This window comes from Streptomyces sp. NPDC058872 (assembly GCF_042743065.1).
Classification (GTDB): Bacteria; Actinomycetota; Actinomycetes; order Streptomycetales; family Streptomycetaceae; genus Streptomyces.
The window spans coordinates 1-55,179 of sequence record NZ_JBHYMK010000020.1 but is presented as its reverse complement, the minus strand read 5'-3'; the positions used below and the strand labels follow the sequence as shown (position 1 = coordinate 55,179).

The window sequence follows — 55,179 nt, the reverse complement described above, 5'->3', positions numbered from 1 at the left end:
CAGACTCCTGGTAGGAATGGCTTTTCTGACACGCTTGCGAGAGCACCGGGGCGGGAGTCTGCTTCAGTGATCTGATCCAGGACCGCGCCCGGCTGAAATTGAGTCACCGGTATCGAATGAATTTCGCGAGAACAAAAAGAGAAGGCCGGAGGTCGCGCATATTCCGATACATTATTCGCTCTCCGGCCCTTCGATTAGAGCATCGCCCCCGTCGGGGCGGCAAGCACGCTCCGAAGGAGCGGTACTTACAGGGGGGTGGAGGCCGTCGCATTTCGCTCCACCCTGAGCGCGGCGGCCGTCATCGCCAGGGTGGTGTGCCGGTACCAGGCAACCCAGGTGCGCACCTGATGGCTGCTCAACCCCGCCCGGGTGTCCGCCTCGTGGACGGCGAGCCCGGCCGCGGCGCCCGCGGTGGCCATGGCCCGGGCGGCCGGCAGGTCGGGGGTCGTGGCCGGCGCGTGCAGCAGGAAGCGCGAAACATGCCCCGAGGGCAGACGACGGGCCAGCAGGGTCAGCCGGAATCCCGGCGCCGGATGCCCGTACACGGAGCCGAGGCCCCGCCCGAGCAGCTGCCAGGTCGCCTCTCGGCCCGCGTCCCCCCGTGGGGTCACCGGGTCCGGCTCCGCGGCCGACGGGTGCGGCAGTTGGGGAAGTTCGACGCAGAACGGCAGTCTCAGGTGGCACATCCACCGGCGTAACCGGGGGTCGGCGAAGTCGGGGCCGCCGAAGACCGCGCCGACGGGCACCCCGCCCTCGAGCGCGCGCTCCAGCATCTCCCGCCCCAGATCGGCCATGTTCCGGGGCCGCACCCGCTCCGGCGGCACGCCCGCCCGGGCACAGCGCCGCGGGTCGGAGACCCACTGGGGCGGCAGGTGCAGTTCCCGGTCGATCAGCGCGCCCCTGTCCCGGGACACGTAACAGAGCAGCGCCGCAACCTGGGTGTGGCGGTCTCGTCCGGCAACACGGGAGACGGCCTGGGGCGACGCGGGGGACGGGGCCGGGGCCCTTGGCGGGGCCGTTGCGGGTGCCGGCGAGGCGGGGGCCACCGCCACCGCGCCCGTGCCGGCTCGCGCCGTCTCGTGCCGGCGCAGCACCAGACAGGGGTTCGATGCTCCGAGCAGGGGGACGACATGCTCCCGGACGCTGTCGCGGAGCCGGTCGGCGTCCCACACCGCGCGCGTGAGGAGCCGTTGTGTGCTCCAGGCGCTGTCGGCGCCCGCCTGAGCGGCGATCTCGGCGGCGCTGCCCCGGGTGGGGTCGGCGAGGAGGGCGCGAACGTAGGCGAGGGCGCGGTCCCTCGGCTCGGCACGGGTGAAGTGACCGCCGAGGAGTCTCAGCAAATCCGGGCGCGGCCCGGCGAGGTCGTCGGTGCGGGTGAGCGGGGGACGGGGGGTGACGACCATGAGCCTGTCTCCAATAGGTCTAGACCTGTAGGGCTCCGGCGTGAGACTAACCGAGACCGCGGCAGAGCGGAAAGCCTTGATCAGGTAAGGCGGTTGGGGTACGCGCGCGTGACGCGAGGGGGAGGCGTACCGCCACCGTGAAACCCCGTTCGCGGACTGCGAATCCCCTCCGCCTGCCCGCAACCGGACCGGCGCGGGCGGTGTTTCCCCTCTCATCCGGCTCGATGACGACATCCGACCGACCCGACGAACCGATGCGAGGCCCGAGATGAGCGAAACCACCCAGCTGAGCGCCATTCGGCTCGCCGAGGCGATCCGCAGGCGCGAGATCTCCCCGGTCGAGGCGGTCCAGGCGGCCCTGGACCGGATCGAGAAGACCAACCCCGCGGTCAACGCCTTCGTGACCGTCTGCGGCGAGCACGCCCTCGAACGGGCCGCGGCCGCCGAGCGCGCCGTCGTCGACGGCGCCGAACTCGGCCCGCTGCACGGCGTTCCGATCGGCGTGAAGGACCTGGACCCGGTGGCCGGGGTCCGGATGGCCCGCGGCTCCCTCGTCTTCGCCGAGGACGTGCCGCAGGAGACGATCAGCTGCGTCGAACGGCTCGAAGAGGCCGGCGCGATCGTCGTGGGCAAGACCAACACCCCCGAGTTCGGCTTCAAGGCCACCACCGACAGCGCCCTGTTCGGCCCGGCCTCCACGCCCTTCAACCGGGCCATGAACGCCGGTGGTTCGTCCGGCGGCAGCGCCGCCGCCGTCGCCGCCGGCATGGTCCCGCTCGCCCAGGGCTCGGACGCCGGGGGCTCCCTGCGCGTGCCCGCGGCCTTCTGCGGCGTCTTCACCCTGATGCCGACCTTCGGCCGGGTCCCCGTCCCCGCCAAGCCGAACGCGTTTCGCCGGTTCAACCCGATGGTCTGTTACGCGCCCCTCGCCAGGACCGTCGCCGACGCGGCCCTCGGCGTGGACCTGATGTCCGGAGCACACCCGTACGATCCGTACAGCTTCCCGTCCCCCGACAAGCTCGTCGACGAGCTCCACGGCGACCTGACCGGACTCCGTGTCGCCTACAGCCCCGACCTCGGCGGATACCCCGTCGAGCCGGAGGTCGAGGCGGTCGTACGGGCCGCGCTGCCCGCCCTGCGCGAGGCCGGCGCCCTCGTCGAGGAGGTCGACTTCCGGCTGCCCCTGCCGCACGCGGAACTCACCGCGATGTGGCGCCGCTACCTGTCCGTCGCCCACGCCGAGTCCGCCGCGATCTCCCGCGACAACGGCATCGACCTGCTCGGCGACTACGCGGGCTCCATCGACCAGGGGTACCTCGACTCGGTCGGCGTCGGCGACGCCCTGAGCGCCGTCGACTTCCGGCTCGCGGACCTTGACAGGACCCGCGTGCTGTACGCCTTCGAGGACCTCTTCGACCGGTACGACCTCGTGGTCAGCCCGGTGAACACGATCGCCGGAATCCCCAACTCCGCCGGGCGCGACACCGTCGGCCCCACAGTCGTCGAGGGCCAGTCGGTCGACCCGTACGTCGGCTGGTCCATGACCAGCCCGTACAACCTCTTCGGCAGCCCCGCCGCCTCGGTGCCCGTCGGCCGTGCCCGCAACGGCGTGCCCGTCGGCCTCCAGGTCGCCGCCCGCCGACGCGGCGACGGCCTCGTCGTCCGCGCAGCCGCCGCGCTGGAGAACCGGCTCCCCTGGGCCTCCGCCTACCAGGAGCTCGACCTCGACACCGGGCACGCCACCGGCTCCTGATTCGGACCGCCCGCCGGCCGGGCCGGTCGCAACCCGACCGGCCCGGTCGGTGTTCCCAGAGACGTACCGACCTCCCCGGCGGGGAGGGCAGAGGGGAGACACCGTGCAAGCCACCACCGCGGGACGAGCGGGAACGGGCGGCATCGCGCTGCTGGTCCTGCTGATCGGCCAGGCGATGGCCAACATCGACCTGGCGATCGTCAACCTCGCAGCGCCCGCCGTCAGCGCCGACCTCGACGTGAGCAGCTCCGAGCTCACGCTGATGGTCACGTCGTACGCGCTCTGCTCCGCCGTGCTCATCGCCCCCGCCGCCCGGCTCGGCGAGCGGCACGGCGTGCGCCGGGTGTACTTGTGGGGCCTCGCCCTGTTCACCCTCGCGTCGCTCGCCTGCGGTCTCGCCACCGGCTCCATCGCCCTCATAGCCGGGCGGTGCCTGCAAGGCGCGGCGACCTCCCTGATGACCACCCAGGTCCTGGTCGGCATCCACCGCTGGTTCACCGGGGCCACCCGCGCCCGCGCGCTCGGATGGAACGCCGTCACGCTGTCCGGCGGGGCCGCGCTGGGCCAGGTCCTCGGCGGGACGCTCGTCTCCGCCGACCTCTTCGGCACCGGCTGGCGGGCCGTCTTCCTGCTCAACGTACCCATCGGCGGTCTGGTCCTGCTGCTCGGCCTCGCGCTCCTCCCGGACGACCGGCCGATCGACGCGGAGGGCGGTGCGGGTGCTGGTGCACGTGCCGGCGGTGCCCGCGGCCAGAACGACGTCCCCGGAACCGTGCTGCTCGCCGCCGCCACCCTCGCCGTCCTCATCCCCCTCAGCGTGGACGGACCGGCCTGGCTCTGGATCCTGCTCGCCGCCGCCGTCCCGCTCGCGGCTCTCCTGGCACGCACCGAGCGGGGGGTCATCGCCCGCGGCGGCAAACCCGCGCTCGACCTTCGCCCGCTCAGCGCCCCGACCGTCCGCTGGGCCCTCAGCGCCTACGCCGGCACGACGCTGACCTACATCGCCATGCTCTACCTGCTCTCCCTCCACCTCCAGGAGCAGCTGAGACTCCCGGCCTGGCAGGCCGGCCTGGTGCCGCTCGGCTGGGTCCTCGCCTTCGGCCTCGCGGGACCGGTCCTGGGCCGTTCACCGCAGTCCGTCGCCCGTCTGCTCCCCGTCGTCGGCTGCGTCCTGCTCACCGCCGCGTACGGGCTCGCGCCCGTCGTCCCCACCGGGTCCGGCACCGGCATCTGGCCGCTCACCGCCGTCCTGTGCGTCGGCGGCTTCGGCCTCGGCCTGACCCACACCTCCCTGCTCAACCTGCTCACGGTCGCCGTCCCGCCGCGCTTCGCCGCGACGCTGAGCGGCACGGTAAACACCCTGTCCACGGTCGTCGGCGTCACCGGCGTCGCCCTGTTCGGCGCGGCCTACCCGTGGCTCGGTCGCAGTGACTGGGCCGGACCCACCACCGCCTGGGCCCTGACCTGCGCGGGACTCGCCCTGGTCAGCGCCCTCTGCGCGGTCGCGGCACTGCGCGCGGTGACCACCGCACCCGACTCGACGGAGAGCCCGGCTCAGGCCGGTGCAACCGATGCACCCGCGCCGGTGTTCACCACCAAGGAGGGCGGCCCGGGCAGCCCCACCGACGGCTGACACTTCGCCCTCCACGCAGGGCGAAAGACGTACGACGCACCACGGACGAACCACGAAGGGCACCCCTCCCATGACCGAGACCGAGTTCCACACCCTCCAGGCCAAGGCCGCGCTGTTCGACCTCGACGGCACCCTCGTCGCCACCGAGCACCGCAGCCGCGCCGCCTGGACACGTCTCTTCACCAGCCACGGTCTGCCCTGTGACGACGCACTCCTCGCCACCTTCGTCGGACGGCGCGGCCAGGAGGCCCTCGCCGACCACGTCCACCGCTTCCCCGGCCACACCGTCGACGAACTCTTCGACGAGGCCTGCGGCTACCTGATGGGCCCGGACAGCCCGCCGCCGTTCGCCGTGCCCGGCGCCGCCGAGCTCCTCGCCGACCTGCACGACCGGGGCGTCCCGCTGGCCGTCGTCACCTCCGGCCTGCGCGCCCACGCCACCGAGCTCCTGGAGCACGTCGGTGGCGCCGGTCTCTTCCAGGTCATCGTCACCGCCGAGGACGTCAACGTCGGCAAGCCCGACCCTCAGGGCTACCGCGCCGCCTGCGAGGCCCTCGGAGTCCACCCCGCCGACGGCCTCGCCTTCGAGGACGCCCCGGCCGGCATTCGGGCCGCGCAGTCCGCCGGGCTGCGGTGCGTCGGCCTCACCACTACCCACGCCGAGGCCGACCTCGCCCACGCCGACCTGGTGCTGCCTGACCTGACCGGACTGCGCTGGGCCCGGACCGCCGACGGCGTCTGACCGCCCACCCGGGCCACGCCCGTACGGGTCCCGGCCCGCGACCTCACCCGCACCCGCACACCCGCCCGATACCGCTGGGGAGACGACACCATGTCCGCCGCCCGTCCGTCCGATCCCGCCGCGCTGGCCGCCGCTGCCACCAGCAGCCTGGTCCTGGTCCACGACCCGGTCTCCCGCACAGTCGCCCCCGACTACTGGGACTGGGCCGCCGACGCCCACCAAACCACCGCGAACGCGGTCACGGCCCTCGCCGACGACCGGACAAGGGCCGCGGCCGACCGTCTGGCCGCCAACCCCGTCGACGGCAGAGCCGCCGGGGAGCTCACCGCCGCGCTCACCGAACTCCTGCGCCGCCCCGAGGGCGAGGATGAGGCGGTCGACGCCCTGCGCGCCGGCGCCGCCCGCACCGAGTCCCTCTCGCGGCTTCTCCTCCAGCCCGGTGCGCCCGACCGACCCGCGCCGACCGCCGAGGCCCCGGACACCGCCGGCCTGCTCGCCGCCCTCACGCACAAGCCGCACGGCGGTACGCACCCGGTGGACGCCGCGATCGTCATCCCGTTCCGCGCGCCGGACGACGCCACGGGCCGCGTCCGCAATCTGGCGGCCGTGCTCAACGCACTCGCCGACCAGTCCCACCCCCGCGACCGCTACCGGGTCGTCGTGGTGGAGAGCGACGAACTGCCCCGCTGGCGCGAGGTGTTCGCCGACGCCTGCGACACGTACGTGTTCGCACCCGACCCGGGACGGTTCAACAAGTCCTGGACGGTGAACGTCGGCGTGGTGCACGGCGCCCGCCCCGCCGAGCTCGTCTGTGTCCTGGACGGAGACATCCTCGTCGACCGGGACTTCGTCAGCCGCGCCGTCGAACGGTTCCAGCAGCCGGGCACGCAGGCGCACTGGCCGTTCGAGGACATGCTCTTCCTCGACCCCGCCTCCAGCGTCGAGGCCGTGCGGGCGAGATGCCTCGATGCCGCTCCCGACCCCGGCCAGGACCGGCTGCGCGGAGTCCATCTGCGCCGGCCGCCGGGCGGTTGCGTCTGGCTGCGCGAGGACCTGTTCACCCGTATCGGCGGCATGGACGAGCGGTTCTGCGGGTGGGGCGGCGAGGACCAGGACTTCGTGTGGCGCGCCGAGCGCTACGGCCCGATGGACCGCCACCGCGACCCGATCGTCCACCTCCACCACGACCGCGCCGCCCACCGCGGCAACGACGGCGTCCCCTTCTACGAGGAGGTGGAGCGCGCCGGATTCTGCAGCTGGCCCTGCGACTCCGACTTCGGCCGCCTCGACAAGAACGCCCCCGTCGCGACCCCCTAGGCTCTACCGACGCGATCCGACGCGACGCGATCCATCCCCCGCACCGACCCGAGGACCGGCCCACCATGGACGTCAGACACACCGTCATCCCCACGGACCTCGGCCCCGTCACCGTCGTGGCACGCGACCAGGCCCTCGTCGGCCTGTACTTCGCCGAGCACACCCGCCGCCCCGCCGAGGAGGCCTTCGGCCCCCGGGTCGGCTCCGACGAGGACCCCCTCCTGGCCGAGGCGGCCCGGCAGCTCCACGACTACCTCGCCGGAGACCGCCTCGACTTCGACCTGCCGCTCCTACCTGCCGGGGACGGCTTCCAGCACGCCGTGTGGAAGCTCGTCGCCGCCGTCCCGCGCGGCGAGACCACCACGTACGGGGCCATCGCCCGCGACCTGGGTGACCCGAAGCTCGCCCAGCGCGTCGGCCAGGCCGTCGGTGCCAACCCGCTCTGCGTGTACGTGCCCTGCCATCGGGTCGTCGGCGCGGACGGCTCCCTCACGGGGTACGCGGGCGGGCTCGCCCGTAAGCGGGCCCTGCTCGACCTGGAGGAACCGACCGCGGAGGACGCCTCCCGCCTCTTCTGACGGTCCTCAGCCCAAGGAATTCGACCCCGACGCGGTACTGCAGCGCGCGCCGGACCGCCGGGCCTGCCTCGTGGTGAACGCGGGGAGCTGTCTCCCCGCAACCCAGAGGTGGCCCGCCAGGTGGAGGTGAGCTGGAGCGTCGTGGAGACGGCACTGGTCTCCTCCCTGCTACGGGCCCAGGTCCAGGGGGAACTGGCCGTCGACAAGGACCCGCACGAGATCGCCCAGTTGCTGCTCGTGGTGATGCAGGGCATGCGGGTGGTCGCACGGGCCGCACCGGAAGCCGGACGGCTGCGAGCCGCCGCCAAGCTCGCGCTGGCTTCACTGGACTGATCGGTCCGACGCCCCTGTCGACGACCCGCTGTGCCGCGCGGGACGTTCAGTCCTGGACCCGGTAGAGGCTCAGGTGGGGATTGACGAACAACTGCACGTACCCGCACGACCAGCAGATCAGCCCGGTGGCCGACTCGTTCGCCCAGGCGAGGTTGAAGAACTCCATCCCGGTGCTGTTGAGCTTCACCTCACGCTCCCGGAAGACGTCTCCCCCACACGTCGGGCAGTGGATCGTCCGCTCGCCTATCCGCGCGTGCACGTGCTTGGCCACGCCTCCCCCTCACTGTCTTGTGAACCGGGCAGCAGATGCGTCCGCGGCCTGTCATCGCCACATCCTGGCACGGTCGGGACCGCCGGATCATTGCCGGGGCCCGGCAGACTTGGTGGGCCTCCCGTGCCGGTTCGCGCTCGGCTTCCCAGCGGATGGGGCCGACGCGCACGGGATCGTCCCGCCCTGCCGACCGTCAGCGGGCGGTCCCGTCGTAGCAGGCACAGACAGCGCCAGCCGCGCCGGCGCGGAGGGACGGGCCCGCATCCGACGGACGCGGCCGGAGGTCCGTCGCGAAAGCACGTGCGGCGGCGCGGGTGGCGTAGTACTCCTGGGAGTTCACAGACCCGCCCCTTCACACGTGGAGTCGCCCGATGTCCGTTCGTCGCGTCGTACCCAACGTCCGGTCCGAGGTTGCGCAGGAGAGCCGGGATTTCTACGGCCTGCTCGGCTTCGAGCAGGTCATGGACCACGGCTGGATCATGACGCTCGCCTCCCCGTCCAACCCGGCGGCGCAGATCAGTTTCACGGCCGGTGACAAGACGGCGCCGCTCACCCCGGACATGAGCGTGGAGGTGGACGACGTGGATGCGGCCTACGCGGTCATGCAGGAGCACGGCGCGGAGATCGTCCATCCCCTGCAGGACGAGGAGTGGGGGGTGCGTCGGTTCTTCGTCCGCGACCCCAACGGCCGTGTGGTCAACGTGCTGGGGCACCGCTGACGCCCTCTCCGGCCCCGAGGGCGGGCCGGAGGACGTTACGGGGTCAGCCCATCATCTTCATGTCCGTGTCCGAAGGGCTCAGACCGGGCACCAGCACCCCCGGGAAGAGGCCCAGGGCCGTCACGACGGCCAGGGCCACGAACACCACGCCGACCGCGGTGGCGAAGACGGTTCCGAGCCGCCAGAGCTTCTCCACGAAGATGACCACCGAGACCGCCGCCATCGCCGCTATGTTCATCGAACCGAGCGGCACCAGCACGATCATCAGACCCCAGCAGCAGCCCACGCAGTACAGCCCGTGGTGCATCCCCACCCGCAGGTCCCGCGCCCGGGGCCGATAGGCCGCGTACCGCATCAGCTGCCCCAGGGGGCTGCGGCAGTGACGCAGGCAGAGGTCCTTGAGGGGGCTGAACTGCTGGAGTCCGGCAAGGAGGAAGGCCGTTGCGCCGATCCACCGCCCTGCGGTCGGGTGCCCGGTGACCAGTTCTCCGGTCAGTGCCAGGATGCCGTAGACGAGCAGGCCGAAGAGCGTCCAGGCAAGGACGTAACCACCGGCGAACTCGGCGGTGCGGACCGCGCGCACGTATCCCGAGGACTGGCGGCCGATCGACCGGACCCAGGTCACCGCCACCGGGGCCACGGACGGGAACATCATGGCGGCCATCATCACCGCCCACAGCAGCAGGAAGAAGGGCAGCGCCATCCCCATCGTCCCCGCCCCGGTGCCCATGTCGCCGGCCTGTGCGACGATCACGAGCCAGCAGAGCAGGGCGATCAGACCCATCAACGACCAGGCGACGACGAGCTTGCGGGCCGGGAGCAGGTTTCCGGAGCCGAGGGGAGGGACGGTGCTGGCCGTGTCGCGCGTCATGGTTCCAGCGCAGCACTCCGGCGGCCCGGACGCACGCCGAGGACCGGACCGACGGCGGAGTGCGATCACCGGGCTGACCGACGAGAATGGAACCGTACGGCCCGGTGTGCCGAGTGCGCGGTGAGGCTCGGGCTTTCGTGGACCTCGTGTCTCCTCCGCTCCCGTGGCATGCGGTCGACCCCTGCACGGGCGTGTGCGGCTGCCGGGCACAAGGAGGTAGCGACATGACCGGGACGGCAGCAACGATCCCTTCGTGGCACGTGTCCGGAGACTGGTTCGACACCTGTAGGTGTGACGTCCCTTGCCCGTGCTCGTTCGCCCAACCCCCCACGTACGGGGAGTGCGACGGCGTCCTGGCGTGGCACGTCCGTGAGGGCCGTTACGGAGACGTGCGCCTGGACGGCCTCAACGTACTCATGGTGGCCTCGTTCGTCGGCAACATCTGGGCCGAGCACTCCGATGCCTACGGGGCGGTCTTCCTCGACGAACGGGCCGACGACGGACAGCGCGAAGCCCTTCAGATGATCTTCGGCGGGCAGGCGGGCAGTTGGCCGCAGCAGATGTTCACCATGTTCGCGGGCGAGATGAAGGGCATGGACGTGGCCTCCATCGCGTTCGAGGTGGACGACGACCTCGGCAGTTGGCGGGTCTCCGTCCCCGACAAGGTGGAGGCGGGCGCCACCGCCCTCACCGGACCGACCACCCCCGAGGGTGCACGCGTGCAGACGACGAACCTGCCGGGTTCCGAGACGGGCCCCGGTCAGGTGGCGACCTGGGGGCGTTCCACGGCCGACCGCGTGGACGCCTTCGGCTTCCGGTGGAGTCGCGAGGGCCAGTCGAGCAAGCACATCCCGTTCGACTGGAGCGGCCCCGACTGATCGGGGCGACCTGATCCGGTCAGCCCGATGTCCCGTCAGCCCGATCCGGCCGGCCGGGCCAGGCCGACCTGGCCCGGCCGACCTGGCCCGGTCGGCCTGGAAGGCCGTCTCGGCACTGCACAGGGGCACCGAAGCGGGAGGACTTCGAGGGAGCGGCAGCGCGAGCGGCAGGAGTCGGTGCGGACCGGTGCCGGTGAGGTCTTCTGGGCGGCGCGGCCTTCTAGGCGGCAGGGGCCCGCTGTTCCAGGAAGCCGCTCACGAGGTCGACGTACGCCGTCGGGTGACTGATGTGCGGGATGTGCCCGGCCCCGGTGAAGACGTAGCCCCGGGCACCGGGCAGTGTCTCGGTCAGCCGGTCGACGATGGCGCCGAAGAAGGGCGGGCTCTCCGTTCCCCGGGTGAGCAGCACGGGTCCGGCATGGGCGTGCAGCCGCTCCAGGTCGACGGCGGCCCAGTCCGGGTCCGCTTGTTCGTCGAGGAAGGTCGGGGCGTTGGTGAGGAAGGTCTCGCGCAGTCGCTGCGGGATCTGGTCCCACATGCCCGGCCCGAAGGCCACCTCTTCCACGAACCGTCGTGCCCCCGCGGCGTAGTCGCCTTTCCGCAGGAGGTCGAGGACTCCGCCGATCCGTTCTCCGGCAGCGGCCATCATCGCCTGGAGTTCCGGAACCTCGGGGACGACCTCCAGGAGCGGCGGCTCGTGGACGACGATGAGGCGGAAGAGCCGTGGTCGCCGGGCGGCGAGTCCGATGACCACGGAGGCGCCGAACGAACTGCCCACGACGTGGGCCGGGGCGACCCCCAGGGCTTCCAGCAGCGCGGCGAGGTCCTCTTCGTCTTCGTACCGCGAGCCCGGACCCTCGGTACGGTCGCTCTGGCTGTGGCCGCGCCGGTCGTAGGCGAGCACCCGGTGGGTCGACGCCAGCCCCTGGACGACCGGGTCCCAGTTGTGGTGGTCACCCCAGGAGCCGTGGACCAGCACGAGCGGCTCTCCCCCGCCGACTTCCCGGTAGAACAGTCCTGCTCCGTTGACGTTGACCTTGGGCATGGCTCACCGTCCGGGTCCATGGGGTTCGCATCGCCCCTCGCCTTCCAGCCAACGCCTCCGGGGGCACCCGCACAAGCGTTACGGACCGGTAGTAGGCGGGGAGCGTGTGCCCGCCGGTGCGCGCCCCTCACGTCCCACAGCCCCGTTCGGGCGTCGTCACGCATGCGGTGCACGGCGTGACCGGGCGTGAATTTCACGGGAACCGTGCCCTTCGGCCCTCCAGCGGCAACTAAGCAGCAGGGGAACGTGACTCGGCCGCCCCCCTCGGCCGAAGAAACCACGAAGGACTACACGACGTGCGTACGACCACAGGACGCCACCGCAGGACCCGCGCGCTTCCGGCCGGACTGGCCGTCGCCCTGGCTGCCGGGAGTGCGGGCACCTATCTGGCCTCCGTGCACGACGGCGCGGACGCGGCGACCGCCGGCCCGGTCGTGGTGTCCACGACCGCGGCGCTGGAGAAGGCCTTCGCCGAGGCGGGCCCGGGAACGACGATCCAGTTGCGGGCCGGCACCTACCGGCCGACGAAAACCCTGAAGAGTCAGGCGGACGGCACCTCGACCCGGCGCATCACCGTCAGCGCCTACGGCACGGAAAAGGCGGTCGTCGACGGCTCGAAGCTACCGAAGGGACAGTGGCTGGTCGCCATCGGCGGGGACCACTGGACCTTGTCGAACCTGACCTTCCGGAACTCGCCCGCACAAGGCGTGGTGGTGACCTCCTCCACCGGAGGCGTCTTCAAGAACCTGGTCACGCACGACAACGGCGACTCGGGCTTCACCCTGCGCGGAGACGACACCAACGACAACCTGATCGAGAACCTGGACTCCTACCGCAACTACGACCCGGCACACCACGGCCAGAACGCGGACGGCCTGGCCATCAAGTTCGGCTCGGGCGGCAACAACAAGGTCGTCGCCGCACGGCTCTTCGACAACGCCGACGACGGCCTGGACCTGTGGCAGTGGGCGAGCCCCGTCCGCATCGAGCGGACCTGGGCCTACGGCAACGGCGTGAACCGGTGGAAGGACCCCGCCTTCGAGGGCAACGGCAACGGGTTCAAGCTCGGCGGAGGCGGCGCGAGCGCGGCGCACGTCGTCACCGGCAACGCCGCATGGCACAACACCGCGCACGGCTTCACGGAGAACAGCAACCCGGGCGCACTGCGACTGCACGCCAACACCGCCTACGCCAACGGCGCTGACGGCTACTTCTTCTTGACCTCACCCTCGCGCCTCTCCAGGAACCTCGCCGTGCACAACACCCGCGCCACCGCCAAGACGGGCAGCCGCGTCGTGAGCGCCGCGAACACCTGGGACACGGACCCCGAGGGCGTTCACTCCGCCGCGCTGCTGCGCAGCACCGACCCCAGCAGCGCGTACGGGCCGCGCCGTGCGGACGGTTCGCTGCCCGAGACCCGGTTCCTCACCACCGGCACCACGGCCATCGGCGCCGCCATGAAGTAGCCCCACGATCCACGGCCCTGTCCGGCAGCCCCGCTGCCCGACTGCCCGACTGCCCGACTGCCCCGGAGCTTCCGGGGCGGCCGGACCCGAGCGGAACGCGGACGGCGGGGACGGCGGGCCCCGAGCGGCCGGACGGGCGTGCCGGCGCTCAGGGCGTGCCGGGCGTCCCGGTGGGCGCCGGCGGAGCCGGGCAGGCGACCGTGCCGGGGCGGACGGAGAGCGAGAGCTTCGGGGTCGTGAGGAGCCCCGGGAGTTGGAAGTCCTGGGCGGTGCCGACGATCCGGTCGAACTTGGCGTAGCGCGCCTGGATGCCGAAACGGTGCTGCGGGCTGTTCAACGGGTTGACCACGTAGGCGCCGCTGGCGTCCTTGACCGTCTTGACGTCGGCTCCGTTGGTGTTGAGGTCGACGATCCCGTCCATGTCGAGGACGCCGGTGGCGTTGCGCAGGTCGAGCACGGTGTTCTTCGTCCGGATCTCCCAGGAGCCCGGGTCGTCGTCGCCGAGGATGAGCAGCAGGGTGTACGTGGCTCCCGCGATCTGTTGCTGCTGGCTCAGACAGAGTCCGTTGATCACTCCGTCCGCGAAGCCCATGCGGAGCAGCCGTTCGGTTCCGGTGGAGCCGTCGGGCCGCACGACGGTCTGGTCGACGACGGCGGCCCCGTACTGCGTTCCGTAGAGGCTGCTGGTGGTGAAGTCGACGGGCCGGTCCTGGATCCGGAGGTCGACGGCCAGGGCCCCGGTGGCCATGGCGGAGCCGATGCCGCCCGCCGCGAGGAGGGCGGGCACGGCGACCGCGAGGGACCGGCGCCAGTGGGTGCGCCCCTCCGGGCGGGCGTCTCCGGACGGTGCGGGCGGGTTCATGGGGTGGTCACCGTGATGGTTCCGGGGAGGTGGACGGGGTTGTCGGTGGATTCGAGGGCCGCGTGGTCGTCGACCGTGCGGATGGCGTAGATGTCGCCGACGAAGTCCTCGGCACCGGCGGTCAGCGGGATGAGGGAGCCGAAGAAGTCGAGCAGCCCCTGCACCCCGCAGATCTTGACCAGGACGCGGACGCAGACGTTGCTGATGTTGCCCCACATGGTGGTGGTCTCGGCCTTTCCGGCGCTGTCGTAGCCGCCGAGCGAGCCCTCCCCCGGCACGTCGATGGTGACGGTGTGCCCGGACGCCCGCTGGACCACCTTCATGTGCGAGCGGATCTTCAGCTTGGTGAAGGTGTATTGGGTGGTGGTGCGCGTGGAGCCGTCGGAGAGCCGGATGGTGACGTTCTTGTCGACGGTCATCGAGACGGCGACCATGCTGTCGATGGTGACGTGCAGGGGGTCAGGGCTGGGCAGGAAGGGCACTCCCAGCGGCTCGACCTGCGCGGTCGCGCCGGAGGCGCTGCTCGGTTGTCCGGACCAGACGGCCGTGACCACCGCGAGGAGCAGGGCCGCCGCCACGGCGAGGGCCCTGGGCCGTGTCCCTGGGCCCCGGGGCCTCATCCTTCCACCGCCTGCCGTCGGGGGCGCTTGACGCCCCAGCCGACCATCATGGAACCGCCGAGCACGCCGAGCGCCATGCCGAGCAGGAAGCCGCCCAGGTTGGAGACGACGAGCGAGACGACCGCGAGGACGGCGCCGATGAGCCCGAAGGTGTACCGCTGGGCGGGCAGTGCCAGCGGAACGAGTCCGCACAGGATCATCCCGCCGCCGACGAGGTAACCGGCCACTCCTCCGAAGCCGGTGCTCACGATCAACTGCAACGAGCTGAGCGAGAACTTGAGGACGGTCCAACCACCGGCGACCAGCCACACTCCGCCCCAGAAGGGTCGGGTGCGGCGGAACGCCCGGAACCAGGCGCGCACGGCCTTCGCCCGGCTCAGCATGCGGTTGCCGTTCCCGCGACGACCCTGATCTTCAGGTTGGGCAACACGAGCGCTCCGGCCATCTCGGCGTCGTAGGCGGTGGCGTTGAGGCCGTGCAGCCGGATGGAGCTGCCGCCCTCGCCGCCGGCCGAGCCGAGGCCGAAGCCTCCGGGCAGCGCGCCGGTGAGCGGCTTGCCGGCGACGGTGACCTGGTCGGCGGACTGGCCGAGCACCGCGTTCTGGAGGGTGGTGGGGCCGTACGCCTGGAGTTCGGTGGCCTGGATGTAGAGGTTCGAGGCGTCGATGTCGGTCGTGAAGGCGGCGGGCGGGGTCGCGGCCACTTCCTGGCCGCCCGTCAGGAGCAGCGAGTAGGGGACTCCGGCGATCGTCTGGTGGACGATGCCGCAGAGTCCGGCGAGTCCGGCGCTGGCGAAACCGACGCGCGCCATGGCGGTGTCCGTGGTGCTGGTGCCGTCCGGGCGCCCGACGGCAGGGGTGTTGACGACGGCACCGAAGCCGCTGCCCTCGACCCCGTTGGAGGTGAGGGTGAAGGGCTGTCCGGTGACGCTGAAGTTGGCGGCGAGCGCACCTTGGGCGAGTGCGGCGCCGAGGGCGCCGACGGCGAGGGCCGAGGGGACGAAGGCGAGTGCGCCGCGCCGCCAGCGGGTGCCGCGGCGGGTGCCGTCGGCGGCCTCGGCGAGCATGCGGGCGTTCCAATCGGCGAGGGCACGGCTGCTGTGGGCGTGTGCCTTCACGAGGGACGGACCGAGGCGGCGGGCGCCGGGGAGGAGGCCGGGGCCGGAGGGGAAGCGGTTCATGCCGATCCGCTCCCCGTGGGCAGGGGGGTCTCGACGGCCCGGGTGCGGCGTGCGGAGCGCCGCCGCTTGGTGGGCTTCTCCGGCAGCCAGGCGAAGGCCATGGAGCCGCCGAGGACGGAGAGGACCATGCCGACGAAGAGTCCACCGAGGTTGGACAGCGGGAAGGAGGCGACTCCGGTGATCACCGCGATCACGCCCGCGGTGTGGCGCTGGCCGGGAAGCAGCAGGATGAGCAGGGCCATCGCCATCAGGACGACGCCGCCCGCCATGCCCGCGATGCCGCCGATGCCGACCTGGAGGATCTTGCCGAGGGGCGCCAGGGGCAGGAAGAGGATGACGAAGCCGCCGAGTCCGGTCCAGACGGCCGCCCAGAACGGCCGGGTGCGGCGCCAGTGGCGGAACGCGCGGCGGGCACGGAGCGTACGGCCCCGAGTGGGCCCTTCGGTCGGTTCGGGCGGCGGTTCGATGGTCATGGGGGCCTCGCAGCGGTGGGTCGGGGCGGAAGGGGCGGGGCTCCGTGCCGTACGGGCGGCGCGGAGTCCCGCCTGGCGTGCCGGTGGTGCGGGACGTGCGGGTCAGGCTCCGCAGGTCTTGTCGCCGTGGGCGATTCCGATCGCGAGGTCCGGCAGGGTGATCGCGCCGGCGATCGTGGCGCCGTTGGCGTCGGCGTTGAGGTTCTTGATGTCGGTCCGGCCGCCGGTGGCGTCCAGGCCGAACTGACCCGGGGTGCCGTCGGTGATGCCGGTCGCCTTGATCCCGTCGCCGTCGGCAGCCGCGCCGATGACGTTCGGGGTCGTGTCGCTGGCGTTCAGCGTGGCCGTGGCCGCCTTGAGGGACTGGGCGTCGAGGACGAGCTTGTTCGCCTGGAGTCCGGCGCCCGCGACCAGTTCGTCGCTGGTGAGCGGGGTCGCGGCCGCGGGCGAGGAGATGTTGAGCGACCAGGTGCCGAGGCTGCCGATCACCGGGAGGTTGACCGACTGGACGGCGTGCACGCAGATGCCGTCGAGGCCCGCCTTGGCGATGCCGACCTCGGCGGCGCCGGTGGCTCCTCCCGCGTCGATGGTGTGCATGACGGCACCGATGCCCTGCGGCGCGGCCACGGTCTTGGAGCTGAGCGTGAAGGGGACGCTCGTGAGCGAGAGGTTCGCCGCGAGCGCGCCCTGCACCATCGCCGTGGCCATGGCGGCGATGGCCGCGGTTGCGGGCACGGCGAGGAAGGCCGACCTGCGCCAGCGGGTGACGCCTCTGGTCTCGTGCTGCATGTGATCTCCAACCGTCGTCCCGCACGTCTCGCGCGGGTTGGGGATGTGAGCGCAGCCGGTGCGTCCCGCGGCCGGGGGCCGGAGAGCGGCTACATTTCGCGGCTGCCTGTTCGAGAATTGGACACTCTTGCTGAGAGTGTCAACACTTCTGACAATTCCAGGGAGAATTCCCGCTGGACTAGTCTTGGCCGATGCCACGGTTCAGGGAGACGGTTCGAACACTGCTGCGCGAGCGGCTTCTCGACGCCGCGTACGAGGCGGTCGCCGACCGCGGTTTCGACAAGCTGCGCATGGCACACCTGGCCGGCGCGGTGGGCGTCAGTCGGCAGACGCTCTACTCGGAGTTCCCCTCCAAGGAGGCCGTGGGCGAAGCCCTCTTCCAGCGCGAACTGGAGCGCTGCCTGGTCGGCATCCAGCAAGGTCTGGACGCCCACCGGGACGACCTGCGCGCAGCCGTCGAGGCCGCCGTCCGCTTCACGCTCACGCTGGCCGGACGGAACCCGCTGATCAAGGCCATGTTGACCAGCACCGGCGAGAACGGACTCCTCTCCTACCTGACGACCCGGTCCGCGGCGGCCTTCGAGACGGCGACGGCCATGACCGACGCGTACGTGACGGAGGTCTGGCCCGCGATCGACCCGGTGGCCCGCGAACTGGCCGTCGACGCTGCGGTCCGCCTGACCGCCAGTCACATCGTGCAGGCCGCCTCCTCGCCCGAGGAGTCGGCCCGTCGCATCGCCGACACCGTGGTCAGGGTCGCCCTGAGCACGGGCCTGGAGCGGATGCCCGAACGGGGAGCGCCCCGGAGCGCTCCCTGAAGCTCAGGGGACCGGCCCCCGGTACTCCTCCAGAACCGGCCGGTTGTCGATGCCGGGTGACGAGGAGACGGGGAAGGCCCGCAGACCGACCCGGCCCTCGACCCGGCCGAGCTCGCCCCAGCCGTAGGCCCGCGAGTCGTCCGACAGATCGGGGTTGTCCCCCAGGTAGAAGAAGGCGCCTTCGGGCACGGTCCGCAGACCGGGTCGCGCCGACCGGGTGCCGTCGGGCCCGCAGCACGCGCTCGTGCGGTGTGCCTGCGCCGCCCACTGGGGCGCCACCACCCGGTACACGGGCCCCCGTCCGCGCTCCTGGAGGAGGACCTGGAAGGGCTGGTCCGGGGTGGAGACGATCGCGACCCGGTCACCGGGCAGCGCGATCACCCGTTTCACCAGGAGCGCGTCCTTCCCGGTCGTCCGCAGCAGCACGACGTCGAAGCGGTGCGCCTCTCCCGCCGAACCCGGGGAGACGAGGATCCGGTCCCCCTGGTGGAGGGTGGGCGCCATGCTGGTCCCGTCGACCCGGACGCCGAGCGCCGTGACGACGACCCAGACGAGGAGGCAGAGCAGGACGCCGGTCCCGAGGACGGCACCAGCCGCCCGGCGCGGGTTCACCGGGGTCGGGGGCGACCCGGCGGCGGTGCGGCGCCGAGCCGTTCGATGGTGGTCATGCCGGGACGGTAGGACGGGGGGTGGGCGGCGACCGTGACCGTACCGCTCAGGGTTGTTGACCGCCGGGGCACCCGGACGGGCCGGCCGCCCCCTTGGGACGGGCCTGGTAGGCCCGGGGGGTCTCACCGGTCCAGCGTCTGAACGCCCGGTGGAAGGCACTCGGTTCGGAGAAGCCCAACTGCCGCGAGAGCCGCTCGATCGAGATCCGCCCCCCGGCCAGTTCGGCCATCGCGTGGTCGCGCCGCACTTGGTCGCGGAGCCGCTGGTACGTCGTCCCCTCGGCGGCCAGCCGGCGCCGCAGGGTCTGCGGGCTGAAGGAGAGCCGGTCGGCGAGCTGCTCGGGCGTCGGCACCGGCCCGGCGGGCAACGCCCGGCCGATCAGGTGCCGCACCCGCCCGGCCGTCGTGGTGCCGTAGTCGGCACAGACCAGCACGTCGGCCGGGGCGCGACGGAGGAAGGCCTTCAGTGCGGCCGCGTCCCGCAGCACGGGCTCGTCGAGATCCGCCCGGTCGAAGACGGCCACCGTCCGTTCGGCGCCGAAGACGCAGGGCGCCCCGAAGAGCAGCGGGTACTCATGGGCGTGCCGGGGCTCGGAGTGGACGAACTCGATCCGCCGCAGACCGATGCGACGCCGGACCAGCCAGCCGGCGAAGCGGTGGGCCACCAGGACGGTGGACTCGGCACCGAAGTGGACGGGGTCGTCGTACCCGGAGACGTCGAACTCCAGCCCGGCTTCGTCGAGTCCGCCCGCGCCGGGTTCCAGGAGTCGGAAGCGCGGCCCTGAGGGAAACAGGGAGTAGAAGGTCTGGGCACGACGGAGCGCCTCGCGCAGGTCCCGGCTGCCGTGGACGACGACATGGGCCATCATCGCGAAGGTGCCGACTTTGCTGGGGGCGCCGCCGAAACCGATCAACTCGTCGTCCAGCGCGACCCACAGCATCCTGACGAGCCGCCCGAACCGCTCCGCCGGAACCCTGGCCCGGGGTTCCTCCAGGAGCTCGGCGGACAGTCCGGCACGGGCGAGGAGCGGCCCGGGGGCCACCCCGTGCCGTTCGGCGCCGAGCAGCACGGCCCGCACGTGATGGGAGCTGACGCCCGTCCGCGCCGGGATGCGCATGGTCTCCGTCGACATCCGCGCCACCTCCGTTCCGGCCTCACCCGACCCCGGACGCACCGGAGCTAGACACTTTCACTAAAGGCTGTCCAGGTTCCGACACTCTACTAAGAACTGTAAGGCTGCCGAAGTGCGCAACCTGTGAACGGGACACAGCTCACAGCCGTACCGTCGAATGCCGGCACACCAGTGATCGAGCAGGTCGAGCGAAGAGGGACAGCACATGAGCGGAGTGGCACGCCGGACGGTGGTCGCGGCAGCGGGCGGCGCGGGCCTGACGGCGGCGCTCGCCGCCTGCGGGGGCGGCGCGGACGACACCAAGAACACCGAGCAGGACGGCAGCGCGCTCGCACGGACCGGGGACATCCCGGTGGGCGGCGGCAAGGTCCTCGCCGACAAGGGCCTGGTCATCACCCAGCCCGTGGCCGGCGAGTTCAAGGCCTTCTCCTCGAAGTGCACCCACCAGGGCTGCGCCGTGAGCAGCGTCAAGGACGGCGTCATCGTCTGCCCGTGCCACCAGAGCATGTTCGACGTGTCGGACGGCAGCGTGAAGTCCGGCCCGGCGACCGCGCCGCTGCCACCGGAGCCGATCCAGGTGGTGGGCGGGGAGATCAGCCGCGGCTGACGGAACTCCCCGAACGCCCGGAAGCCCCCGGGGACTTCCAGCACCCCAGGACCTCGTCGGTGGCGGTGACCGTGGCGACGAGCGCCAAGGTGTGTCGGATCATGGCACGGGTGTAGTCGGCCGGCACGCCCGCGATGGCGTCCGCCGGCACGACGACCGTGTACCCGAGGTTCACCGCGTCGAAGACGGCATTGGGCACGGCCACGTTGGCGGAGACCCCGGTCACGATCAGCGTGCGACAGCCGAGGTTGCGCAACAACGGATCGACATCGGTGCCGGCGAGCGGCGAAAGGCCGTGCAGCCGCCGGACCACCAGGTCCTCCTCGGCGACCGGTATGGGCTCGGCGATCCGTACGGCCGTGCTGCCGCTGTACTGCTGCACGGGCAGCCGGGCGGCGGCGGCGAAGAGCCGGGCGTTGGTGTTGGCGCCCCGCCCGTCCGGCCGCCGTTCGGCGACGGCGTGGATCACCTGGACGTCAACCGCGTGCGCAGCCGCGACCAGCCGGGCGACGTTCTGCAGGGCGCCCGACGCACGTGCGACGGCGGCCAGTTCGGGCAGGGCACCGTGGGGACCGACGACGCCCTGCTGGCATTCGACGGTGAGCAGGACGACTCCGCCGCCCGGACGGACCTGCTCCCCGAGCCGTTCTCTCGCACTCTGCCCCATGGCCTCCCCTTGCACCCGCACGCATGACCCTCCATGCTTTCTGACGTTTCATCAGAAAGCTAGAAGGGTGCGGACGATGACTGTTGCACAGCGCCGTGGCCGCCGGATCATGATGACCCCGGCAGAGGTCGACTCCTTCCTCACCGAGCAGCGCACGTGCCGGGTCGCGACCGTCGCCGCCGACGGCCGCCCGCATGTGAGCGCGCTCTGGTTCGCCTGGGACGGACGCTCGCTGTGGCTGTACTCCCTGACCCGGAGCCGTCGCTGGGCAGAACTCCGCACCGACCCGAGGATCGCCGTTGTGGTGGACGACGGCGAGGAGTACGGAGAGTTGCGCGGCGTCGAGCTGTCGGGCACGGCCGTCTTCGTCGGCGAGGCGCCGCGGACCGGTGCCCCGTGCCCCGAGCTCGACCTGGCCGAGCAGCTCTTCGCCACCAAGAACTTCGGCCTGGACGCCATGCCGCACGACGGCCGGCACGCCTGGTTGCGGCTGACCCCGGATGCCGTCGCCTCCTGGGACTTCCGCAAACTCGCCGCCCTCTGACCGGTGGGGCATCCACCGCGACGGGACTCCTCCGCCCCAGGCGGCACCGGCCCGACCGCCCCCGCTCCCCCCTTCCGCTCCCGTACGGCTACCGCCGGTGGTGTGCAGCGTCGGGCAACCGCCACGGGTCCCGTTCCCCGGGAGGGCCACCTTGTCGGGCGGAACGCACCGGGCCCGGTGCACGTCCTTGGCAACCGGGCACTGCGGTCTCACAGATCGTGCCGGCGGACGGCGACCAGGGCGACGGCCACTGCGGCCAGGGGCCAAGCCGCATACACGATCCACGACCCGCTGAGGGTCGCCGGGTAGGGGGTCGATCCGAAGGGGTCGCCCATCTGCACCAGTCGTTCCCACGCACTGCGGGGCAGTGCGTGCAGGACGGCGGACGACCAGCGGTGGCGGTCGTCGAGGAGGAACGGCAGCAGCAGAAGGACGCCGGTGAACACCACGAGGGTGGTTGCGGTGTGCCGGATGAGGGCGCCGAGGCCCATCCCGACGAGCGCGCACACCGGAGCGAGCAGGGCGGACGCCGCGACGGCGCGGAGCGCGCCGGGGTGGTCGAGGGACAGGCCGATGTCCCGACCGGACAGGACGGCCTGTGTCACGCCGAAGGAGATTCCCGCGACGACCGTGCCGTAGACGAGCATGACTGCCGTCACGACGGCCGTCTTGGCCGCTAGGACCGAGCGGCGGGCCGGTACTGCCGCGAAGGTCGTGCGGATCTGTCCGGTGCCGTACTCGCCGACGATCGTCAGGGCGCCGATGCTGCCGGTGGCGAGCATCAGGACCATGCAGGCACCGGTGGTGAAGGCGTCCCGCATGGCCCAGATGGGAACGAAGAGGGCCCGGATCCCTTCGTCGTAGGTCGGCCAGTTGTGGTGGTCCGCGACGGCAGCGCTGATGTTGATGGCGATGATGACCAGCGCGCTGACCCCGAGCGCCCAGGAGAGGGACCGCAGCGACCAGAGCTTGATCCACTCGGCGGCGAGGAGGTCCCGGAAGCGGGCGCCGGGCTCGGCGGCGCGCAGGGCGGTCGGGACGGCCGTCTGCTGTGCGGTGGTCGGGGTCATCGGGATTCTCCTGCGAGGTATTCGACGCTGTCGGCGGTGAGTTCCATGAACGCCTCCTCCAGCGAGGAGCTGCGGGTGGACAACTCGACCAGCACGATGCGGTGGTGGGAGGCGAGTTCCCCGATGCGGGCCGCGCTCAGGCCGGTCACGGCCAGCCCTTCCGCTGCACCCGGGCCATCCGGCCGTACCGAAGCGCCCTCGGCTTCGAGCACGACCGCCAGGGCGGTGGGGTCGGGCGTCCGCACGGTCACGCCCTGACGGGTGCCGCGGGCCGCGAACTCCGCCACGCTCTCGTCGGCGATCAGCTCGCCCCGACCGATGACGATCAGGTGCTCGGCGGTGTTCTGCATCTCGCTCATCAGGTGGCTGGAGACGAACACGGCGCGCCCCTCGGCGGCCAGCCGCTTGAACAGGCCGCGCACCCACCGCACGCCCTCCGGGTCCAGGCCGTTGACCGGCTCGTCGAACAGCAACACCGGAGGGTCGCCGAGCAGCGCCGCGGCGATGCCGAGCCGCTGCTTCATGCCCAGGGAGAACCCACTGATGCGACGCCGGGCCGCAGGAGCCAGTCCCACCTCCTCGAGGACCTCCCCCACCCGGCGCCGCGGGATGCCGTTGCTGCGTGCCAGGGCACACAGGTGGGCCCTGGCGCTGCGACCGCCGTGGACGTCATGCGCATCGAGCAGGACACCGGCACGCCGCAGGCCGCGCGGGTGGCCACGGAACGGGTGACCGTCGATCACGGCGGTGCCGCTGGTGGGTTGGGTCAGGCCGAGGAGCATCCGCAGCGTGGTGCTCTTGCCGGCACCGTTGGGACCGAGGAACCCCGTGACGTGCCCGGGGCGCACGGTGAAGGTCAGGCCGTTGACGGCAGTGGCCCTGCCGTATCGCTTGGTCAGTTCGTTGACTTCGATCACCCGGCCAACGGTGCCGGGGAGGACGTCCGTCCGGCATCGGCCCGTCGGCTGCACTCGCGGGAGGGCGGGTATCCCGTGGGCGTACGCCCACGGGCCCGTGTTCCGCCGCCGGTCGGACGATGACGATCGCCCCGGCCCCGCCGGGCTCGCGGTGCTCCGTCTCAAGCCCCCGGCGTCCCCGCCGCGGCCCGCAGCGCGGCGACGACGGCCCGCACGGAGGGCCGCCGCCCCGCATCGCTGCGCCAGGTGGCGTAGATGTGGCGCCGCACCTTCTGCCGCACGGGCACGAAGACCACGCCCTCCGGCACCGGCCGCCCGAGCCGGGGCGTGATGCACACGCCGAGCCCCGCGGCAACGAGCGCCAGTTGGGTGTGGTGCTCACCCGCCAGATGCCCGATGCGGGGCTCGATGCCCTGCGAGCGAAGGGTGAACATCAGCCAGTCGTGGCAGAACTCGCCCTCGGGCCAGGACACCCACTCCTCGTCCGCGAAGTCCTCCAGGTCCACCGACTCCCTCTCGGCCAGCGGATGTCCGGCCGGCAGGGCCACATCGGCGGTGTCGTCGAGGAGGTGGGCCCGTTCCAGGCCTCCGGGCACCGGGGCCCGCTTGTTGCTCCAGTCCAGGACGAGGGCGAGGTCCGCGTCACCGCGCAGCACCGCGCGCACCCCCTGCTCGGGCTCCAGCTCCGTGGTGCGGACGCGGAGGTCGGGATGCCCCTCGCGCAGGGCGGCGAGCGCGGCGGGGAAGAGGCCCCGAGCCGCCGTCGGGAAGGCGGCCGCCCTCACCTCGCCGACCACTTGGCCGCGCTGGGCCTCGATGTCGGCCTGGGCCATCTGGACCTGGGACAGGATGCGGGCGGCGTGTTCGGCGAGCAGCAGTCCGGCGTCGGTGAGCCGCACGCCACGGCCGTTCTTGGCGAGGAGTTGTTGCCCGACCTCGCGCTCCAGCTTGGACAGCTGCTGGGAGACGGCCGAAGTGGTGACGTGCAGGCCGTCGGCCGCACCGCTGACGGAGCCGTGTCGTGCGAACGCGTCGAGGGTGCGGAGGCGCTCAAGGTTCAACATGTAAGAGATGCTAAGCAAAGGGGTCGAGTAATTCTCGCTTGTTCTAAGACATCGGGCCCGTCACCCTGAGTCCATGAGCACCCCCGCCCCGTCCTCCCCGCCTCCCGCCGCGCCTTCCCGACCGCTCGACTGGCGCATCCGGTTCGGCGCACTCGCCCTCGTCTGGGGCTTCAGCTTCCTCTTCATCAAGGTCGGCACGGAAGGTTTCGCCCCCCTCCAGGTCACCTTCGGACGACTGCTGTTCGGTACGGCGGTGCTCGCCGTCGCCGTGCTGGTGAAGCGCGACCGGCTGCCGCGCGGGGCCCGCGTCTGGGGACACCTGACGGTCGCCGCCCTCCTCCTCAACGCACTGCCGTTCTCCCTCTTCGCCTATGCGGAACTGACGATCCCCTCGACGCTGGCCGGCATCTGCAACGCGACGACCCCGCTCTGGGGCATGCTGCTCTCCCTCGTGGCGCTCTCCGAGGACCGCCCGAACCGGGTGCGGGCGGTCGGCCTGGGCATCGGCTTCATCGGCGTGCTCACCGTGCTCGGCGCCTGGCAGGGCTTCTCCGGCCTCGACGTGACCGGCACGTCGCTCGCCCTGGTCGCCGCCCTCAGCTACGCGGTCGGATGGATCTACGTCCGCAGGACCCTGAGCGGCACCGGCGCCTCGAACCTCTCGCTCGCCGGTTCCCAGGTGGGGCTTGCCACGCTGCAACTGGCTTTGGTCACACCACTGTTCACCACGATGCCCACTTCGGTGGAGCCACTGCCGCTGTTCGCCGTGATCGCGCTCGGCGCACTCGGGACCGGGTACGCCATGCTCCTGCAGTACGGGATCGTCGCAGAGGTCGGCCCGACGACGGCCGCCATGGTCACGTACTTCATCCCGGTGATCGCAACGGCGGCGGGCGTCGCCCTCCTCGACGAGGGGCTCACCTGGAACACCCCCGTCGGCGCGGTCGTGGTCCTGGCGGGAGCGGCCCTCACCCAGACCCGCACCTCCGGCCGCGCCTCGCGCAGGGCGGCGGTCCCGACCGCGCCCCCTCCCATCGACCGCAGGCCCACGACCCGCGTCTGAGCCGGCGGCGGACCCTGCCGGCCCCCGCACCCCGGCACGGCCCGGCCGAAGAAGGCCCTCGCGGGCGTGAGCCGGCAGGGCTCATCCGTAACTCCGCGGTGGCGCCGGAGCCACCGCACGGGCGACGGCACCGGCCAGGGACTCGACGTCCGCGGCGGAGAGGCAGGAGACGGTCAGTCGGACGGCCGGCCCCGTCTCCGTGCGGAAACGGGCACCCGGCGCCGCCGCCCAGCCGGCGGCCAGGAGCCGGGACAACGTGCCCGTTTCATCGGGGACCGGCACCCAGACGTTCATGCCGCTGCACCCGTACGCCTCGACACCGCGCCGTGCCAGGGCCCGCACGAGCCCGTCCCGCCGCTTGTCGTACGCGCGCGCGACCGCGGCCGGGTCCACCGCACCGGTGGACCAGAGGTGCACGACCGCCCGCTGGAGGAGTTTGCTGACCCAGCCGGGGCCGAGGCCCTGTCGCCCGAGCACCCGGTCCACGGTCTCGGCGTCCCCGGTGAAGGCGGCGATCCGCAGGTCCGGCCCGTAGGCCTTGGCCACCGAGCGGACGAGGACCCAGTGGTCGGTGACGCCCGCCAGCGGATGGAGGGGCTGCGCGACGATGCCCTGACCGTGGTCGTCCTCCACGAGCAGGACCGAGGAATGGGCGGCGAGGACCCGCCGCAACAACCGGGCACGCGCCTCGGTGATGCAGGCCCCGGTCGGATTCTGCGCCCGGTCCGTGAGGATCACCGCGCGCGCCCCGTCCTCCCGGATCGCACGCTCGACCCCTTCCGGCAACGGCCCCTCGTCGTCGAGCGCGACGGGCACCGGGCGCAGCCCGAGCGCGGGGACGAGGTCGAGGAGGCTTCCCCACCCCGGATCCTCGACGGCCACGGCGTCGCCGGGCCTGAGGCGGGCGACGAGCACCCGCTCGATGGCATCGAGGGAACCGGAGGCGACCCCGACGGGCCCGGCGGGCACGCCGTCCGCGTCGAAGGCGGCGCGCGCCAGCCCGCCGAACTCCTCGTCGACCGGGGCCTCTCCGTAGAGCCCGGGCAGCTCGGCGTACCGCCGGGCCACTTCCGCGAGGGCTTCGCCGAGGGGCGGCAGCAGGCCCGGGTCCGGGTTGCCCTTGCTCACGTCCCGGACCCCGGCGGGCACCTCCACGCGGAGGGAGCCGCGCGCGGTCGTGGCGGGGCGGGGGCGCACTCGGCTGCCGCGTCGCCCGTCCGTCTCGATGACCCCGCGCTCGCGCAGGGTGCGGTAGGCGGCGGCAACGGTGTTCGGGTTCACCCCGAGCGTGATCGCCAGTTCCCGCATGGGCGGCAGGGGCTGACCGGGCTCCAGGGAGCCGGACCCCACTCCGCGCTCGACGCTGGCGGCGATCTCCGATGCGCGACGACCTTCGATCCGATATTCTCCTAGCACAAACATCATTATGCACTAGTGCAATGGAGAGAGCAATGAGCGCCACCACCGACACGTACGCGACGACCGACCGGACCGTCCCCACCCGCTCCCGCGACCGCGCCTCGTACGACAGGGCCCTCGTCCACGCGATACTCGACGGGGCCCACGTCTGCCACCTCGGCTTCGTCCGCGACGGCGCCCCCGTCGTCCTCCCCACGCTCTACGCCCGGGTCGGCGAACGCCTCTACGTCCACGGATCCACCGGCTCACGGCCGCTGCGCGCGGCCGGTGACGGAGTCGCGGCCCCCGGCCTGCCGGTCTGCCTGACCGTCACGCACGTCGACGGCCTCGTGCTCGCCCGTTCCGCCTTCCACCACTCGATCAACTACCGCTCGGTCGTCGTCCACGGCAGCGCCCACCAGGTCACGGACCCCCAAGAGCTGCGGACCGCCCTGGACGCCCTCGTCGACCACGTCGTCCCCGGTCGCTCCACCGACTCCCGCCCCGCGAACGCCAAGGAGCTCGCCGCCACCGCCGTGGTCCGGATCGACCTGGACGAGGTCTCGGCGAAGGTCCGCACCGGTGGCCCCCGCGACGACGCCGAAGACCTCGGCCTCCCGCACTGGTCCGGCGTGATCCCCGTGCAGGGCGGCTACGGCACGCCGATCCCCGCCGATGACCTCGACCCGGCCATCGCCCTGCCCGACTACCTCACCGCGCGCTGAGCCGGGGAAGGGGGCACCGGCCGTACCGATCCGCCCCCGGGACGCCGCCCGCGACGAGCAGGAACGGCACGACCGGCTCGCCCGGCACGACTTCCACCACCTCGCCGTGAACGGCTCCCCTTGCACTGCACCGCGCACGCGGTCGACGCCCCCGAGGAGAAGGCCGCGCTCCTGAACCGCCGGGCAGCGCCGCCGCACGCACGGACGAGGACGGCGGGGCGCCGGACGCCGAAGCCCGCGCCCCCGGTCGCGTCACACCGCGACGGGCTCCCTCCGCCGTGCCTCCGCCGCGGTCCTGGCCTCTGCGAAGGCGAGGCCCACCACGGCGGCGAGCAGCAGCAGGGTGCCGAGCACGATCGCAACGGTGAACCGCTCCCCGAGCACCGAGACCGCGATCAGGGCCGCGCTCACCGGCTCCAAGAGCATGACCACGGAAACCGTGGCGGCCCGGACCACGGCGGCCCCGGCGAAGTACAGCGCATAGGCGAGCGCGGTCGGCACCGCTGCGACGTAGACGATCAGCAGCACCAAGGTCGCCGGCGCCTCGGAGTGCGGGACGAGCCCCTCGGCCAACGCCGCGGGCAGCAACCCGACCGCCCCGATCGCGAAGGCCCAGGTGGTCGTGGTCAGTGCGTCCGTGCCGCCGCCGGAGCGACCGAGCCACCTGGTGAGCAGGGTGGTCACCGCATACCCGGCCGCCGAGACGGCCGCGAGGACGACACCCAGCGGACGGACCTCCGCGGTCCCGCCGCCGAGGACGAGGACGAAGAGGCCGGCGAGGGCCCCGGCAACGGCGGTGACCCCGCCGCACCCGAGGCGCTCCCCCAGGGTGATCCGGGCGCCGATCGCGATCAGGACGGGGCCCGCCCCCAGGGTGACGACGGTGCCGACCGCCAGGCCGGTGGCCTCGACGGCGGCGAAGTAGCTGCTCTGGAAGACGGTGAGGCCGATCCCGGTGCCGAGGATGCGGACGACCCGTCGACCGCGCGGTTCCCCGTGCGTACGGGCGGTGGTGCGCCGGGGCCGCAACGCCAGCGCGCCGAGCAGCAGGACGAGTCCGCCGACGCAGCGCCAGAAGGAGAGGGCCAGCGGGCCCGTGTCACTGATGCGGAAGATCAGGGAGGCTGCGGCACCGGCCGTGCCCCAGGCGATGCCGGCAACGGCGAGGTAGAGGAGGCTCCGCCCGATGGACAGGGGGGATCCCGAGGAGTTCGACACGTGGGTTCTCCGTGGAAGACGGGAGGGAAGGGTGGTCGCTGGCTCCGCGCGCGGGCAGCGACGAACCGCTCGGGGGCGAGGAATCGCCCGGCCGAGCCCGGTCTTCGTCGGAGGGGCCTCCGCGCGCTAGGCGGCGGGAGGCGGAAGCACGGTCGCATGCATGGTGCGCACCCTAGGACGCGGTCCGCCCGGACGACAAGTCCGGTTCGCTTCCCGCCCCTGCTGCGGAACCGGCCTGCGCACCGCGCCCGGTGGCGGCCTCCGCCCCGGAACCGGCCACCGGGTCGGAGGGCGACGCCTTCGGCGTCGAGGACTGGGCGATGAACGCTCCAAACAGGACCACGGCACCACCGAGGATCTGCGGCGCACCCAGGTGCTCGCCGAGCAGGAACCAGGCCAGGACGGTGGCGACGACCGCTTCCAGGCAGGCCACCACGCCCGCCACCTGGGGGGAGAGCCGGCGCACCGAGACGACTCCCGTGACGTAGGCGAGGACGGTGGCCACCAGCACGATCCACCCGAGGAGCAACCATGCGGGCACGCTGACCCCGTTCATGTCGGCGCGGCCGCCGAGGACGCTCCCGTCCATCCCCCAGGGGCGGGCGACGAACGTGAGGACGAGCGCGCCGATGAGCAGTCCGTACGCGATGACGCCGAGCGGATCGGCCTGCTCGGCCCCGTCTGTGCCCTGGTCGGAGAGGACGAAGTAGCCGACCTGGCAACCGGCGGCGGCGAGGGCCAGCAGGAGGCCGACGAGGTCGAAGCTCAGCCCGGACCAGATCTGCACGACGGAGGCGAGACCGCCGACGGCGAGGACGACGCCGAGGGCTGCGGCGCGCGTGACGGGCCGGCGCTGGACGAAGCGGACCCAGCCCAGGACGAGGGCGGGCGCGAGGTACTCGACGAGCAGGGCCACGCCGACGGGTATGCGGGAGATCGAGGCGAAGTAGAAGGCCTGGACGCCCGCGACGGCGAGCAGGCCGAAGCCCAGGAGGAGGGCCGGCCTGCGCCGCAGGAGGTCCCGATGGCGCCAGGCGACCGGGAGCGTGACGAGTGCGGCGCCGGCGACCCGGAGCCACACCACGTGGAGCGGGTCGAGCCCCGCCTCGATGAGGGGCTTGGCCGCCACTCCTGAACCACCGAATGCGAAGGCCGAGGCCAGGGCGAGCCCCAGGCCGGCACTTCTCCCCTGAGACGCGTGCATCGGGTCATCATGACAGGGCGGCGTCAGGCACGTAACCCCCGTTACACCTGTTGAGACCGCACCCCGTCCGGCAGGCCCTCCGTCTCGTCGATGCGGGCGGCGAGCACCGCGGGATCGACGCCCGCGCGGCGCAGGACCTCGACGGCCCGGCTCTCGGCGTCGACGGTGAGGGCGGCGAGCAGGTCGGTCCCGCGGGCCTGCGACTCGCCGCGTGCGGCGGCCCTCCGGAAGGCGCCCTCCAGGGCGGCCGTGGCGGCCGGCGAGCAGGGGGAGTTGCGGGGGTGCGGGGCTTCGGGACCGCGTGCGGCGGGCAGCAGGCGCCGGACCGCCGATTCCTCCACCGAACCCTGCCAGCGCAACCCGTACCCGATGGACCGCTGGACGAGGTAGCCGAGCACGCGCGGGAGCCTGCCGTCCCCTTCGAGCGTGGCCCTGGCCCCGGGGTCGGACTCGACCAGCGCGTGCAGGAGGTGGGCCGTGTCGACCTGGCGGTCGCCGTCACGGAGCGCCCGGCGCCGCGCACCCGAAACGACCGCCGCGAGCGTCGGCGTCAGGAGGGGGGCGAGCTCCGCGCGCGGGGCGACGGAGGACGGGAGTGGCTGGGGGCGCGGAACGGGATGGTGCACCCTCCCACTCCATCAGGCCCGGGCAGCAGGAACATCACCGGGGAGGAGCATCTCCGCGTCCCACGGGGGGTGGGCACGGACGCACGGCTCCTCCTCCTTGCGGATGAGATCGCGCGCGTAGCCCCCGAGGGGCGCGCGCCGCCTTGCCTCACGCCCCCGCTGCAACCACGGCTCCGCCTCCGCTCGTCCTCCTGTCGTGTTCTGGATGGTGGCACTGCCCGCACGCGACGGCCGGCAGTACGTGTACCGGGTGTACGCGCCCCGGGAAGCACTGCCGGCCGATCTGTTCTGGGCGGCGTTCCACTGCCACGAGGAGGACGGCGCGCCCCGCGCCTCGGACAGCTTCGACGCGGCAGAGATCTGGTGGTTCGGCGACGGGACGGACCCCGCGACCACCGGACTGACGGTTCGTCACCATTGAATGTTCGCGCCCCGCCCGCTACGTTCCGCGACACCGGAACCCAGTGGGCACGCGCGAAGGGGTGGTCTCATGGCCGAAGTCACTGCGGAGGCACGGATCGGGGCACCGGTCGGGAAGGTCTGGGCACGGCTCATGGACTTCCCCTCGTACGGGGACTGGAACGCCACCCACACCGACTTCCCGGGAGGCGGTCCGACCGCCCTGGAGGCGGGCGCCACCTTCACGGAGAACATGAAGCTGATGGGCTTTCCCGCCGAAGTGCTCTGGACGATCGAGGAGTTGGAGACCGAGCGCGCGTTCGCGATCAGGGGGAAGGGCCCGATGGGGGTCACCGTCGCCACGCGCTACGCCCTGGCGGCGGAGGGCGGCACGACGGCGGTGCGGATCGACGGGGAGTTCACCGGCGCGGCCGTCTCCCTGATGGCGGGCAAACTGCGGGACTCGGCAACGGCGGCGCTGAGCGAGTCCCTGCGCAAGCTGGCCGCCCTGGTGGACTGAACCGGGGCGCCGGGGAGGGCACCGGAAACGGCGTCGGGGCCCGCGGCGAACGCCACGGACCCCGACGGACCTCCACGCCTCAGCCCTCGTCGGCCAGGATCAGGTACAGCTTCTTGCGGGCCTCGTTGATCACGGCGACCGCCTTCTGCCGCTGCTCGGTGCTCCCGGTCTTCCACACCTGCCCGAACGCCTCCATCAGACCGAAGCCGGCCTGCCGGATCTCATTGACGGCTTCCCAGTCGACCCCCCGCCCGGCCTCTTCCCACGGCGCCTCGGGCCCCTGATCGGCCTCGGCCCGCCCGGATTCGGTGAGCGTGAACAGCTTCTTGCCGCCTTCGCTCGCGCTGATGATCAGCCCTTCGTCCTCCAGCATCTGGAGGGTCGGGTAGACCGAACCAGGACTGGGCTTCCAGGCCCCGTCACTGCGCTCGCCGATCTCCCGGATCATCTCGTACCCGTGCATCGGACGGTCCTTGAGGAGGGCCAGGATCGAAGCGCGCACGTCGCCGCGCCGCGCACGACCCCGACCGCCGCCGCGACCCCGGCCGCCGCCGAAGGGCCCGCCGCCGAACCCGGGCCCGAACGGCCCGAACGCGGCGCGCCGCCCCTCGAAGTCCCCCCGGGGTCCGGGGCCGCAGCCTCCACGGCCGTGCCCGTTTCCGTACTCGTGTCCATGTGAACGCATCGCAACGCTCCTTTCACCAGATACTCATCGACGAACCATCGCGATGCTTCAACGATATATCGGAACTGTTCATCGAACAAGACTCACGACCATGCGGGCCCTCGCACCTCCGGGAGGGGCGCAACCTTTGTGCACGGGTCGCACGCCTCGGGTCCGCACGCAAGGGTTGCCCGCACCTCGGGAGAGGAACATCCGCGAGCCGGCCCCGCCGCGTCAGCCCCGTCGCACGACGTCCTTCACGAACACGAGGCCGTCCGTCACCTCCAGGTGCTCCGGGTCCAGTGGCGCGTAGCCGAACCAGGGGGACGCCCGGGGAACGGGCGGTGCATCGGCGAGGAGGGTCGCCAACCGGCGGGCGTCGACCAGGCAGCGGTCGTCCGGCAGCGCGTACAAGCGCCCCTCGACGCTGTCCGGCGGCGGCACGCCCACCCCCTGGTGCCGGATCGTCCCCAGGGCCATGGCCACGAAGGCGTATTCCTCGCCCAGTTCGGCACTCGCCCGCGCTCCCGCGCTCCACCACTCCAGCGGCGCACCGCCCATCCGCATCGAACTCTTCGCCCGCTGGAGGTGGGCGTGATGGGCGTAGACGAAGGCCGGACCGCGGGCGGCGATCGCAAGGAGGTTCTGGGCCATCATCCGGTCCCGCACGGCGACCAGCCGGGCCAGACGGGTCGGCGAGGCCTCGGCCATCCCGTGGTGGTAGTGCAGCAGGCCGAGCGCGGCACGCCCGTACAGACGCGCCCGCTCCAAGCCGTTCCGGGAGTCGACGGCGATCAGATGGGGCGCCTGATCGTCGAGGAGCCCCACCAACTCGTCTGCGAGCAAGCGCAATTCACGGGCCCCGACGGTCCGGCCCACCGACCGGGCGGGATCGTGCATCACGGCGGGGTCGGTCCACCGCCCGTCGGCGCCGATCAGGGCGTCGAGGACCTCCGCACCGCAGGGGAGCAGGTCCTCGTCCACCCGGGCCGCCAGATAGGCGTGGAGTGCGGTGAGGGCCTGCCGGGGACTCTCGGCGCCGCTGATCTCCAGCGGGCCGTCGAAACCGGCGAAGTGGATGTGCTCGGAGGCGGGCCGGCCCTCGTTGTGGGCACGCATCCAACGCACCAGTTCCCGATTGGCTCCGGAGGCGCCCCAGCCGTGACTGAACCCGTGTTCCACGACCTCGTCGAGGGTGCCCGTGCCGGAGGTGATGTGGTCCTCCACGAGCAGCCCCCGCAGGCAGTCGGTCTCGATCGCGATCGTCCGGTAGCCCTGCTCCTCGACGAGTTGCCGGAAGAGGTCGTTGCGGAGGTCGAGCAGGGAGTCCTCGCCGTGGGTGGGCTCCCCCAGGGCGAGGAGCCGGGGCTTGGCGGGGAACAGCCGCATGACGGCGGCAGCCCCCACGGCATGAACGGCGTCCTTGATGTCGGTCGTCATTCCCTCAACGCTATCGCTGAACAATCGGTTGAAACTTTTCCGCGCTTTCCTTCGCTATCTTCGGCTCCATGGGAAGAAAACCTCAAAGCAGCGAGAAGCTGAGACCGGTCGATCTGGCGCGTGAGCACGGCCTGTCGACGCAGGCGGTCAGGAATTACGAGGAGGCCGGCATCCTTCCGGCCGCCGACCGCACCTCCAGCGGCTACCGCACCTACACCCCGCTGCACGCGTGCGCCCTGCGGACGTTCCTCGCCCTCCTGCCGGGGCACGGCCACCGGGCGACGACGGCGATCATGCAGGCGGTGAACCGGGGCGCGACCGACGAGGCACTCCGCCTCGTCGACGAGGGCCACGCCCAACTCCTGGACGACCGGCAGACCCTTCGGGCCGTGACGGGCGCCCTCCGTGACGTGCAGCCCTCCGCCGGCCCCCCACGGGGCGCGACGTCCGGGCCCGGCGGCACGTTCATCGGGCCGCTGGCCGGAAGGCTCGGCGTCCGCCCGGCGACGCTGCGCGCCTGGGAGCGGGCCGGCCTGGTGCTCCCGCACCGCGATCCGAAGACCGGCTACCGCGTGTACGACGGGGCAGCCGTACGGGACGCCCGACTGACCCACCAACTCCGTCGGGGCGGATACCTGTTGGAACAGATTGCTCCGCTGATCGCCCAAGTGCGGTCGGCAGGCGGCCTGAAACCGCTGGCAGCCGCGCTCGACGACTGGCAGGATCGGCTCTCGGCCCGCGGGCGGGCGATGTTGACCGGGGCCGCGGCGCTGGAGGCGTACCTCCGTGCGCGCGAACGAGGCCGCTCCAGCTGACGGGATCGACGCCGTGCCGACGCATTCGCTCCTGGGCAGGGCCCAGGAGCTGTGGGAGGAACTGGCCCACGCACCAGGGGCTTTCGTGCCCCACACCGTGCGCGTGATCGTTTCCCCGGATGCGGGGCTGTGCCCACCCGGCTGGGGCGGCGTGGTCGCGCTCGGAGGCTCGGCCGTCGTGACCGTGCCGAGCGAGCGCACGGCCGCGGCGGTACGCACCGCCCTGTCGGACCTCCCCGCGGCGGCCCTCACGGACCCCGCCTCCGTGAGCGCGGTGCTCCCCGTGACCGGGATCCTCGGACCCGCCACCCTGGCGTACGCCTCCCCGGAGGGGTTCCGGCCGGCCGTCGACGCGTCCTCGGCCGTGGAGCGGCTGCCGGCCGACCACCCCGCACTCAGGCTCCTGGAGGAGGAAGCCGGCCGGAGCGACTCCGCGGAGGCCTCACTGGGCGAGATCACCTCGTCCGCCTTCGTGGTCCGCGAGCGCGGCCGGGTGGTGGCCGCAGCCGGCCATCGGACCTGGCCGTGCCGAACGGCCCACATCAGCGTGCTGACGGCCCCGGGCTCGCGCGGCCGTGGCCTCGCCCGGACGGCCGCCTCGGCCGTCGTCGCCGAGGCCCTCTCCGCGGAGCTGCTGCCACAGTGGCGCGCCCGTTCCCCTGCCTCACGACGGGTCGCCGCCGCACTGGGCTTCGAGGAGTTGGGTACCCAACTCTCCTTCGCGCTCTCCTGACCGCCCCCTCCGTCCACGAACCGCCCCGCACCCCGGGCCTGCGACACTCTTGGCCATGACAGCCGAGGCCCTGCCGCTCTTCACCCAGTTCACCGCCCCCGCATCGGTGCCCGTCGGACTCCTGACGGGCCTCGCCGACTGCTGGACCGAGGTGAGCGACGCAGGTGGAGCCGCCGGTTTCCCCTTCCCACCGGTGGATCCCGCCGCGGTCGCCGCCGCGGTCGACCGGATCGTCACGGGACTCGACCCGGTGCGCTGCCGTCTCCTCGTCGCCACCGTCGACGGCGCCCTGGCGGGTTGGCTGTGCCTCCGCCGCGACCCTGATCCGCTGGTCGCCCACTGGGGCACCCTGCACCACGTCCAGACCCGCCTCGGAGTCCGCGGCCGCGGCATCGGTGCGGGCCTGGTGCGGCGCGCCCGGGAGATCGCCCGCGACGAGATGGGCTTGGAGCAGTTGAGGCTGGCGGCACGCGGTGGCAGCGGACTCGAAGCGTTCTACGGCCGGCTCGGCTGGCGCGAGGCCGGTCGCTGGCCCAGGGCCCTGCGGCTGTCCGCCGAGGACCACCGCGACGAGGTCCTCATGGTGCTGACGCCCCTGTGACCCGGCCGGGAGCGCCGCCGGGGGCTTCCTCCCCGCCCTGACGGCCGGGACGAAGCGGTCCAGTTCTCGGCGATTGGCCTTGGTCCGCCTTTTTCCGTGCCCGGTACGGTCACGGCATGCGCATCCGAATCGTTGACGCCTTCACCGACCAGCCCTTCTCCGGCAACCCGGCCGGCGTCCTGCTCCTCGACTCCTTCCCGGACGACGCCTGGCTCCAGAAGGTCGCCGCCGAGGTCAACCTCTCCGAGACGGCCTTCGCCCACCCGCTGCCCGGCGGCGGTGGGGCCGACTGGGCCCTGCGCTGGTTCACGCCCACCACCGAGGTCGACATGTGCGGCCACGCCACCCTGGCCACCGCCCACGTCCTGCACTCCACCGGAACCGCGAGCGGCAGCGTCCGCTTCACGGCCCGCTGTGGCGTGCTGATCACCACGGCCGAGGCCGACGGCACGATCACCATGGACTTCCCCACCTCTTCGCTCGCTCCGGTGCCCGTCCCCGAGGGCTTGGAGAAGGCGCTCGGCGCCGAAGTCCTCGCCGTCCACGACACGGCCGCCCACATCGGCGACCTGCTCGTCGAGCTGCGTGACGAGGCGGCCGTCCGCTCGCTCGCTCCTGACCTCGCCGCCCTCAAGGGCCTCTCCTCGCGCGGGGTCATCGCCACCGCCGCCGCCGAACGTCCGGACAGCGGGTACGACTTCGTATCGCGCGGTTTCTTCCCCGCCGTAGGCATCGACGAGGACCCGGTGACGGGCAGCGCCCACACCGCCCTCGCCCCGTACTGGTCGGCCAGGTTCGGCCGGGAGGACCTCACCGGCTTCCAGGGCGGAGCCCGCACGGGCCGCGTCCGCACCCGTCTGCGCGGTGAGCGCACCCTGCTGAACGGCCATGCCGTCACCGTCATCGAGGGCGAGCTGAACGCCTGACCGGGAGGGCCCTCGGGGACGGGGCGCACGGCTCGGCCGCAGCCCCGTCCCCGTCACGCGGTCGGCAGCCAATCCACCTTCCCGGCCAGCAGGCCGTATCCCACGAAGGCCACGATGTCGAGCAGCGCGTGCGCCACGACCAGCGGCCCGACCCGTCCCCACCTGCGGTACAGCAGCACGAAGACCACGCCCATGACCACGTTGCCGAGGAAGCCGCCGATCCCCTGGTAGAGGTGGTACGAGCCGCGCAACACCGAGCTCGCCACCAGCGCGGCCATCGGCGACCACCCCAACTGGCCCAGCCTGCGCAGCAGGTAGCCGACGACGATGACCTCCTCCAGGACGGCGTTCTGCACCGCCGAGAGGATGAGCACCGGGTACTTCCACCACACGTCGGGCAGGGACTCCGGCACCACCGTCAGGTTGAACCCGGACGCCCGTGCCGCCAGGTAGAAGGCGAGGCCCGCGCTCCCGATGCCCGCCGCGACCAGTGCACCCCGTCCGAGGTCGAACCACGGCCGGGTCCGGTCGAAGCCGATGGCCCGCAGCCCTGCGCCCTCCCGCAGCAGCAGATGGGCGACGAGCACCACCGGGACGAGCGCCGTGGCGATGCCGAAGAGTTGCCAGGACAGGTCGAGCCAGGGTCGCCCCGGCGCGTACGAGCCGTTCAGCGTCGCCGCCTGCTCCTTCAGCGAGCCCGGTTTGGTCAGCGAGCCGATGAAGCTGATGAGCGAGGACACCGCGCTCGCTCCCAACGAGAGCGCGAGCACGATGAGCATCTCGGAGCGCAGCACACCGCGCGGCAGGCCGTCGGGGGGCGGGGCGGCATCCCTCAGTTCCTTCTCCGACACCACACCTGTCTCCACTTCCCCGTCGCGGGCACACGCCGTTCCGGTGGCCCCACGTCCGGGACCACCTTGACATGATCACCCATCGCCGGGCGGGGATGCCCGGGGCGGGGCCCGATCCGGAACGGGGTCAGTCGATCCCCACCGGCCAGGTGTGCACCGGCTCGCCCGTGAGCATCAGCTCCCGGTAGCGCCGGGTCATCGCCGCGAGCGCCGCCTCGCGGTCGAGGCCCGCGTCCAGGGCGCGGTGGAAGGTGTCGGCCTGCCAGGAGGCCCCGTTCACCCGCCGCAGACAACGTTGCTCGATGACGCCGAGGTAGAAGTCCCGGTCCGCCGGCTCCACGTGCCAGGAGTCGAGGCCCGCCGCCGCCAGCGGCAGCAGCTCGTCGAGGACGAGCCGGACGGCCGGCAGGCTCGCGACGCCGCCCGCGCGTCCCGCACGGGGCCAGCGCAGCTCCGCCTCGATGCCGTGGCGGCAGGCGGCGTCGAAGTTGGCCTCGGCATCCTGGAAGGCCATCCGCTTCCAGACGGGCCGGGAGTCCTCGGCGAGCGAGCGGACGAGGCCGTAGTAGAAGGCGGCGTTGGCGATCACGTCGGTGACGGTGGGGCCGGCAGGCAGCACCCGGTTCTCGACGCGCAGGTGCGGGACCCCGTCGACCCAGCCGTACACCGGCCTGTTCCAGCGGTAGACGGTGCCGTTGTGCAGGACCAGTTCCTGGAGGCGCGGCACCCCTCCCCGGTCGAGCACGAGCAGCGGGTCCTCCTCGTCGCAGAGGGGCAGCAGCGCCGGGAAGTAGCGGACGTTCTCCTCGAAGAGGTCGTACACCGAGTCCACCCAGCGCTCCCCGAACCAGGTCCGCGGTCGTACGCCCTGCGATTGCAGCTCGGGCGGACGGGTGTCGGTGGCCTGCTGGAAGAGCGGCGGCCTGGACTCGCGCCACAGCTCGCGGCCGAAGACGAAGGGGGCGTTGGCGCCGAGCGCTATCTGGACGCCCGACACGGCCTGCGCCGCGTTCCACACGGCGGCGAACCGGGTGGGGGTCACCTGGAGGTGCAACTGCACCGAGGTGCAGGCCGCCTCGGGCACGATCGACTCCGTCGTGCACAGCAGTCGTTCGACGCCGTGGATGTCGAGGGTGAAGTCCTCGCCGCGGGCGGCGAGGATCTGGTCGTTGAGCAGCGTGTAGCGGTCGTTGGCCGACAGGTTCGCGGGAACCAGGTCGGACTGTGCGAGCGTGGGCAGAATGCCGATCATGACGACCCCGGCATCGAGTTCCGCGGCTTTGCGGTCGGCGTATCCGATGCCGGTTCCGATCTCCTCCGCCAGCCGGTCGAAAACCCGCCCGCCGAGCTGGTGGGGCGCGATGTTGACTTCCAGGTTGAACATTCCGAGTTCCGTCTGGAAATCAGCGCTGGCGATCTTTTCGAGAACCGGCCCGTTCAACATGCGGGGCAGCCCGTCGGCACCGGCGAGATTGAGTTCGATCTCCACGCCCATGAGATTGCGCGGCCGATCGAACCGCTTCTCCGCCAGCAGACGCGCGAGTCCCGCGAGGCACTGCTGGAGTTTCCTCCGGTACTGCTGCCGATCCGACGGACCGAACCCGTCGGCCACGACCTTCTCCCCCATCGAAGCGTCCCTCCCCGAGTGGGCAGCCGCCACGACGGCCGCGCGTCTCGGACGATGATGCCCACCCGACTGATCCACAACGCCTGCGGGACCGGCCTGTCGGAGGATAGGCTGGATGAAGCGCTCGACTGGCACATTCCCAGGGCAGGGAACGTCCGACATATTCTCTTGGCACATTCCCCTGAGGCGGCGAAGCAAAATCCGGCCGTCCCCCGCGAGGAAAAATCCGCAGGTCGGAGTGACGCCACCTTCTGGATTCCCTTGCAACTCCCTTTCTTTTCGACCGGATGACACCTTGCCAGGAGTATCCGCGGCACCTAGCGGAAACACTCTGTGAACACTTGTCGTATAAACTCCGCGGACGAGGCAGAGTGTTGGCGCCCGGCCATGGCCCCATGGCCCCTCTCTGGCCCCGCCGTCGACAGCGCCGTCGTACCTGCCCACGCTTCACCGTGTCTCCTGAGTGAGAGGCGTCCCACCATGCTTCGACCTTCCCCGGCCCCCGCGCCGGCCCTGCGTAGCGTCCTCGCGGCCCTCGGTTCGCCGACCGCCGTCCGCGAGCCGCGGACTCCCGCCCTGCGCGCCGCACAGGGACCGCTGAGCCCCCAACACCCCCTGCCCGTGCACGTCCTCGGCGTCACCGGGACACCGGGGCTCGCCCCCCGGGCCCAACTCACCGGCTGGCGCTTCCTCATCAGCGACGGGGACCGGGCCATCGCCGCCGCGGACACCATGCTCACCCCGGACGGCTGGTCGTTCTCGCACTTCTTCGAAGGACCGTACGTCCCCTCCATGGAGCGGGCCCTGCTCCAGGCCCAGTCGCTGCCCGTCGCCTACCGGCCGCGCCTGCTCTCCGTTCCGGAGCTCTACATGCTGACGCTGTGGTTGCAGCCCGGCCCGGAGGCGGAGGCGACGGAGGACGCCCCGGCGGCAACCGATCTGATGGTGCCCCTGGCACCCGCACCACCGGGCATCGTGGCCCACCAGTCCTACCGGTTCGCCGAGCTCCTGCTCGTCCTGAGCACGCGCCTCGCGCCGCCGCCGCTCCTGGGCTCGGGGGCGCCCGCCTGAGCCCGGCGCCCCGCGCCGCCGCCCCGTGACCCGGCCGGGCCACGGGGCGCACTGACGTCCGGGCGCGCCGCCCGAACACCCTGTCCGAACATTCCTCCCGGACGGACTAGCCCGCTGGGACCACCCCGAACCATCCGAAGGGACCCTGTAGTTGGCCTGAACCGCCCCTGCGGGTGATGCGTCTTCTCCGCAGAGGACGAGCTGACGTGAAATACCTGCGGAAGCGCGTCCGTGGGGCAACACTGTGACCGGAAGCAACCTACCGACGGGGGCGGCCATGAGCGCGCAGAGCCGCAGGACATCCACCACGACGCAGCGAAAGAACCCACCCATGTGCCAGCACCAGCCTGCCTGTCCCACCGCCGACTCAGCTGACCGCGAGGCGGCCCGACTGACGGCGCACCACCCGGAACAGGGCTGGAGCCTGCTGTGCAACGGCGTCCTCCTGTTCGAGGACACCGGCGAGCTGCTGCCGGACGGACAGATCATCGCCCCGCACCGGCCGCTGACGGCGGGGCAGGTGACGACGGCCGCCTGAAAGCGCCCGGAGGGGACGGGCGGGAAGCGAACGCCGAGGGCCGGCCCGGAGAAAAACCTCCGGGCCGGCCCTCGCATCGTGATCAGTTGTCGTACTCGTCCAGCGGCGGGCAGGAGCAGACCAGGTTCCGGTCGCCGAAGGCACCGTCGATGCGGCGCACCGGCGGCCAGTACTTGTCCGCGACCGAGACGCCGGCGGGGAAGACCGCCTCCTCGCGCGTGTACGGGTGGTTCCACTCGCCGCCCAGTGCAGCCGCGGTGTGCGGGGCGTTGTGCAGCGGGTTGTCCTCGCCGGGCCACTCGCCGGAGGCGACCTTCTCGATCTCGCTCCGGATCGCGATCATCGTGTCGCAGAAACGATCGAGCTCGGCCAGGTCCTCGGACTCCGTCGGCTCGATCATCAGGGTGCCGGCCACCGGGAAGGACATCGTCGGCGCATGGAAGCCGTAGTCGATGAGGCGCTTGGCGATGTCGTCGACGGTGACGCCGGTCGCCTTGGAGAGCGGACGCAGGTCCACGATGCACTCGTGGGCGACCAGACCGGCCGGACCGGTGTAGAGCACCGGGTAGTGCGGCTCCAGGCGCTTGGCGATGTAGTTCGCCGCGAGCACGGCGACCTGGGTGGCGCGCTTGAGGCCTTCGCCGCCCATCAGCCGCACGTACGACCAGGAGATCGGAAGGATGCCGGCGGAGCCCCACGGGGCGGCCGAGATCGGGCCGACACCGGTCTCCGGGCCCGCGGTGGGCTGGAGCGGGTGGTTCGGCAGGTACGGCGCGAGGTGGGCGCGCACGCCGACCGGGCCGACACCGGGGCCACCGCCGCCGTGCGGGATGCAGAAGGTCTTGTGCAGGTTCAGGTGGGAGACGTCTCCGCCGAACTTGCCCGGCTTGGCCAGACCGACCAGTGCGTTGAGGTTGGCGCCGTCGACGTACACCTGACCGCCGGCCTCGTGGACCTCGGCGCAGATGTCGGCGACGTGCTCCTCGAACACTCCGTGCGTGGACGGGTAGGTGATCATCAGCACGGACAGCTCGTCGCGGTACTGGGCGATCTTGGCGCGGAGGTCCTCGACGTCGACCTCACCGTCGTCGGCGGTCTTGACGACGACGACCTTCATGCCGGCCATCACGGCGGAGGCGGCGTTGGTGCCGTGCGCGGAGGACGGGATGAGGCAGACGGTGCGCTGCTCGTCCCCGTTGGCACGGTGGTAGGCACGGACGGCCAGCAGACCGGCGAGCTCGCCCTGGGAACCGGCGTTGGGCTGGATCGACACCTTGTCGTATCCGGTGACCTCGGCGAGGCGCTCCTCCAGCTCGGTGATGAGCGTGAGGTAGCCCTGCGCCTGCTCGACCGGTGCGAAGGGGTGGATCTGACCGAACTCGGGCCAGGTGACCGGCTCCATCTCGGTCGTCGCGTTCAGCTTCATGGTGCAGGAGCCGAGCGGGATCATGCCGCGGTCGAGCGCGTAGTCGCGGTCCGCGAGCTTGCGCAGGTAGCGCAGCATCGAGGTCTCGGAGCGGTGCGCGTGGAAGACCGGGTGGGTCAGGTACGCGTCGGAGCGCAGCAGACCGGCGGGAACGGAGTCCTCGACGACGGCGTCCAGGGCCTCGACGTCGGCGGTCACGCCGAAGGCGCCCCAGACGGCCGCGATCTGCTCGCGTCCGGTGGTCTCGTCGCAGGAGACGTACACCAGGTCGGCATCGGCGCGGTGGAGGTTCACCCCGGCCTCGCGGGCGGCGGCGACGACCTCGTCGGCCTTGCCGGGCACGCGGACCGCAAGGGTGTCGAAGAAGGAGCCGTGCACGACCTCGACGCCACCGGCGGTGAGGCCCGCGGCGAGGATCGCGGCGTACCGGTGGGTGCGCTGCGCGATCTGCTTCAGGCCGTCGGGACCGTGGTAGACCGCGTACATGCCGGCCATGACGGCGAGCAGCACCTGGGCCGTGCAGATGTTGCTGGTGGCCTTCTCGCGGCGGATGTGCTGCTCGCGGGTCTGCAGGGCCAGCCGGTAGGCGCGATTGCCGTCGGCGTCGACGGAGACGCCCACCAGACGGCCGGGCAGGGAGCGGGCGTGCTTGTCCTGGACGGCCATGTAGCCGGCGTGCGGGCCGCCGAAGCCCATCGGCACGCCGAACCGCTGGGTCGTGCCGACGGCGATGTCGGCACCCAGCTCGCCGGGCGGGGTGAGCAGCGTCAGAGCCAGCAGGTCGGCGGCGACCGTGACGATCGCACCGAGCTCGTGGGCGGCGTCGACGAGCGGCTTGATGTCGCGGACGGCACCGGAGGCGCCCGGGTACTGGAGCAGCACGCCGAAGACGCCGCGCTCGGCGACCTCGGCGGGAATGCCCCCGCTCAGGTCGGCGACGACGACCTCGACGCCGGTCGGCTCGGCACGGGTCTCGATGACGGCGATGGTCTGCGGCAGGGCGTCGGCATCGACGAGGAAGACCCCGTTCTTGACCTTCCCGACGCGCCGGGAGAGCGCCATGGCCTCGGCTGCGGCGGTGCCCTCGTCGAGGAGGGAGGCACCGGAGGTCGGCAGACCGGTCAGGTCGGCGACCACGGTCTGGAAGTTGAGCAGCGCCTCGAGGCGGCCCTGTGAGATCTCGGGCTGGTAGGGCGTGTAGGCGGTGTACCAGGCCGGGTTCTCCATCACGTTCCGGAGGATGACCGGCGGGGTGAAGGTCCCGTAGTAACCGAGGCCGATCATCGGGGCGAGGACCTGGTTGCGGTCGGCGAGCGAGCGGAGCTCGGCGAGGACCTCGGCCTCGGTGCGCGCGCCCGGCAGGCCCAGCGCCTCGGCGTTCTTGATCACGTCCGGCACCGCGGCGGCCGTGAGCTCGTCGAGCGAGCCGTAACCGACCTGGGCGAGCATCTTGGCCTGGGCTTCGGCGTCGGGCCCGATGTGCCGCTGCTCGAACGGGATGCCCTGTTCGAGCTCGGAGAGCGGAATGCGGTTGGCGGTCATGTACGGAGGCCTCCTGGTCGTCACGACCTGCGAGGGGCACCACGGCGCGGGTACCCGGACGGCCTCCCCCTCTGTCATCTCAACCTGAGAGCTTCACCGGCACGCCTCGCGGCACGCCGGCTTTCACCGTCGGTGAGAGCGGAATGCCGTCGGACATCCGCCCTGCTTTCCAGAGTGACCTCGTCCGCGCGGTACAGGGGCCTGAGAGATTCCGGGGAGGATTTGCTCCTTCGGCGCCCACCGGAAGGTTTTTCCGGGGGACTCTCCCGCACGGGGTCGGCAGCCACAACCAGCCTACCAGCGAGGTTGCGACTCCCATCGCTCAAGTGGCCGACATCCCAGATGTGCCTTTTCGTAGGTGTAGGGCAGTTGCGACCAGTTGGAGGGACCGTGCAGACCGATATCGATCCGCGCAGCCTGATAGGCCGCAAGGCGTTCGACCGCAGTGGGCACAAGATCGGAACCGTGGACGAGGTGTACCTGGACGACGCGACCGGGATTCCGGAGTGGGCCGCGGTCCGCACGGGCCTGTTCGGCCGGGACGCCTTCGTCCCCCTGGAACCGAGCGACCTTCTCGACGACGGCCTCCACGTCCCGTACGAGCGGGCCCTCATCAAGGACGCCCCGGACTTCGGGGTGGGCCGCCACCTCTCCCCCCAGCAGGAACTCCAGCTCTACCGCCACTACGGCCTCGCCCTGCCGCCCCCGCCCACGGACGCCCCGGACAAGGACTTCGGCCGCCTGGCGGGCCAGGACGGCTCCTGAGACCGCGTCCCGCGGCGGCATCCGCGGGGTTGCTGCCGCCGCGGGGCGCACAACCGACCGCCGTCGGGTCCGCCCTCCCCCGCATCACGGCACCGCGCCCCCCGGCACCAGCGGCACGGGCTCCGCGGGCACCAGCTCAGGGTCGTCCACGGAGAACGTCCGCACCCTGCCCGGCGCGGACCACGGCTCCTCGAACCGCACCGTGACCCTGCCGAGCCCGCTCCCCTGGACCCAGCCGGCCCCGTACACCGCGTGCCGCACGTCGTGTCCGGGCGACCAGTGCCTCTCCACGGTCCCCGCGGCCCCGGGCCCGGCCGCTTCCTCGACGGTCGCACCGGGGCCTCCCGCGGTCCCCGGTTCCTCCGCACCGGGACCTTCCCCGACGCCCTCCCCTCCACCGGGCTCCGCGCCGGCACCCGCCTCGGCCTCCGCCTGGGCGAACAGGTCCTCCTGCGTGTAGTCGGCGAGCCCGCTCACCCCCACCCCCAGCAAGCGCACACCCCCCGTCGTGTCCACGGCTTCGAGCAGCCGTCCGGCGGCCTCCCGCACCACGCCGGGGTCATCCGTCGGCCCCCGCAGCGTCTCGGACCGGGTGAGCGTCGAGAAGTCGTAGCGCCGCACCTTCAGGACGATGGTCCGTCCCGAGTGCCCCGAGGACCGAAGCCGCCCCACGCAGCGCTCCGCAAGCCGCTCGACCTCGGTCCGGATCCGCACCCGGTCGTGGAGGTCCACGTCGAAGGTGTCCTCGACGGACACCGACTTGGCGTCCCGCTCGGCCACCACGGGCCGTTCGTCGTGCCCCTGGGCCATCCGGTACAGCGAGGCGCCGTGCGCCCTCCCCAGCAGCCGCACGAGCTCGTCCTCACCCGCTTCCGCGAGGTCGGAGACGGTGGCCATCCCGGCACGCCGAAGGTGCTCCCCGGTGGCCGGACCGACCCCGGGCAGGATGCGTGCCGACCGCGGCCCGAGGAGCTCCTTCTCGGTCCCGGGCTCGATGACGACGAGCCCGTCCGGCTTGGCCTCCTCCGAAGCGATCTTCGCGATCATCTTGGACCCGGCCAGCCCCACGGACCCGGTGAGCCCGGTCGCCGCGAGGATGTCGTCCCTCAGCCGCTCCCCCGCGGCCCGTGCGCCCGCGCTGTCGTCGGCGACGCCGCCGGCTTCGAGGTCCACGAAGGCCTCGTCGAGGCTCAGCGGCTCCACGAGCGGGGAGAGCTCGCGGAGCAGCTCCATGACCCGGTCGCTGATCGACCGGTAGAAGGCGAAGCGCGGCACGAGGTACGCCGCGTTCGGCGCCAGCCGCCGCGCCTGCCCCATGGGCATGGCCGAGTGGACTCCGAAGCGACGCGCCTCGTAGGAGGCGGTAGCGACCACCCCCCGTGGTCCGAGACCACCGACCACCACGGGCTTTCCGCGCAGGCTGGGCTTCGCCGCCTGCTCGGCAGCGGCGAAGAAGGCATCCATGTCGAGGTGCAGGATCGTGGGCGCGGATCTCACGGTCCCGATGCTGCCTCACACCACTGACAACGGCGGGGCCGATCGCTCCGCACCGGAGCGGCCGTCGGATGACCGGGACCCTTCCCTGGACGTCCCACCGGGGTCAGACGGCTCTGTCACGCCGCCGTCGTGCCAGCTCATCGCCCGGATTGTGCCTGATCAGCGTCTCGCCGGTGTCGATCCGCTCCCCGTGCAACTGCGAGAGCGCCGCCTCGACATCACGCCAGACCACGCCGACGGCGATGCCGAAGACTCCCTGTCCCCCCTGGAGCAGGTCGACCACCTCGTCGGGCGACGAGCACTCGTACACCGTGGCCCCGTCGCTCATCAGCGTCATCCGCTCCAGATCCTGGAAGCCCCGGGCGCGCAAGTGCTGCACGGCGGCCCGAATGTTCTGGAGGGCCACCCCGGTATCGAGGAAACGCTTGACGATCTTCAACACGACGACGTCGCGGAAGCTGTACAACCGTTGCGTCCCCGACCCGTAGGCGGGCCGCACGCTCGGTTCCACGAGGCCGGTGCGCGCCCAGTAGTCCAGCTGTCGGTAGGTGATCCCGGCTGCGGCGCAGGCCGTGGGGCCGCGGTAGCCGATCGCTTCTCCGGCCGGCCCCGTACCGCCGTCCGTGCCCGTTCCGAAGTCGCCCACACTGCCGTGAAGCGGATATGGACCGCTCCCTCCGGACGCGTGCCCGAGGGAGCTCCCTGCCCTACCGTCCGCGCTGCTCATCACGCCGACCCTCCGTCCTTGACCTGCCCACACGAAGGTAGGCAGTCACTCGGGGTGCGTCAACGATCGCCACACTCGGCACGCCGAGTGATAATCACCCTGAGAGTGGTTTCGCGTGCCCCTCTCCGGGAAAGGCTAGTCGAATGGTCTGACAGCACCCCACGAACGGCCTCGGGCCACGCCGCCCCGTTTCACTGGTTGCTGCTCCCGAAGTCCTCTGGCGAGATCTGGTCGAGGAACTCGCGGAACTTCTCCACCTCGTCCTCCTGCTCGTCCGGGATCGCGATGCCCGCATCGTCCAACACGCCGTCGCTGCCGAAGATCGGCGTCCCGGTGCGGAGGGCCAGCGCTATCGCGTCCGACGGCCGCGCACTCACCTCGACGCCGCTGGCGAAGACCAGCTCGGCGTAGAAGACGCCGTCACGCAGATCCGTGATGCGGACTTCGGTGAGCTCCTGCCCCACGGCCTCCAGCACGTCCTTGAAGAGGTCGTGCGTCAACGGTCGCGGAGGGGCCATCCCCTGCTGGGCGAAGGCAATCGCGGTCGCCTCCCCCGGTCCGATCCAAATGGGGAGGTAGCGATCGCCTCCCACTTCGCGCAGGAGCACGATCGGCTGGTTGGAGGGCATTTCCACGCGGACACCCACAACGTCGAGCTCGTTCACACAGCAACCCTAGGACGTGCCCGACCGGTTTGGATAGTCGGGCCCCCTCACGGTCGCATTCCGATTCACTGCAACCGAACGCCCAGGGCGGTCTGGACGAGAGCCGCGTGCAGTCGCACCGACTGGGCGGCGAGCTCCTTGGCGGTGGCCTCCGCATGCGCCCTGGTCTGCGGGTTGCGGTGGCGCCGCAGGGGCGCGACGACCTGCTCGATCAGTCCCGCCTCCCGGTCGGCAGCCGCCTTGACGGCCCTCAGGTGGCGGGGTTCCAGACCGAACCTCCCCAAGCCCGCAACCAGCCTGGCGACGATCACCGCCTCGGCGTCATAACCGCCGCCCTCCGCCTCGGCGATCAGGCCGTACGACTCCCACTCGGCGAGTTCCGTCTCGGTCACCTCGGCGGCGGCGATCAGCTCGGCACGCCCGATGCGACTGACGGTCGACGGCTCCACCACCGCATCCTGCTCCCAGGACCCCTCGAGGGGGTCCCGCCGACGCCCGGGTGCGGGAAGGCTGACCTGCTCCCCCCTCGCAAGGGCGTCGAGGTGCTCGCGGATGACCTTCAACGGAAGGTAGTGGTCCCGCTGCATCCGCAGGATCTGGGCCAGTCGCTCCACGTCCTGCGGACTGAACTTGCGGTATCCGGAAGCCGTCCTACGGGGCTCGACCAAGCCCTCGGCCTCAAGGAACCTGATCTTGGAGATCGTCACTTCGGGAAATTCGTCGCGCAACTGGTTCAGCACCGTGCCGATGCTGACCAGCCGGTCGCCCGCAGTGGCGGTGCCGGACTCGGCACCGCCCGTCGGTGTTCGCAGCATGAACCTTCCCTGAAGGGGATTCCCCGAGGCGTCACACGCCTCGCTGGCTCGAGTAGAAGACCAACCGGTACTTCCCGATCTGCACCTCGTCGCCGTTCGACAGGACGACCGAGTCGATCGGCTCGCGGTTGACGTACGTGCCGTTGAGGCTGCCGACGTCGGAGACGGTGAAGCTGCCGTCCTGGGCCCGCCGGAACTCGACGTGCCGCCGGGAGACCGTGAAGTCGTCCAGGAAGATGTCGCTCTGCGGATGACGGCCGGCCGTCGTCAGTTCGCTGTCGAGCAGGAAACGGCTGCCCGAATTCGGGCCCCGGCGCACCACGAGGAGCGCGGAACCGGGCGGAAGCGCCTCCACTGCCGCCAACGCCTCGGGCGAGAGCGAGGGCAACTGCGTCTGGCCCGTGATCTCCGCTTCATAGGCCTCCAGGCCCGAGATGGAGATCGTCGACGTCGTCTCCGACGCACGCTCAGCGGCAGCCCCGCCCCGCAGCGGCGTACCGCAGTGGGAGCAGAAGCGGCTGTCGGCCGTGTTGCGGTGACCGCACCTCGTACACACCGGCATGGACGCGTCCTCCTGCCGCGGTTGCCCCGCGGAGGTCTGTGTCGCGTACGGGTCGGGGGTAAACCCTCCACCCGTACTTGAGGTTGATGGTTCCCCGAAACCTATGCGCGCGGCCCCGGTGGGGTCAACAGAAGACGCGCCCTGCGCGCCCGAAATGTCACCGCCCGGACCCTCGATCTCGTCACGGAAGAGCGGGCGTTCGCCACCCTGCTCCTCGCTCTGGGCGTGGCGCGACGCGGCGTGCCTGGCGTTGCCGCCGTCCTCGCGTGCGCTCTTGCCGAACAACTTCCCAAACAACTTCACGGGCGATTCCCCTTGACCGAAACAGACCCGCCCGTGGGGCAGGACGAACCGAGATCCTTCACACCTGCCGACCCGGACACCTTCACAACGTCCGTATCCTCCGGACAGTTTCCACCACGCACCACCCTTGTGGTGCGCCGACCCCCCGCAACGACTTGCGCTTGTCGCGGGCCCCGCCTCATATCCTTCTCACTGCGATGACGACTGAGCGTAGTCAGGCCGCTTCGCGGGTCGCAAGGCGTCGACGACGATCTTCGACGCTTGCTCCACCGTGGCCGTGGCCTGCTCCTTCTCCAGGGTCTGCACGACGCCACCGGGGATGTTGAGCGCGGGCTCAAGATCCTCGGGCTTGCCGATGACCTTGAAGACGTACGGAGCGGTCACGTTCGTTCCATCGATCTGCATGTCTTCACCGCTGCCGGTGAAATAGCTGTCCGCGACGACGCGGACACCGTTCACCTGGATCGCCTCTGCCCCTGCCGCACGCAGCTCCTGGATGGCATCGAGCAGCATGTCGGACTCGACGGCCCCGGTGGGGTCACCGATGGTCAGGGTGATGCCCGGGCCTTCGGCCATGACGGTACCGGCCAGGATGCCGAGCTGCCGTTCCCTCTCCTGGGTCTGCTTGCGGGCCTCTTCGGCCTGGTCCGAACTGGACTCCAGCTCGGAGCGCTGCTTCTCCAGACGCGCCTTCTCGTCCTCGAGGCGCTGTGTGCGGTCGTCGAGTTCGTCGAGGATCCTCACCAGGTCCTCTCTCCGGGCCCCGCGCAGCGCACTGTTGTCGCTCGTCGAGGAGACCTGGATGGCCAGGCCGAGACCGAGGACGAACAGCAGGAGTGCCACGACGAGTTGGGCCCGGGTGATGCGCGGCGGCCACAGGGCGGCGGCCAACCGCCGCCGTCCGCTCGGCTCGACCGGTTCAGAAGCGTGGGCAGGGGCCGGCTCAGCAAGCGGCTCGGACGCCACGACCGGTTCGGGTGCCCGGACGGCCTCGGGTGCCGGCTCGGGCTCCTGGACGTCCGGCTTCTTCCTCTCCGGCTCTGCGGCCGCGGGCTCTGCGGCCGCGGGCAGCGCCGCACCGGACGCCTCGCCCCCGGGCTTCTCCGGGTTCCCCTCGGGCTTCTCCGGGTTCCCCTCGGGCTTCTCCGGGTCTTCGGGCCGCTCGCGGTCCTGTGGGTTCTCGCTCATCGGCCTCACGCCCGGAAGACGTGACGTCGGATGGCAGCCGCATTGGAGAAGATGCGGATGCCGAGGACGACGACCACGCCGGTCGACAGTTGTGCGCCCACGCCCAGCTTGTCGCCGAGGAAGACGATCAGTGCGGCCACGACCACGTTGGAGAGGAAGGAGACCACGAAGACCTTGTCGACGAAGATCCCGTCGAGCATGGCCCGGAGGCCGCCGAAGACCGCGTCGAGGGCTGCGACCACGGCGATCGGAAGATAAGGCTCGACCACCGCCGGAACCTCGGGACGGACCAACAGTCCGACCACCACTCCGACGATGAGGCCCAGTACGGCGATCACGATGTGCCCTTCCCTGTGTCTGCCGCGGCCCGGCCGGAGGGCGTCGCCACCCCGGCCCCCCTCGGCTCTGCGGTACGTACGGTCAGGCTAGGTGCAGCCGGAAGGCTCACGTCGCCCTCGACCGAGATCCGACGCCTGATCCCGAAGTTCTCCACGAGCGCGTGCAGGTACTGCCCGTCAGCGCTGTCCTGGAACGCGGTGCTCAGCCGCGGTCCGTCCCCGATGGCGAGGACGGTGTAGGGCGGCACCAGAGGCTTGTTGTCGACCAGTATGGCGTCACCGGCGGCCCGGATCGCAGAGAGCGATGTCAACCGCTGCCCGTTGATCGCGACCGCCTCGGCACCCGACTCCCAGAGTCCGTTGATCACCCGCTGCATGTCCCGGTCACGAACCCGACCCGTGTCGGAGAAGCCCGTGCTCTCCCGCGGCCCGCCGCCACCGGTGTCGGTCCCCTTGGCGTCGTCGATGACGAGTTTCACTCCCGGGCCGTGCACGGGGGTTCCGCCCGAGAGCAAGGTCACCAGCTCGGCCTGGTCGCCGCCGTGCTGCTGCAGTGCCTGCCGCTGGCTCCCGCGGACCTCGGCGCCGATCCGCTCGATGTCCCGTTCCAACTGGTCGGCGGAGGACGCCTCCCTTTCGATCCGGTCGATCAGGTCCTGCCGCTCCTTGGCGACGACGGGCGCGGAGATCCGCGCCTCGGCCGCCCCGACGGTGACCACGACGGCGGCGAGCATGAGTCCCGCGGCGACGCCCAGCTTGGAGCGGATGCTGCGGGACTCTTGGGTGCCCTCGGCCGTACGCCGGGCCGTCGCCTCCGCGTAACCGTCGTCGAGCGCGTGGTCGATCACGTTGTTCAGCAGCGACATGGACGCGTCCGGGCGCGGCGGCTGTGAACCGGTGCTCCGAATGGGGGGCTGCTGCGACATGCCGCACATCGTCGCACGTCGTGCGCCCTACCGCCGAATGGCCCCTCCACGGGGTCGGGCGGCTCCCTCCCGGGTGCCGCCCGACCGATGGTCCGGCCGCTCAGCCACCTGCGCTGTCGACGACCGCGGCCCACTCGTCCAGGAGGGCTTGTGCGGAAGCGTCGTCAGGCCCCTCCGCCCACAGATGGGTGACGGCCTCGGCGGGGTCGGGCAGCACCATCACCCAGCGCCCGTCGGCCTCGACCACCCGGACCCCGTCCGTGGTGTCCACGGACCTGCTGCCCGCGGCCTCGACCACCCGACGCATGACCAGCCCCTTCACCGCCCACGGGGTCGCGATGTCCTTCTTCAAGACGTGCGCCCGCGGGATCCGGGCGTCGATCTGGCTCAGGGTGAGCTGTGTCCGCGCCACCAATCCGATCAGACGCACGAAGGCGGCGGCACCGTCGAAGACACTGCTGAATTCGGGCACGATGAAGCCTCCGCGCCCGTCTCCGCCGAAGATCGTCGAGTCTTCCCGTCCGACCCTGGTGAGGTCATCGGGCGAGGTGGTCGTCCATTCCACCTGGGTGCCGTGGTAGGCGGCGACCTGCTCGGCGATTCGGGTCGTCGTGACCGGCAGTGCAACACGCCCGGAGCGCCGCTCGGCGGCCACCAGGTCCAGCATCACCAGGAGCGCCCTGTCGTCCTCGATGATCCGCCCGCGTTCGTCCACGAGCGAGAGCCGTTCGCCGACGGGGTCGAACCGCACGCCGAACGCCGCCCGCGCCGAGGCCACGATCTCCCCCAACCGTACGAGACCGGCCCGCCGGCTCTCGGCCGACTCCGTGGGCCGGGACTCGTCGAGCCCCGGGTTGATCGTCAGGGAGTCGACCTGTAGCCGTCCGAGCAGGCTGGGCAGGACGAGACCGGCACTGCCGTTGGAGGCGTCCACGACGACCTTGAGCCCGGCTTCCGCGATGCCGGTGGTGTCGACGTTCCTCAGCAGCGAGCCGGTGTACGAGTCGAAGACGCTCGCGGGGAAGGAGAGGTCGCCGATCTCGCCGGGGAAGGCACGCCGGTACTCCTGCCGGGCGAACACCCGGTCGAGCTTGCGCTGTCCCCCCTGAGAGAGGTCGGCTCCCCTTTCGTCGAAAAACATGATGTCGACGGAGTCCGGCACACCGGGCGAGGTCCGCACCATGATGCCGCCCGCACTGCCGCGCGCGGTCTGCTGCCGCGCGACCGGAAGGGGCACGTTCTCCAGGTCGCGCACGTCGATCGCACTTGCCTGCAGTGCGGAGATCACCGCTCGCTTCAGCGCTCGCGCGCCCCGGGAGTGGTCACGTGCGGTGGTGACGGTCGCGCCCTTCTTCAGGGTCGTGGCGTACGCCCCTGCGAGCCGGACGGCCAACTCCGGCGTGATCTCCACGTTCAGGATCCCGGAGACTCCCCGTGCGCCGAAGAGGTGCGCCTGCCCGCGGGATTCCCAGATGACGGACGTGTTGACGAAGGCGCCGGCCTCGATCGTCTTGAACGGGTAGACCCGGACGTTGCCCTGGACGATCGATTCTTCACCGATCAGGCACTCGTCGCCGATGACGGCCCCGTCCTCGATCCGGGCCGCCCGCATGATGTCGGTGTTCTTGCCGATCACACAGCCCCGCAGATTGCTCTGCTGTCCGACGTAGACGTTGTCGTGGACGACCGCCTTGTGCAGGAAAGCTCCGCTCTTGACGACCACGTTCGAGCCGATGACGGTGTGCTCCCGGATCTCCGAACCCGCTTCCACCTTGGCGTAGTCGCCGATGTAGAGCGGTCCGCGCAGTACGGCTTCGGGGTGGACATCGGCACCTTCCGCGACCCATACCCCGGGCGAGATCTCGAACCCGTCGATGTCGACTTGGACCTTGCCCTCCAGGACGTCCGCCTGGGCCTTCACATAGCTCTCGTGGGTACCGACGTCCTCCCAGTAGCCCTCGGCGACATAACCGTAGATCGGCTTGCCGTCTTTCATCAGCCGGGGGAACACGTCTCCCGACCAGTCGACCGGAACGTCAGCCTCGACGTAGTCGAAGACTTCGGGCTCCATCACGTAGATGCCGGTGTTCACCGTGTCCGAGAAGACCTGGCCCCAGGTGGGCTTCTCCAGGAAACGTTCGACCTTGCCCTCCTCGTCGACGATCGTGATCCCGAATTCCAGTGGGTTCGGTACCCGCGTCAGACAGACCGTGACGAGGGCGCCCTTCTCCTTGTGGAAAGCGATGAGATCGGTCAGGTCGAAATCAGTGAGCGCATCACCGGAGATGACGAGGAAGGCGTCGTCCTTCAACGCCTCCTCGGCATTCTTCACACTTCCCGCTGTACCGAGCGGCTTCTCCTCGTTGGCATACGTGAGCTCCATCCCGAGCTCTTCTCCGTCACCGAAGTAGTTCCTGACGAGAGAGGCGAGAAACTGCACGGTGACGACGGTCTCGTTGAGACCGTGCCTCTTGAGCAGTCGTAGGACGTGCTCCATGATCGGCCGGTTCACCACCGGCAGCAGAGGCTTGGGCATGCTCGAGGTCATGGGGCGAAGGCGGGTTCCTTCGCCACCGGCCATCACGACGGCCTTCATGTCGGAAGCGTCCTCCTTGAAGAGACGACGGTCCTGCCGACTTCACCCGTCTGCTCAGGGACCCTCGGTCATCCTCGTTGTTGCCGGCGACGCTGCTCGACACGGGGACAGACGGGCTCAATCGGTTGCGGTATCCGCCTTCACGAGTCGACGGACCTGGACCACGTAGAGGATCCCTGCCCACCAGTAGAGAGTTGTACCCCATCCGGCGAAGGCCCACCCGAAAACTTCAGCGAGTGACGAAAGCCAGCCCGTTCCGTCACTGAGAAGCAGCAACGGGAACGCATACATCAAGTTGAAAGTCGCAGCCTTCCCGAGGAAGTTCACCTGGGGCGGCGGGTAGCCGTGCCGGCGGAGGATTGCCACCATCACGAGCAGCATGGCCTCGCGCGCCAGGAGGGCGACCGTCAGCCACAGTGGCAGGATTTCCCGCCAGGTGAGCCCGACGAGGGTGGACAGGATGTACAAACGGTCGGCGGCGGGGTCGAGCAGTCGGCCGAGGCTGCTGATCTGGTTCCAGCGTCGCGCGAGTTTGCCGTCGAGGTAGTCACTGATGCCGCTGAGCGCCAGGACGAGAAGTGCCCAGCCATCGCTCTTGGGTCCACCGAACTCAGGGCGGAGGATCAGCCACAGAAACAGCGGCACGCCGACGAGGCGCGCCATGCTGAGAATGTTGGGGATGGTGAGGACCCGGTCGGTCTGAACGCGAGTCTCCTGGACCTCCACCCGGGGGCCTCCTGCTGGAACGGTGCCGACATTGCCCCCCGACCCTACCCTCAGCCACGGAGGCCGGGCGCACAGGGCCCCTCCTCCCCCGAAATCGGCAGGAGGGTTCGGCCCAAAACGCAAAAATGCCTCAGCCCCCGGACCAGGTCCAGGGGCTGAGGCTAAAATTTGTTCGGCGGTGTCCTACTCTCCCACAGGGTCCCCCCTGCAGTACCATCGGCGCTGAAAGGCTTAGCTTCCGGGTTCGGAATGTAACCGGGCGT

At 71.5% G+C, this 55,179-nt stretch carries 58 protein-coding genes, 1 rRNA gene and 1 riboswitch; of the genes, 23 read left to right on the top strand and 36 right to left on the bottom strand.

The window, feature by feature from the left end; translation table 11 throughout:
• Positions 1-245: 245 nt before the first annotated feature.
• Positions 246-1,403: a transposase gene (locus tag ACFW22_RS15490; protein WP_386403713.1), complete on the bottom strand. Its 1,158-nt coding sequence runs from the start codon at positions 1,401-1,403 to the stop codon at positions 246-248.
• A gap of 268 nt (positions 1,404-1,671) precedes the next feature.
• Between ACFW22_RS15490 and ACFW22_RS15485 the strand changes: the two genes are divergently transcribed.
• From ACFW22_RS15485 to ACFW22_RS15460, 6 genes are all read left to right on the top strand, one after another.
• Positions 1,672-3,156, top strand: coding sequence for an amidase (locus tag ACFW22_RS15485; protein WP_386403710.1), 1,485 nt, complete (start codon positions 1,672-1,674; stop codon positions 3,154-3,156).
• Positions 3,157-3,259: 103 nt separating this feature from the next.
• Positions 3,260-4,789, top strand: coding sequence for an MFS transporter (locus ACFW22_RS15480; protein ID WP_386403707.1), 1,530 nt, complete (start codon positions 3,260-3,262; stop codon positions 4,787-4,789).
• Between the two features lie 70 nt (positions 4,790-4,859).
• Positions 4,860-5,531 (top strand): HAD family hydrolase, encoded by a 672-nt coding sequence (locus ACFW22_RS15475; protein WP_386403704.1) that lies wholly within the window; start codon positions 4,860-4,862, stop codon positions 5,529-5,531.
• A 90-nt stretch (positions 5,532-5,621) separates the two neighbouring features.
• Complete coding sequence (locus tag ACFW22_RS15470) at positions 5,622-6,848, top strand: glycosyltransferase (RefSeq protein ID WP_386403701.1); 1,227 nt, start codon at positions 5,622-5,624, stop codon at positions 6,846-6,848.
• Between the two features lie 65 nt (positions 6,849-6,913).
• Positions 6,914-7,426, top strand: coding sequence for a methylated-DNA--[protein]-cysteine S-methyltransferase (locus tag ACFW22_RS15465; protein WP_386403698.1), 513 nt, complete (start codon positions 6,914-6,916; stop codon positions 7,424-7,426).
• Between the two features lie 126 nt (positions 7,427-7,552).
• Positions 7,553-7,759, top strand: coding sequence for a hypothetical protein (locus ACFW22_RS15460; RefSeq protein ID WP_386403695.1), 207 nt, complete (start codon positions 7,553-7,555; stop codon positions 7,757-7,759).
• Between the two features lie 46 nt (positions 7,760-7,805).
• Here ACFW22_RS15460 and ACFW22_RS15455 read toward each other — a convergent pair whose 3' ends face one another.
• Positions 7,806-8,030 carry a hypothetical protein gene (locus ACFW22_RS15455; protein ID WP_386403692.1) on the bottom strand — a complete coding sequence of 75 codons (225 nt, stop codon included), beginning with the start codon at positions 8,028-8,030 and terminating at the stop codon, positions 7,806-7,808.
• Between the two features lie 371 nt (positions 8,031-8,401).
• On the opposite strand from ACFW22_RS15455, the gene ACFW22_RS15450 reads away from it, so the two are divergent.
• Positions 8,402-8,749: a VOC family protein gene (locus ACFW22_RS15450; protein ID WP_386403689.1), complete on the top strand. Its 348-nt coding sequence runs from the start codon at positions 8,402-8,404 to the stop codon at positions 8,747-8,749.
• A 43-nt stretch (positions 8,750-8,792) separates the two neighbouring features.
• Here the strand turns inward: ACFW22_RS15450 and ACFW22_RS15445 are convergent, their stop codons facing one another.
• Positions 8,793-9,620 carry a DUF2182 domain-containing protein gene (locus ACFW22_RS15445; protein WP_386403686.1) on the bottom strand — a complete coding sequence of 276 codons (828 nt, stop codon included), beginning with the start codon at positions 9,618-9,620 and terminating at the stop codon, positions 8,793-8,795.
• A 224-nt stretch (positions 9,621-9,844) separates the two neighbouring features.
• Here ACFW22_RS15445 and ACFW22_RS15440 point away from each other — a divergent pair, with 224 nt between their 5' ends.
• Positions 9,845-10,498, top strand: coding sequence for a DUF1326 domain-containing protein (locus ACFW22_RS15440; protein ID WP_386403683.1), 654 nt, complete (start codon positions 9,845-9,847; stop codon positions 10,496-10,498).
• 220 nt (positions 10,499-10,718) lie between these two features.
• On the opposite strand, the gene ACFW22_RS15435 is transcribed toward ACFW22_RS15440, so the two are convergent.
• The gene (locus tag ACFW22_RS15435) at positions 10,719-11,543 is read right to left on the bottom strand and encodes an alpha/beta fold hydrolase (protein WP_386403680.1); all 825 of its coding nucleotides are present in this window, start codon (positions 11,541-11,543) and stop codon (positions 10,719-10,721) included.
• A 296-nt stretch (positions 11,544-11,839) separates the two neighbouring features.
• Here ACFW22_RS15435 and ACFW22_RS15430 point away from each other — a divergent pair, with 296 nt between their 5' ends.
• Positions 11,840-13,009, top strand: coding sequence for a right-handed parallel beta-helix repeat-containing protein (locus tag ACFW22_RS15430; protein ID WP_386403677.1), 1,170 nt, complete (start codon positions 11,840-11,842; stop codon positions 13,007-13,009).
• Positions 13,010-13,157: 148 nt separating this feature from the next.
• Here ACFW22_RS15430 and ACFW22_RS15425 read toward each other — a convergent pair whose 3' ends face one another.
• From ACFW22_RS15425 to ACFW22_RS15400, 6 genes are all read right to left on the bottom strand, one after another.
• Positions 13,158-13,871, bottom strand: coding sequence for a DUF6230 family protein (locus ACFW22_RS15425; RefSeq protein ID WP_386403674.1), 714 nt, complete (start codon positions 13,869-13,871; stop codon positions 13,158-13,160).
• Positions 13,868-14,449 carry a hypothetical protein gene (locus ACFW22_RS15420; RefSeq protein ID WP_386403671.1) on the bottom strand — a complete coding sequence of 194 codons (582 nt, stop codon included), beginning with the start codon at positions 14,447-14,449 and terminating at the stop codon, positions 13,868-13,870. Before ACFW22_RS15420 ends, ACFW22_RS15425 begins: the two co-directional genes overlap by 4 nt.
• Positions 14,450-14,487: 38 nt before the next feature.
• Positions 14,488-14,874, bottom strand: coding sequence for a DUF6114 domain-containing protein (locus ACFW22_RS15415; RefSeq protein WP_386403668.1), 387 nt, complete (start codon positions 14,872-14,874; stop codon positions 14,488-14,490).
• Positions 14,868-15,671, bottom strand: a complete 804-nt coding sequence (locus ACFW22_RS15410; RefSeq protein WP_386403665.1) for a DUF6230 family protein — start codon at positions 15,669-15,671, stop codon at positions 14,868-14,870. Before ACFW22_RS15410 ends, ACFW22_RS15415 begins: the two co-directional genes overlap by 7 nt.
• Positions 15,668-16,144, bottom strand: coding sequence for a DUF6114 domain-containing protein (locus tag ACFW22_RS15405; RefSeq protein WP_386403662.1), 477 nt, complete (start codon positions 16,142-16,144; stop codon positions 15,668-15,670). Before ACFW22_RS15405 ends, ACFW22_RS15410 begins: the two co-directional genes overlap by 4 nt.
• A gap of 102 nt (positions 16,145-16,246) precedes the next feature.
• The gene (locus tag ACFW22_RS15400) at positions 16,247-16,933 is read right to left on the bottom strand and encodes a DUF6230 family protein (protein ID WP_386403659.1); all 687 of its coding nucleotides are present in this window, start codon (positions 16,931-16,933) and stop codon (positions 16,247-16,249) included.
• A gap of 191 nt (positions 16,934-17,124) precedes the next feature.
• Here ACFW22_RS15400 and ACFW22_RS15395 point away from each other — a divergent pair, with 191 nt between their 5' ends.
• Positions 17,125-17,751, top strand: a complete 627-nt coding sequence (locus ACFW22_RS15395) for a TetR family transcriptional regulator (RefSeq protein WP_386403656.1) — start codon at positions 17,125-17,127, stop codon at positions 17,749-17,751.
• A gap of 3 nt (positions 17,752-17,754) precedes the next feature.
• Here the strand turns inward: ACFW22_RS15395 and lepB are convergent, their stop codons facing one another.
• Both lepB and ACFW22_RS15385 read right to left on the bottom strand, forming a co-directional pair.
• The gene (gene lepB / locus ACFW22_RS15390) at positions 17,755-18,363 is read right to left on the bottom strand and encodes a signal peptidase I (RefSeq protein ID WP_386403653.1); all 609 of its coding nucleotides are present in this window, start codon (positions 18,361-18,363) and stop codon (positions 17,755-17,757) included.
• A gap of 103 nt (positions 18,364-18,466) precedes the next feature.
• Positions 18,467-19,552 (bottom strand): AraC family transcriptional regulator, encoded by a 1,086-nt coding sequence (locus tag ACFW22_RS15385; protein WP_386403651.1) that lies wholly within the window; start codon positions 19,550-19,552, stop codon positions 18,467-18,469.
• Between the two features lie 205 nt (positions 19,553-19,757).
• Between ACFW22_RS15385 and ACFW22_RS15380 the strand changes: the two genes are divergently transcribed.
• Positions 19,758-20,159, top strand: a complete 402-nt coding sequence (locus tag ACFW22_RS15380; RefSeq protein ID WP_386403648.1) for a Rieske (2Fe-2S) protein — start codon at positions 19,758-19,760, stop codon at positions 20,157-20,159.
• Here the strand turns inward: ACFW22_RS15380 and ACFW22_RS15375 are convergent.
• Positions 20,146-20,826, bottom strand: coding sequence for a cysteine hydrolase (locus tag ACFW22_RS15375; RefSeq protein WP_386403645.1), 681 nt, complete (start codon positions 20,824-20,826; stop codon positions 20,146-20,148). The genes ACFW22_RS15380 and ACFW22_RS15375 overlap by 14 nt on opposite strands.
• A 76-nt stretch (positions 20,827-20,902) precedes the next feature.
• Here ACFW22_RS15375 and ACFW22_RS15370 point away from each other — a divergent pair, with 76 nt between their 5' ends.
• The gene (locus tag ACFW22_RS15370) at positions 20,903-21,370 is read left to right on the top strand and encodes a pyridoxamine 5'-phosphate oxidase family protein (protein WP_386403642.1); all 468 of its coding nucleotides are present in this window, start codon (positions 20,903-20,905) and stop codon (positions 21,368-21,370) included.
• 209 nt (positions 21,371-21,579) lie between these two features.
• Here ACFW22_RS15370 and ACFW22_RS15365 read toward each other — a convergent pair whose 3' ends face one another.
• The 3 genes from ACFW22_RS15365 to ACFW22_RS15355 all read right to left on the bottom strand — a co-directional run bounded on the left by ACFW22_RS15365 (position 21,580) and on the right by ACFW22_RS15355 (position 24,421).
• Entirely contained in the window at positions 21,580-22,440 is an 861-nt protein-coding gene (locus ACFW22_RS15365; RefSeq protein ID WP_386403639.1) for an ABC transporter permease, read from the bottom strand.
• Positions 22,437-23,357, bottom strand: a complete 921-nt coding sequence (locus ACFW22_RS15360; RefSeq protein ID WP_386403635.1) for an ABC transporter ATP-binding protein — start codon at positions 23,355-23,357, stop codon at positions 22,437-22,439. The genes ACFW22_RS15365 and ACFW22_RS15360 overlap by 4 nt, the downstream gene beginning before the upstream one ends.
• Positions 23,358-23,518: 161 nt before the next feature.
• Positions 23,519-24,421 (bottom strand): LysR family transcriptional regulator, encoded by a 903-nt coding sequence (locus ACFW22_RS15355; RefSeq protein WP_386403632.1) that lies wholly within the window; start codon positions 24,419-24,421, stop codon positions 23,519-23,521.
• A 73-nt stretch (positions 24,422-24,494) separates the two neighbouring features.
• Between ACFW22_RS15355 and ACFW22_RS15350 the strand changes: the two genes are divergently transcribed.
• Positions 24,495-25,484: a DMT family transporter gene (locus tag ACFW22_RS15350; protein WP_386403629.1), complete on the top strand. Its 990-nt coding sequence runs from the start codon at positions 24,495-24,497 to the stop codon at positions 25,482-25,484.
• Between the two features lie 81 nt (positions 25,485-25,565).
• On the opposite strand, the gene ACFW22_RS15345 is transcribed toward ACFW22_RS15350, so the two are convergent.
• A complete protein-coding gene (locus ACFW22_RS15345) occupies positions 25,566-26,900 on the bottom strand; it encodes an aminotransferase class I/II-fold pyridoxal phosphate-dependent enzyme (RefSeq protein WP_386403626.1) in 1,335 nt (444 codons plus the stop codon).
• Between the two features lie 35 nt (positions 26,901-26,935).
• Between ACFW22_RS15345 and ACFW22_RS15340 the strand changes: the two genes are divergently transcribed.
• Entirely contained in the window at positions 26,936-27,607 is a 672-nt protein-coding gene (locus tag ACFW22_RS15340; RefSeq protein WP_386403623.1) for a pyridoxamine 5'-phosphate oxidase family protein, read from the top strand.
• 252 nt (positions 27,608-27,859) lie between these two features.
• Here the strand turns inward: ACFW22_RS15340 and ACFW22_RS15335 are convergent, their stop codons facing one another.
• The 3 genes from ACFW22_RS15335 to ACFW22_RS15325 form a co-directional block, all read right to left on the bottom strand.
• Positions 27,860-28,825: a DMT family transporter gene (locus tag ACFW22_RS15335; RefSeq protein WP_386403620.1), complete on the bottom strand. Its 966-nt coding sequence runs from the start codon at positions 28,823-28,825 to the stop codon at positions 27,860-27,862.
• Positions 28,826-28,997: 172 nt separating this feature from the next.
• The gene (locus ACFW22_RS15330) at positions 28,998-30,029 is read right to left on the bottom strand and encodes a DMT family transporter (RefSeq protein WP_386403617.1); all 1,032 of its coding nucleotides are present in this window, start codon (positions 30,027-30,029) and stop codon (positions 28,998-29,000) included.
• A 41-nt stretch (positions 30,030-30,070) separates the two neighbouring features.
• Positions 30,071-30,655, bottom strand: coding sequence for a Clp protease N-terminal domain-containing protein (locus ACFW22_RS15325; protein WP_386403614.1), 585 nt, complete (start codon positions 30,653-30,655; stop codon positions 30,071-30,073).
• A gap of 196 nt (positions 30,656-30,851) precedes the next feature.
• On the opposite strand from ACFW22_RS15325, the gene ACFW22_RS15320 reads away from it, so the two are divergent.
• Positions 30,852-31,076, top strand: a complete 225-nt coding sequence (locus ACFW22_RS15320) for a hypothetical protein (RefSeq protein WP_386403611.1) — start codon at positions 30,852-30,854, stop codon at positions 31,074-31,076.
• Between the two features lie 69 nt (positions 31,077-31,145).
• Positions 31,146-31,574 carry an SRPBCC family protein gene (locus ACFW22_RS15315; RefSeq protein WP_386403608.1) on the top strand — a complete coding sequence of 143 codons (429 nt, stop codon included), beginning with the start codon at positions 31,146-31,148 and terminating at the stop codon, positions 31,572-31,574.
• A 79-nt stretch (positions 31,575-31,653) separates the two neighbouring features.
• Here the strand turns inward: ACFW22_RS15315 and ACFW22_RS15310 are convergent, their stop codons facing one another.
• Positions 31,654-32,259, bottom strand: a complete 606-nt coding sequence (locus ACFW22_RS15310; protein WP_386403605.1) for a PadR family transcriptional regulator — start codon at positions 32,257-32,259, stop codon at positions 31,654-31,656.
• Positions 32,260-32,472: 213 nt separating this feature from the next.
• The gene (locus tag ACFW22_RS15305; protein WP_386403602.1) at positions 32,473-33,678 is read right to left on the bottom strand and encodes an erythromycin esterase family protein; all 1,206 of its coding nucleotides are present in this window, start codon (positions 33,676-33,678) and stop codon (positions 32,473-32,475) included.
• A 68-nt stretch (positions 33,679-33,746) separates the two neighbouring features.
• Here ACFW22_RS15305 and ACFW22_RS15300 point away from each other — a divergent pair, with 68 nt between their 5' ends.
• The 4 genes from ACFW22_RS15300 (at position 33,747) to ACFW22_RS15285 (ending at position 36,753) form a co-directional block, all read left to right on the top strand.
• On the top strand, positions 33,747-34,493 hold the full coding sequence (locus ACFW22_RS15300; RefSeq protein ID WP_386403598.1) for a TioE family transcriptional regulator: 747 nt from the start codon (positions 33,747-33,749) through the stop codon (positions 34,491-34,493).
• Positions 34,465-35,226: a GNAT family N-acetyltransferase gene (locus ACFW22_RS15295; protein ID WP_386403595.1), complete on the top strand. Its 762-nt coding sequence runs from the start codon at positions 34,465-34,467 to the stop codon at positions 35,224-35,226. The genes ACFW22_RS15300 and ACFW22_RS15295 overlap by 29 nt, the downstream gene beginning before the upstream one ends.
• A gap of 55 nt (positions 35,227-35,281) precedes the next feature.
• Entirely contained in the window at positions 35,282-35,827 is a 546-nt protein-coding gene (locus ACFW22_RS15290; protein ID WP_386403592.1) for a GNAT family N-acetyltransferase, read from the top strand.
• Between the two features lie 116 nt (positions 35,828-35,943).
• Complete coding sequence (locus ACFW22_RS15285) at positions 35,944-36,753, top strand: PhzF family phenazine biosynthesis protein (RefSeq protein ID WP_386403589.1); 810 nt, start codon at positions 35,944-35,946, stop codon at positions 36,751-36,753.
• A gap of 53 nt (positions 36,754-36,806) precedes the next feature.
• Here ACFW22_RS15285 and ACFW22_RS15280 read toward each other — a convergent pair whose 3' ends face one another.
• Positions 36,807-37,532, bottom strand: a complete 726-nt coding sequence (locus tag ACFW22_RS15280) for a CPBP family intramembrane glutamic endopeptidase (RefSeq protein WP_386403792.1) — start codon at positions 37,530-37,532, stop codon at positions 36,807-36,809.
• Between the two features lie 199 nt (positions 37,533-37,731).
• A complete protein-coding gene (locus ACFW22_RS15275; RefSeq protein ID WP_386403586.1) occupies positions 37,732-39,231 on the bottom strand; it encodes a glutamate--cysteine ligase in 1,500 nt (499 codons plus the stop codon).
• 480 nt (positions 39,232-39,711) lie between these two features.
• Here ACFW22_RS15275 and ACFW22_RS15270 point away from each other — a divergent pair, with 480 nt between their 5' ends.
• Positions 39,712-40,302 (top strand): hypothetical protein, encoded by a 591-nt coding sequence (locus tag ACFW22_RS15270; RefSeq protein WP_386403583.1) that lies wholly within the window; start codon positions 39,712-39,714, stop codon positions 40,300-40,302.
• A gap of 331 nt (positions 40,303-40,633) precedes the next feature.
• Positions 40,634-40,840, top strand: a complete 207-nt coding sequence (locus ACFW22_RS15265; RefSeq protein WP_041662108.1) for a DUF5999 family protein — start codon at positions 40,634-40,636, stop codon at positions 40,838-40,840.
• 82 nt (positions 40,841-40,922) lie between these two features.
• Here the strand turns inward: ACFW22_RS15265 and gcvP are convergent, their stop codons facing one another.
• On the bottom strand, positions 40,923-43,808 hold the full coding sequence (gene gcvP / locus ACFW22_RS15260; protein WP_386403579.1) for an aminomethyl-transferring glycine dehydrogenase: 2,886 nt from the start codon (positions 43,806-43,808) through the stop codon (positions 40,923-40,925).
• Positions 43,809-43,987: 179 nt separating this feature from the next.
• Positions 43,988-44,087: riboswitch (glycine riboswitch) on the bottom strand.
• A gap of 111 nt (positions 44,088-44,198) precedes the next feature.
• Between gcvP and ACFW22_RS15255 the strand changes: the two genes are divergently transcribed.
• Positions 44,199-44,573 (top strand): PRC-barrel domain-containing protein, encoded by a 375-nt coding sequence (locus tag ACFW22_RS15255; RefSeq protein WP_386403576.1) that lies wholly within the window; start codon positions 44,199-44,201, stop codon positions 44,571-44,573.
• 84 nt (positions 44,574-44,657) lie between these two features.
• On the opposite strand, the gene ACFW22_RS15250 is transcribed toward ACFW22_RS15255, so the two are convergent.
• The 11 genes from ACFW22_RS15250 to rrf form a co-directional block, all read right to left on the bottom strand.
• Complete coding sequence (locus tag ACFW22_RS15250; RefSeq protein ID WP_386403573.1) at positions 44,658-46,070, bottom strand: DNA polymerase IV; 1,413 nt, start codon at positions 46,068-46,070, stop codon at positions 44,658-44,660.
• A gap of 103 nt (positions 46,071-46,173) precedes the next feature.
• Positions 46,174-46,797 (bottom strand): MerR family transcriptional regulator, encoded by a 624-nt coding sequence (locus ACFW22_RS15245; protein ID WP_386403570.1) that lies wholly within the window; start codon positions 46,795-46,797, stop codon positions 46,174-46,176.
• A gap of 191 nt (positions 46,798-46,988) precedes the next feature.
• On the bottom strand, positions 46,989-47,462 hold the full coding sequence (locus tag ACFW22_RS15240) for a bifunctional nuclease family protein (RefSeq protein WP_351181094.1): 474 nt from the start codon (positions 47,460-47,462) through the stop codon (positions 46,989-46,991).
• Between the two features lie 65 nt (positions 47,463-47,527).
• Complete coding sequence (locus tag ACFW22_RS15235) at positions 47,528-48,277, bottom strand: MerR family transcriptional regulator (RefSeq protein WP_386403566.1); 750 nt, start codon at positions 48,275-48,277, stop codon at positions 47,528-47,530.
• Between the two features lie 31 nt (positions 48,278-48,308).
• Positions 48,309-49,250 carry an FHA domain-containing protein gene (locus ACFW22_RS15230; protein WP_386403789.1) on the bottom strand — a complete coding sequence of 314 codons (942 nt, stop codon included), beginning with the start codon at positions 49,248-49,250 and terminating at the stop codon, positions 48,309-48,311.
• Positions 49,251-49,331: 81 nt separating this feature from the next.
• A complete protein-coding gene (locus tag ACFW22_RS15225) occupies positions 49,332-50,330 on the bottom strand; it encodes a DUF881 domain-containing protein (protein ID WP_386403563.1) in 999 nt (332 codons plus the stop codon).
• Positions 50,331-50,335: 5 nt separating this feature from the next.
• Positions 50,336-50,668: a small basic family protein gene (locus ACFW22_RS15220; protein WP_015032176.1), complete on the bottom strand. Its 333-nt coding sequence runs from the start codon at positions 50,666-50,668 to the stop codon at positions 50,336-50,338.
• Positions 50,665-51,594 (bottom strand): DUF881 domain-containing protein, encoded by a 930-nt coding sequence (locus ACFW22_RS15215; RefSeq protein WP_386403561.1) that lies wholly within the window; start codon positions 51,592-51,594, stop codon positions 50,665-50,667. The genes ACFW22_RS15220 and ACFW22_RS15215 overlap by 4 nt, the downstream gene beginning before the upstream one ends.
• Before the next feature lie 100 nt (positions 51,595-51,694).
• On the bottom strand, positions 51,695-54,190 hold the full coding sequence (locus ACFW22_RS15210; RefSeq protein ID WP_386403558.1) for a sugar phosphate nucleotidyltransferase: 2,496 nt from the start codon (positions 54,188-54,190) through the stop codon (positions 51,695-51,697).
• A gap of 117 nt (positions 54,191-54,307) precedes the next feature.
• On the bottom strand, positions 54,308-54,916 hold the full coding sequence (locus ACFW22_RS15205) for a CDP-alcohol phosphatidyltransferase family protein (protein ID WP_386403555.1): 609 nt from the start codon (positions 54,914-54,916) through the stop codon (positions 54,308-54,310).
• Between the two features lie 170 nt (positions 54,917-55,086).
• Positions 55,087-55,179: ribosomal RNA gene (gene rrf / locus ACFW22_RS15200) — 5S ribosomal RNA — on the bottom strand; the annotation flags it as partial.

Bases quoted from the DNA above. Each gene is read 5' to 3' on its own strand.
- ACFW22_RS15485 (WP_386403710.1), top strand. From the start codon at position 1,672: ATGAGCGAAACCACCCAGCTGAGCGCCATTCGGCTCGCCGAGGCGATC.
- ACFW22_RS15435 (WP_386403680.1), bottom strand. From the start codon at position 11,543: ATGCCCAAGGTCAACGTCAACGGAGCAGGACTGTTCTACCGGGAAGTC.
- ACFW22_RS15450 (WP_386403689.1), top strand. From the start codon at position 8,402: ATGTCCGTTCGTCGCGTCGTACCCAACGTCCGGTCCGAGGTTGCGCAG.
- ACFW22_RS15355 (WP_386403632.1), bottom strand. From the start codon at position 24,421: ATGTTGAACCTTGAGCGCCTCCGCACCCTCGACGCGTTCGCACGACAC.
- ACFW22_RS15470 (WP_386403701.1), top strand. From the start codon at position 5,622: ATGTCCGCCGCCCGTCCGTCCGATCCCGCCGCGCTGGCCGCCGCTGCC.
- ACFW22_RS15225 (WP_386403563.1), bottom strand. From the start codon at position 50,330: ATGAGCGAGAACCCACAGGACCGCGAGCGGCCCGAAGACCCGGAGAAG.
- ACFW22_RS15410 (WP_386403665.1), bottom strand. From the start codon at position 15,671: ATGAACCGCTTCCCCTCCGGCCCCGGCCTCCTCCCCGGCGCCCGCCGC.
- ACFW22_RS15270 (WP_386403583.1), top strand. From the start codon at position 39,712: ATGCTTCGACCTTCCCCGGCCCCCGCGCCGGCCCTGCGTAGCGTCCTC.
- ACFW22_RS15330 (WP_386403617.1), bottom strand. From the start codon at position 30,029: ATGCACGCGTCTCAGGGGAGAAGTGCCGGCCTGGGGCTCGCCCTGGCC.
- ACFW22_RS15235 (WP_386403566.1), bottom strand. From the start codon at position 48,277: ATGCTGCGAACACCGACGGGCGGTGCCGAGTCCGGCACCGCCACTGCG.
- ACFW22_RS15475 (WP_386403704.1), top strand. From the start codon at position 4,860: ATGACCGAGACCGAGTTCCACACCCTCCAGGCCAAGGCCGCGCTGTTC.
- ACFW22_RS15280 (WP_386403792.1), bottom strand. From the start codon at position 37,532: ATGCTCATCGTGCTCGCGCTCTCGTTGGGAGCGAGCGCGGTGTCCTCG.
- ACFW22_RS15245 (WP_386403570.1), bottom strand. From the start codon at position 46,797: ATGAGCAGCGCGGACGGTAGGGCAGGGAGCTCCCTCGGGCACGCGTCC.
- ACFW22_RS15400 (WP_386403659.1), bottom strand. From the start codon at position 16,933: ATGCAGCACGAGACCAGAGGCGTCACCCGCTGGCGCAGGTCGGCCTTC.
- ACFW22_RS15340 (WP_386403623.1), top strand. From the start codon at position 26,936: ATGAGCGCCACCACCGACACGTACGCGACGACCGACCGGACCGTCCCC.
- ACFW22_RS15405 (WP_386403662.1), bottom strand. From the start codon at position 16,144: ATGACCATCGAACCGCCGCCCGAACCGACCGAAGGGCCCACTCGGGGC.
- ACFW22_RS15215 (WP_386403561.1), bottom strand. From the start codon at position 51,594: ATGTCGCAGCAGCCCCCCATTCGGAGCACCGGTTCACAGCCGCCGCGC.
- ACFW22_RS15315 (WP_386403608.1), top strand. From the start codon at position 31,146: ATGGCCGAAGTCACTGCGGAGGCACGGATCGGGGCACCGGTCGGGAAG.
- ACFW22_RS15370 (WP_386403642.1), top strand. From the start codon at position 20,903: ATGACTGTTGCACAGCGCCGTGGCCGCCGGATCATGATGACCCCGGCA.
- ACFW22_RS15275 (WP_386403586.1), bottom strand. From the start codon at position 39,231: ATGGGGGAGAAGGTCGTGGCCGACGGGTTCGGTCCGTCGGATCGGCAG.
- ACFW22_RS15440 (WP_386403683.1), top strand. From the start codon at position 9,845: ATGACCGGGACGGCAGCAACGATCCCTTCGTGGCACGTGTCCGGAGAC.
- ACFW22_RS15465 (WP_386403698.1), top strand. From the start codon at position 6,914: ATGGACGTCAGACACACCGTCATCCCCACGGACCTCGGCCCCGTCACC.
- ACFW22_RS15210 (WP_386403558.1), bottom strand. From the start codon at position 54,190: ATGAAGGCCGTCGTGATGGCCGGTGGCGAAGGAACCCGCCTTCGCCCC.
- ACFW22_RS15375 (WP_386403645.1), bottom strand. From the start codon at position 20,826: ATGGGGCAGAGTGCGAGAGAACGGCTCGGGGAGCAGGTCCGTCCGGGC.
- ACFW22_RS15265 (WP_041662108.1), top strand. From the start codon at position 40,634: ATGTGCCAGCACCAGCCTGCCTGTCCCACCGCCGACTCAGCTGACCGC.
- ACFW22_RS15310 (WP_386403605.1), bottom strand. From the start codon at position 32,259: ATGCGTTCACATGGACACGAGTACGGAAACGGGCACGGCCGTGGAGGC.
- ACFW22_RS15385 (WP_386403651.1), bottom strand. From the start codon at position 19,552: ATGTCGACGGAGACCATGCGCATCCCGGCGCGGACGGGCGTCAGCTCC.
- ACFW22_RS15380 (WP_386403648.1), top strand. From the start codon at position 19,758: ATGAGCGGAGTGGCACGCCGGACGGTGGTCGCGGCAGCGGGCGGCGCG.
- ACFW22_RS15290 (WP_386403592.1), top strand. From the start codon at position 35,282: ATGACAGCCGAGGCCCTGCCGCTCTTCACCCAGTTCACCGCCCCCGCA.
- ACFW22_RS15350 (WP_386403629.1), top strand. From the start codon at position 24,495: ATGAGCACCCCCGCCCCGTCCTCCCCGCCTCCCGCCGCGCCTTCCCGA.
- ACFW22_RS15490 (WP_386403713.1), bottom strand. From the start codon at position 1,403: ATGGTCGTCACCCCCCGTCCCCCGCTCACCCGCACCGACGACCTCGCC.
- ACFW22_RS15445 (WP_386403686.1), bottom strand. From the start codon at position 9,620: ATGACGCGCGACACGGCCAGCACCGTCCCTCCCCTCGGCTCCGGAAAC.
- ACFW22_RS15305 (WP_386403602.1), bottom strand. From the start codon at position 33,678: ATGACGACCGACATCAAGGACGCCGTTCATGCCGTGGGGGCTGCCGCC.
- ACFW22_RS15365 (WP_386403639.1), bottom strand. From the start codon at position 22,440: ATGACCCCGACCACCGCACAGCAGACGGCCGTCCCGACCGCCCTGCGC.
- ACFW22_RS15285 (WP_386403589.1), top strand. From the start codon at position 35,944: ATGCGCATCCGAATCGTTGACGCCTTCACCGACCAGCCCTTCTCCGGC.
- ACFW22_RS15300 (WP_386403598.1), top strand. From the start codon at position 33,747: ATGGGAAGAAAACCTCAAAGCAGCGAGAAGCTGAGACCGGTCGATCTG.
- ACFW22_RS15415 (WP_386403668.1), bottom strand. From the start codon at position 14,874: ATGCTGAGCCGGGCGAAGGCCGTGCGCGCCTGGTTCCGGGCGTTCCGC.
- gcvP (WP_386403579.1), bottom strand. From the start codon at position 43,808: ATGACCGCCAACCGCATTCCGCTCTCCGAGCTCGAACAGGGCATCCCG.
- ACFW22_RS15425 (WP_386403674.1), bottom strand. From the start codon at position 13,871: ATGAACCCGCCCGCACCGTCCGGAGACGCCCGCCCGGAGGGGCGCACC.
- ACFW22_RS15395 (WP_386403656.1), top strand. From the start codon at position 17,125: ATGCCACGGTTCAGGGAGACGGTTCGAACACTGCTGCGCGAGCGGCTT.